This window comes from Cupriavidus sp. 05T42 (assembly GCF_056396345.1).
The window spans coordinates 1-56,979 of record NZ_JBFTLH010000012.1 but is presented as its reverse complement, the minus strand read 5'-3'; the positions used below and the strand labels follow the sequence as shown (position 1 = coordinate 56,979).

Annotated in this window: 55 protein-coding genes; 16 read left to right on the top strand and 39 right to left on the bottom strand. The window is 67.0% G+C overall.

What is annotated here, in order from left to right; all coding sequences use genetic code 11:
* Positions 1-207: 207 nt before the first annotated feature.
* Complete coding sequence (gene mobC / locus AC1EJR_RS17280) at positions 208-744, bottom strand: plasmid mobilization relaxosome protein MobC (RefSeq protein ID WP_477113441.1); 537 nt, start codon at positions 742-744, stop codon at positions 208-210.
* A 669-nt stretch (positions 745-1,413) separates the two neighbouring features.
* Positions 1,414-2,331, bottom strand: coding sequence for a replication initiator protein A (locus AC1EJR_RS17275; protein WP_477113440.1), 918 nt, complete (start codon positions 2,329-2,331; stop codon positions 1,414-1,416).
* A 1,168-nt stretch (positions 2,332-3,499) separates the two neighbouring features.
* Here AC1EJR_RS17275 and AC1EJR_RS17270 point away from each other — a divergent pair.
* Entirely contained in the window at positions 3,500-4,537 is a 1,038-nt protein-coding gene (locus AC1EJR_RS17270; protein ID WP_092300410.1) for a cation diffusion facilitator family transporter, read from the top strand.
* On the opposite strand, the gene AC1EJR_RS17265 is transcribed toward AC1EJR_RS17270, so the two are convergent.
* The 4 genes from AC1EJR_RS17265 to AC1EJR_RS17250 all read right to left on the bottom strand — a co-directional run bounded on the left by AC1EJR_RS17265 (position 4,439) and on the right by AC1EJR_RS17250 (position 7,912).
* Positions 4,439-5,068, bottom strand: a complete 630-nt coding sequence (locus AC1EJR_RS17265) for a LysE family translocator (protein WP_092300131.1) — start codon at positions 5,066-5,068, stop codon at positions 4,439-4,441. The two genes, AC1EJR_RS17270 and AC1EJR_RS17265, sit on opposite strands and share 99 nt — an antisense overlap.
* A 408-nt stretch (positions 5,069-5,476) precedes the next feature.
* On the bottom strand, positions 5,477-6,103 hold the full coding sequence (locus AC1EJR_RS17260) for a DNA-3-methyladenine glycosylase I (protein WP_477147314.1): 627 nt from the start codon (positions 6,101-6,103) through the stop codon (positions 5,477-5,479).
* Between the two features lie 175 nt (positions 6,104-6,278).
* Positions 6,279-7,589, bottom strand: a complete 1,311-nt coding sequence (locus tag AC1EJR_RS17255) for an MFS transporter (protein WP_477147313.1) — start codon at positions 7,587-7,589, stop codon at positions 6,279-6,281.
* A gap of 47 nt (positions 7,590-7,636) precedes the next feature.
* Positions 7,637-7,912: a hypothetical protein gene (locus tag AC1EJR_RS17250; RefSeq protein WP_369823533.1), complete on the bottom strand. Its 276-nt coding sequence runs from the start codon at positions 7,910-7,912 to the stop codon at positions 7,637-7,639.
* Positions 7,913-8,226: 314 nt separating this feature from the next.
* Between AC1EJR_RS17250 and AC1EJR_RS17245 the strand changes: the two genes are divergently transcribed.
* Positions 8,227-9,111: a dioxygenase family protein gene (locus AC1EJR_RS17245; protein WP_477113439.1), complete on the top strand. Its 885-nt coding sequence runs from the start codon at positions 8,227-8,229 to the stop codon at positions 9,109-9,111.
* 12 nt (positions 9,112-9,123) lie between these two features.
* Here AC1EJR_RS17245 and AC1EJR_RS17240 read toward each other — a convergent pair whose 3' ends face one another.
* The 5 genes from AC1EJR_RS17240 to AC1EJR_RS17220 all read right to left on the bottom strand — a co-directional run bounded on the left by AC1EJR_RS17240 (position 9,124) and on the right by AC1EJR_RS17220 (position 12,857).
* Positions 9,124-10,275, bottom strand: coding sequence for an MFS transporter (locus tag AC1EJR_RS17240; protein WP_477147312.1), 1,152 nt, complete (start codon positions 10,273-10,275; stop codon positions 9,124-9,126).
* A complete protein-coding gene (locus tag AC1EJR_RS17235) occupies positions 10,272-11,513 on the bottom strand; it encodes an MFS transporter (protein WP_441645382.1) in 1,242 nt (413 codons plus the stop codon). Before AC1EJR_RS17235 ends, AC1EJR_RS17240 begins: the two co-directional genes overlap by 4 nt.
* 101 nt (positions 11,514-11,614) lie before the next feature.
* Entirely contained in the window at positions 11,615-12,040 is a 426-nt protein-coding gene (locus AC1EJR_RS17230; RefSeq protein WP_441593538.1) for a VOC family protein, read from the bottom strand.
* 16 nt (positions 12,041-12,056) lie between these two features.
* On the bottom strand, positions 12,057-12,407 hold the full coding sequence (locus tag AC1EJR_RS17225) for a GFA family protein (protein WP_092300112.1): 351 nt from the start codon (positions 12,405-12,407) through the stop codon (positions 12,057-12,059).
* Between the two features lie 30 nt (positions 12,408-12,437).
* Positions 12,438-12,857, bottom strand: coding sequence for a GNAT family acetyltransferase (locus AC1EJR_RS17220; RefSeq protein ID WP_092300109.1), 420 nt, complete (start codon positions 12,855-12,857; stop codon positions 12,438-12,440).
* A gap of 115 nt (positions 12,858-12,972) precedes the next feature.
* On the opposite strand from AC1EJR_RS17220, the gene AC1EJR_RS17215 reads away from it, so the two are divergent.
* The 5 genes from AC1EJR_RS17215 to AC1EJR_RS17195 all read left to right on the top strand — a co-directional run bounded on the left by AC1EJR_RS17215 (position 12,973) and on the right by AC1EJR_RS17195 (position 17,834).
* Positions 12,973-13,743, top strand: a complete 771-nt coding sequence (locus AC1EJR_RS17215) for a DeoR/GlpR family DNA-binding transcription regulator (protein ID WP_092300106.1) — start codon at positions 12,973-12,975, stop codon at positions 13,741-13,743.
* A gap of 33 nt (positions 13,744-13,776) precedes the next feature.
* Positions 13,777-14,757, top strand: coding sequence for an ABC transporter ATP-binding protein (locus AC1EJR_RS17210; RefSeq protein WP_092300103.1), 981 nt, complete (start codon positions 13,777-13,779; stop codon positions 14,755-14,757).
* Positions 14,758-14,820: 63 nt separating this feature from the next.
* On the top strand, positions 14,821-16,104 hold the full coding sequence (locus tag AC1EJR_RS17205; RefSeq protein WP_477147311.1) for an ABC transporter substrate-binding protein: 1,284 nt from the start codon (positions 14,821-14,823) through the stop codon (positions 16,102-16,104).
* A 36-nt stretch (positions 16,105-16,140) separates the two neighbouring features.
* Entirely contained in the window at positions 16,141-17,025 is an 885-nt protein-coding gene (locus AC1EJR_RS17200; protein ID WP_092300402.1) for a carbohydrate ABC transporter permease, read from the top strand.
* A complete protein-coding gene (locus AC1EJR_RS17195) occupies positions 17,022-17,834 on the top strand; it encodes a carbohydrate ABC transporter permease (protein WP_477147310.1) in 813 nt (270 codons plus the stop codon). Before AC1EJR_RS17200 ends, AC1EJR_RS17195 begins: the two co-directional genes overlap by 4 nt.
* Before the next feature lie 42 nt (positions 17,835-17,876).
* Here the strand turns inward: AC1EJR_RS17195 and AC1EJR_RS17190 are convergent, their stop codons facing one another.
* Positions 17,877-19,352 carry a LamG-like jellyroll fold domain-containing protein gene (locus AC1EJR_RS17190; RefSeq protein ID WP_477147309.1) on the bottom strand — a complete coding sequence of 492 codons (1,476 nt, stop codon included), beginning with the start codon at positions 19,350-19,352 and terminating at the stop codon, positions 17,877-17,879.
* Between the two features lie 227 nt (positions 19,353-19,579).
* Positions 19,580-23,173 (bottom strand): indolepyruvate ferredoxin oxidoreductase family protein, encoded by a 3,594-nt coding sequence (locus AC1EJR_RS17185; RefSeq protein ID WP_477147308.1) that lies wholly within the window; start codon positions 23,171-23,173, stop codon positions 19,580-19,582.
* Between the two features lie 279 nt (positions 23,174-23,452).
* Between AC1EJR_RS17185 and AC1EJR_RS17180 the strand changes: the two genes are divergently transcribed.
* Positions 23,453-24,820, top strand: a complete 1,368-nt coding sequence (locus tag AC1EJR_RS17180; protein WP_477147307.1) for an NYN domain-containing protein — start codon at positions 23,453-23,455, stop codon at positions 24,818-24,820.
* Between the two features lie 24 nt (positions 24,821-24,844).
* Here AC1EJR_RS17180 and AC1EJR_RS17175 read toward each other — a convergent pair whose 3' ends face one another.
* The 14 genes from AC1EJR_RS17175 to gspG form a co-directional block, all read right to left on the bottom strand.
* Positions 24,845-25,129 (bottom strand): hypothetical protein, encoded by a 285-nt coding sequence (locus AC1EJR_RS17175; protein ID WP_092300085.1) that lies wholly within the window; start codon positions 25,127-25,129, stop codon positions 24,845-24,847.
* Positions 25,126-25,584, bottom strand: coding sequence for a DUF2778 domain-containing protein (locus AC1EJR_RS17170; RefSeq protein WP_092300082.1), 459 nt, complete (start codon positions 25,582-25,584; stop codon positions 25,126-25,128). Before AC1EJR_RS17170 ends, AC1EJR_RS17175 begins: the two co-directional genes overlap by 4 nt.
* 453 nt (positions 25,585-26,037) lie before the next feature.
* Positions 26,038-26,496: a DUF2778 domain-containing protein gene (locus AC1EJR_RS17165; RefSeq protein WP_092300072.1), complete on the bottom strand. Its 459-nt coding sequence runs from the start codon at positions 26,494-26,496 to the stop codon at positions 26,038-26,040.
* An 89-nt stretch (positions 26,497-26,585) separates the two neighbouring features.
* Positions 26,586-27,803 (bottom strand): type II secretion system inner membrane protein GspF, encoded by a 1,218-nt coding sequence (gspF, locus tag AC1EJR_RS17160; RefSeq protein WP_092300069.1) that lies wholly within the window; start codon positions 27,801-27,803, stop codon positions 26,586-26,588.
* Positions 27,804-27,819: 16 nt separating this feature from the next.
* A complete protein-coding gene (gene gspE / locus AC1EJR_RS17155) occupies positions 27,820-29,295 on the bottom strand; it encodes a type II secretion system ATPase GspE (RefSeq protein WP_092300399.1) in 1,476 nt (491 codons plus the stop codon).
* 90 nt (positions 29,296-29,385) lie between these two features.
* Positions 29,386-31,779 (bottom strand): type II secretion system secretin GspD, encoded by a 2,394-nt coding sequence (gene gspD / locus AC1EJR_RS17150; RefSeq protein WP_477147335.1) that lies wholly within the window; start codon positions 31,777-31,779, stop codon positions 29,386-29,388.
* A 44-nt stretch (positions 31,780-31,823) separates the two neighbouring features.
* Positions 31,824-32,642 (bottom strand): type II secretion system protein N, encoded by an 819-nt coding sequence (locus tag AC1EJR_RS17145; protein WP_441593809.1) that lies wholly within the window; start codon positions 32,640-32,642, stop codon positions 31,824-31,826.
* Complete coding sequence (locus AC1EJR_RS17140; protein WP_477147306.1) at positions 32,642-33,223, bottom strand: type II secretion system protein M; 582 nt, start codon at positions 33,221-33,223, stop codon at positions 32,642-32,644. The genes AC1EJR_RS17145 and AC1EJR_RS17140 overlap by 1 nt, the downstream gene beginning before the upstream one ends.
* Entirely contained in the window at positions 33,220-34,713 is a 1,494-nt protein-coding gene (gspL, locus tag AC1EJR_RS17135; protein ID WP_477147305.1) for a type II secretion system protein GspL, read from the bottom strand. The genes AC1EJR_RS17140 and gspL overlap by 4 nt, the downstream gene beginning before the upstream one ends.
* A 180-nt stretch (positions 34,714-34,893) precedes the next feature.
* Complete coding sequence (gspK, locus tag AC1EJR_RS17130) at positions 34,894-35,907, bottom strand: type II secretion system minor pseudopilin GspK (protein ID WP_092300057.1); 1,014 nt, start codon at positions 35,905-35,907, stop codon at positions 34,894-34,896.
* The gene (locus AC1EJR_RS17125) at positions 35,904-36,656 is read right to left on the bottom strand and encodes a PulJ/GspJ family protein (RefSeq protein ID WP_477113437.1); all 753 of its coding nucleotides are present in this window, start codon (positions 36,654-36,656) and stop codon (positions 35,904-35,906) included. Before AC1EJR_RS17125 ends, gspK begins: the two co-directional genes overlap by 4 nt.
* Positions 36,634-37,053 carry a type II secretion system minor pseudopilin GspI gene (gene gspI, locus AC1EJR_RS17120; protein ID WP_092300051.1) on the bottom strand — a complete coding sequence of 140 codons (420 nt, stop codon included), beginning with the start codon at positions 37,051-37,053 and terminating at the stop codon, positions 36,634-36,636. The genes AC1EJR_RS17125 and gspI overlap by 23 nt, the downstream gene beginning before the upstream one ends.
* On the bottom strand, positions 37,050-37,568 hold the full coding sequence (locus AC1EJR_RS17115) for a prepilin-type N-terminal cleavage/methylation domain-containing protein (RefSeq protein ID WP_092300048.1): 519 nt from the start codon (positions 37,566-37,568) through the stop codon (positions 37,050-37,052). The genes gspI and AC1EJR_RS17115 overlap by 4 nt, the downstream gene beginning before the upstream one ends.
* A gap of 29 nt (positions 37,569-37,597) precedes the next feature.
* Complete coding sequence (gene gspG / locus AC1EJR_RS17110) at positions 37,598-38,077, bottom strand: type II secretion system major pseudopilin GspG (RefSeq protein WP_092300045.1); 480 nt, start codon at positions 38,075-38,077, stop codon at positions 37,598-37,600.
* A gap of 177 nt (positions 38,078-38,254) precedes the next feature.
* Here gspG and AC1EJR_RS17105 point away from each other — a divergent pair, with 177 nt between their 5' ends.
* The 5 genes from AC1EJR_RS17105 (at position 38,255) to AC1EJR_RS17085 (ending at position 42,317) form a co-directional block, all read left to right on the top strand.
* The gene (locus tag AC1EJR_RS17105; protein WP_092300042.1) at positions 38,255-38,707 is read left to right on the top strand and encodes an RrF2 family transcriptional regulator; all 453 of its coding nucleotides are present in this window, start codon (positions 38,255-38,257) and stop codon (positions 38,705-38,707) included.
* Between the two features lie 103 nt (positions 38,708-38,810).
* The gene (locus AC1EJR_RS17100; protein WP_092300039.1) at positions 38,811-40,031 is read left to right on the top strand and encodes a globin domain-containing protein; all 1,221 of its coding nucleotides are present in this window, start codon (positions 38,811-38,813) and stop codon (positions 40,029-40,031) included.
* A gap of 80 nt (positions 40,032-40,111) precedes the next feature.
* Positions 40,112-40,810 carry a general secretion pathway protein gene (locus AC1EJR_RS17095; RefSeq protein WP_255370959.1) on the top strand — a complete coding sequence of 233 codons (699 nt, stop codon included), beginning with the start codon at positions 40,112-40,114 and terminating at the stop codon, positions 40,808-40,810.
* Between the two features lie 165 nt (positions 40,811-40,975).
* Positions 40,976-41,596: an EF-hand domain-containing protein gene (locus AC1EJR_RS17090; protein WP_092300036.1), complete on the top strand. Its 621-nt coding sequence runs from the start codon at positions 40,976-40,978 to the stop codon at positions 41,594-41,596.
* Positions 41,597-41,825: 229 nt separating this feature from the next.
* Entirely contained in the window at positions 41,826-42,317 is a 492-nt protein-coding gene (locus AC1EJR_RS17085) for an Lrp/AsnC family transcriptional regulator (protein WP_092300033.1), read from the top strand.
* A gap of 87 nt (positions 42,318-42,404) precedes the next feature.
* Here AC1EJR_RS17085 and AC1EJR_RS17080 read toward each other — a convergent pair whose 3' ends face one another.
* The gene (locus AC1EJR_RS17080) at positions 42,405-43,112 is read right to left on the bottom strand and encodes a GNAT family N-acetyltransferase (RefSeq protein WP_092300030.1); all 708 of its coding nucleotides are present in this window, start codon (positions 43,110-43,112) and stop codon (positions 42,405-42,407) included.
* Between the two features lie 332 nt (positions 43,113-43,444).
* Here AC1EJR_RS17080 and kefF point away from each other — a divergent pair, with 332 nt between their 5' ends.
* The gene (kefF, locus tag AC1EJR_RS17075) at positions 43,445-44,041 is read left to right on the top strand and encodes a glutathione-regulated potassium-efflux system oxidoreductase KefF (RefSeq protein ID WP_255370958.1); all 597 of its coding nucleotides are present in this window, start codon (positions 43,445-43,447) and stop codon (positions 44,039-44,041) included.
* A complete protein-coding gene (kefC, locus tag AC1EJR_RS17070; RefSeq protein ID WP_092300028.1) occupies positions 44,038-45,852 on the top strand; it encodes a glutathione-regulated potassium-efflux system protein KefC in 1,815 nt (604 codons plus the stop codon). Before kefF ends, kefC begins: the two co-directional genes overlap by 4 nt.
* Position 45,853: 1 nt before the next feature.
* Here the strand turns inward: kefC and AC1EJR_RS17065 are convergent, their stop codons facing one another.
* From AC1EJR_RS17065 to paaA, 7 genes are all read right to left on the bottom strand, one after another.
* Positions 45,854-46,495 carry a TetR/AcrR family transcriptional regulator gene (locus AC1EJR_RS17065; RefSeq protein WP_092300025.1) on the bottom strand — a complete coding sequence of 214 codons (642 nt, stop codon included), beginning with the start codon at positions 46,493-46,495 and terminating at the stop codon, positions 45,854-45,856.
* A 7-nt stretch (positions 46,496-46,502) separates the two neighbouring features.
* Positions 46,503-47,300: a DUF1835 domain-containing protein gene (locus tag AC1EJR_RS17060; RefSeq protein WP_477147304.1), complete on the bottom strand. Its 798-nt coding sequence runs from the start codon at positions 47,298-47,300 to the stop codon at positions 46,503-46,505.
* 150 nt (positions 47,301-47,450) lie between these two features.
* The gene (gene paaE / locus AC1EJR_RS17055) at positions 47,451-48,542 is read right to left on the bottom strand and encodes a 1,2-phenylacetyl-CoA epoxidase subunit PaaE (RefSeq protein ID WP_092300019.1); all 1,092 of its coding nucleotides are present in this window, start codon (positions 48,540-48,542) and stop codon (positions 47,451-47,453) included.
* A gap of 27 nt (positions 48,543-48,569) precedes the next feature.
* A complete protein-coding gene (gene paaD, locus AC1EJR_RS17050) occupies positions 48,570-49,181 on the bottom strand; it encodes a 1,2-phenylacetyl-CoA epoxidase subunit PaaD (protein ID WP_255370957.1) in 612 nt (203 codons plus the stop codon).
* 20 nt (positions 49,182-49,201) lie between these two features.
* The gene (gene paaC, locus AC1EJR_RS17045) at positions 49,202-50,050 is read right to left on the bottom strand and encodes a 1,2-phenylacetyl-CoA epoxidase subunit PaaC (RefSeq protein WP_477113504.1); all 849 of its coding nucleotides are present in this window, start codon (positions 50,048-50,050) and stop codon (positions 49,202-49,204) included.
* Between the two features lie 12 nt (positions 50,051-50,062).
* Complete coding sequence (gene paaB, locus AC1EJR_RS17040) at positions 50,063-50,377, bottom strand: 1,2-phenylacetyl-CoA epoxidase subunit PaaB (protein ID WP_092300010.1); 315 nt, start codon at positions 50,375-50,377, stop codon at positions 50,063-50,065.
* 21 nt (positions 50,378-50,398) lie between these two features.
* Entirely contained in the window at positions 50,399-51,415 is a 1,017-nt protein-coding gene (gene paaA / locus AC1EJR_RS17035) for a 1,2-phenylacetyl-CoA epoxidase subunit PaaA (protein WP_454757390.1), read from the bottom strand.
* Positions 51,416-51,672: 257 nt separating this feature from the next.
* On the opposite strand from paaA, the gene AC1EJR_RS17030 reads away from it, so the two are divergent.
* Entirely contained in the window at positions 51,673-52,140 is a 468-nt protein-coding gene (locus AC1EJR_RS17030; RefSeq protein ID WP_092300003.1) for a universal stress protein, read from the top strand.
* Positions 52,141-52,144: 4 nt separating this feature from the next.
* On the opposite strand, the gene AC1EJR_RS17025 is transcribed toward AC1EJR_RS17030, so the two are convergent.
* The 4 genes from AC1EJR_RS17025 to AC1EJR_RS17010 all read right to left on the bottom strand — a co-directional run bounded on the left by AC1EJR_RS17025 (position 52,145) and on the right by AC1EJR_RS17010 (position 56,732).
* A complete protein-coding gene (locus AC1EJR_RS17025) occupies positions 52,145-52,423 on the bottom strand; it encodes a DUF1488 family protein (RefSeq protein WP_092300000.1) in 279 nt (92 codons plus the stop codon).
* 99 nt (positions 52,424-52,522) lie between these two features.
* Positions 52,523-54,634, bottom strand: coding sequence for an FUSC family protein (locus tag AC1EJR_RS17020; RefSeq protein WP_454757389.1), 2,112 nt, complete (start codon positions 54,632-54,634; stop codon positions 52,523-52,525).
* A 382-nt stretch (positions 54,635-55,016) separates the two neighbouring features.
* The gene (locus AC1EJR_RS17015; protein ID WP_092299994.1) at positions 55,017-56,261 is read right to left on the bottom strand and encodes a nucleoside recognition domain-containing protein; all 1,245 of its coding nucleotides are present in this window, start codon (positions 56,259-56,261) and stop codon (positions 55,017-55,019) included.
* 84 nt (positions 56,262-56,345) lie between these two features.
* Complete coding sequence (locus AC1EJR_RS17010; protein ID WP_092299991.1) at positions 56,346-56,732, bottom strand: DUF488 domain-containing protein; 387 nt, start codon at positions 56,730-56,732, stop codon at positions 56,346-56,348.
* Positions 56,733-56,979: the final 247 nt, after the last annotated feature.

Sequence of the window (56,979 nt, the reverse complement as noted above, 5' to 3'; positions counted from 1 at the left end):
GGCTGCTCCTGGCCGAACTCGGCCATCGGCAGGCATTCCGGCGTCCCGGTCGTCACAGGCGGTAGGAGGCGGGGCCGGTCGATCTGAGCGGGGTGACGGTCATTGCCATGGACGAGTTTGCCATCCAGAAGGGGCATGACGACATGCGTAGGCTCGTTTTCGCGTCCGCGAAAATCTCTATCTGGCGCGATACGTAATTTTGCTCAGTCATTCGATATCGGCATCCCATGCCCGATTGCTGGCGCGTACCAGGTTGCGGATGGCTTGGCGATCGCTGGCGATCACAGTGGTCAGTTCGGCTAGCTTGTCGAGCCGACCCCGCTCGATATCGGGGAACGCCTCGTTCAAGTTCCGCGCGATTTGGTTGATATTACGACCAATGGCTGCCAACTCGCGATTCGCGGCCAGGACGGCCGAAATCTCTGCCTCGGTGAATACGGGGAGCCCGGTGACATTGGATTGCACAAGCGATGCAATCCAACGGCTTGGAGCCATTCCGAAGATCCTCGCTCGGCCCTTGACGGCGTCGAGGAGAAAGGATGGCAATCGCACCGTAACTCGCTGGATGCTGGTGTTCCCATGGCTGGGTGTTGCGGATACGGTCAATCTGTGGCCGATCTCAGCCATGACCACGGCCCTTAGCAGTTGCGATTCTGTCATCCGACGCGCTCTGGCGCGTTGGATGAAGGCGCCCTTGATCTCAGGTTCCACACGGGCTTTTAGTTCTCTTTTCAGCGCAGTCATCAGCAGTCAATCGACGGTAAGTGGTTAAGGACGGCCTGTAACGCAGCGATGCCCTACCAAGCATTGGGTGCGCTGTGTTTGGTCGAACATAGGCCCCAGATCCTCCAGTTTCCTTAGCTGGAGGCGGTGTCAAGGGCGACACCGGAAGCCGCATGCGGAGMGCAGGGCGGAGCCCCGAGCACCGAACGGGAGAGGATGCCTGCGAAGCGAACCCTTGATGCCGGCGGAAGCCACACAGAGCCTCTCGGCAAGGGATCAGGTCAAGGGCAGAGCCCGCAGCGCCTGTTCCCACTGCCAGTTCGGCAAGGACGGACGCGGGGTGCAGCCGGAGGGGCTGCCCAAGCCCGAAGGGCGCGGAGGATGGCTTATGGGGCCCCAATTGTCGGGAGGGGGAGCCGCGCAGCGGGGGAACCCTGTAGGGGTGCTCCGGGCGCAGCGCAGCAAAGCCGTTTCCCGCGTTAAAGACTTTAAATAAAGTTAATCCGCGCGCGCGCGTTACAGATTCCTGGAATCCGCACCAGCGCTGTCTTTGCGAGGTGATGATGTGGGCAAAGGCACGAGGCGCTAAGTGTGTGAAGGCACGTGTCAATTCACAGAGTGGCGTGGGTGACCGCACGTGCCAATCCACAGATTGCCCGTGCTTATCCACAGCGAGTCGGACACGTGCTTTCACACACGCCCTCCCTTCCTGGCAGCCCCGTCCCTAGCCTTTAGGAGTTCACCTATCCTTGCTTTGACCCCTTTCGGTCCACGGGCATAGAACGTCATGATGTCGCGCTCCCGGTTGAACGTCATGTCGTAGTCGGGAAGCTCGTTGCTTTCAGCCAGTTCCTTCATCAGGCGCCGAAATTCCCGCAAACTAGCGGTGCTACCTGCCTTGGTGCGTAATAGAGCCAAGGATATGCACCATTTGGGCTGAGCTCCACAATGTTTGCGCGCCAGTTCATAGATGCGTCGGTCCAACGGTCTACGCAGCCGGAAGTAATCGCGGCTAAGGGTTAGCACTTGCTTGGCCTTCACTGATCGATACAGCCACTCAGGCAATACCACCGACACAGCTACCATGCGGTCGTCGCTTGCGCTGCGCTCGATAATACGGAAGGCTTCGATCAGCCCGAAGCCGGTTTTCTCGCGAATGCCGTTCGTCTTGACGTTGGTGACGATCCGCGAGCCAGCGAGTCGTTCTAGTGTGTCGCCAAGCCTCTCGTAACTGCGGCCGCTTGTGCCGCGATTGGTGGTGCTCAGAAAGTCGTAGGCGGTGAAATGGACTGTGCGACCTGCATCGTTGCGGCCTCGGTTCAGCGCCTCTACCATCTGACTGATGCAATAGATCCAAACGTCCTTGTCGTGGATGGTTGCCAGCCCCTTCGCGCCAGGTTGCACCTCGATGCTCTGGCCGTTGTGTTCGTAGCGTCGAATTCGCCTGTCACCGGCCTTKAGCGCAAACAAGGGGTGCTCCATCGACGCGATGTCGCCCTTGGGCGCGGCGTCTAGAATGTCAGCGACGAAGAAATCCCGCTGAGGATGTCGATCGGGTAGTAAGCGGCCGCCAGCGGTTTGCTGGCTGGACACTGCTTCGAAGGGCATGACTTACCCTCGGAGTGGCAGTGCGCTATCCTTTCCCGCTATCGGGGTACTCGCCAACACCTTGGCTTGCTGCTGAACCTTTGTCGGGCGGCCGCGCTTTGGTCGCCTGTTCGCCGGATGGCTGGGATCGACTGCGCATAAGCCGTCAATGTAGGTCGCCACATCGACTAGACGGAAGGCTCGTTTGCTACCGATCTTGAATGAGGGGATGGGGTACCGACCCTGACTGATTGCATTGCGAATCGTCTGCTCGGTCTCGCTAGTGATTTCACTCACTTGGCGAACCGACAATGTGGGCGGGTAAATCGGAGTTAGGTACTCAAGAAAAGTAATATCTGCCAAGGCCACGGCGGAACACCTCTTAGTGTGGCCGCGAGCACTATCATGTGCCCACAGCCGCGTCCGAGAGGTGTGATCCGGTGTCTGCCAATCCCCAATATCAGGACTTGGCTCACGGCTGTTCGCTGCATTTTCCGAAACGCTGGCTTCCACTGGGCTAGCGTCCCCATCGGGCGCCCCTTGTCTCAGCAGCAGAAGATCTCGTACGCTCCTGCCGTAGCGTTTCTCCACGGGCGCTACCCCGCGCTGTTCGTCCACTCGCTCTTGCACGCCCTATCCACACTTTTTAAGGCAAGCTCAGCCGTCATGCTMGCTTTCAAGGCCTCCGGGTGCGCGCCCCATGACGGACTTCTTCAAGGCGTGCACCGGACCTCAGGCCGATCCGGTGAGGCGATTATACTTGCGCGTAACCATGTGCTGTCAACGAGGTTTTGTCGATCTTGCGGCCTGCAATTCTTGTCCAAATTCTGTCCAAGGGCAGCGCAAGTTCTTCTGGTACAGTGGCGAATACTTCGGCATAACTCGACATACCGGAAAGAGCCTAAGTGCTTGATGCTGTTGGACACTCTTCGCGTAATTCGCTTTGGAATCATGGGCTTCTGTGCGTCAAAATGGGATTCGCAATGCAGAGGTCGGGAGTTCGATCCTCCTTCGGTCCACCAGGATTTGTCTTACGAAACAACGCACTACGTCGAGAGATGTGGTGCGTTGTTTTGCTTTGGGGGATTCTGAATCGCTAGAATCCCAATGCGTCCGTGCGTCCGCATCGTTGAGATTCGCCATCCGGTCGTTCGCCGAATCGCAGAGCGTATAGTTTCCTCCCATGCACATGCCCAAATCCCCGGAACACACAGCGCCAGGCATCGGCAACGCCGCCACCGACCCCGCCGCCCGCGCCCAGGCCGGCCGGCGTAGCACCCTTGTCAGCGTGGCCGTCAATGTGGTCCTGACCATCGCGCAGGGGTTTATCGGCGTGGTGGCGGGTTCCCAGGCGCTGGTGGCGGACGCCATTCACTCCCTTTCCGATCTGGTTTCGGATTTCCTCGTGTTGTTCGCCGGGCATCACGGCAGCAAGGATCCGGATACCGATCACCCGTACGGGCATCAGCGCTTCGAGACCGCGGCGTCGCTGGCGCTGGGGGCCATCCTGCTGGCGGTGGGGGTGGGCATGCTCTGGGCGGCCATCGGCAAGATCCAGCATCCCGAAGGGGTGCAGCCGGTGAAGGCGATTGCGCTATGGGTGGCCATCGCCACGCTGATCTTCAAGGAACTGCTGTTCCGCTACATGCTCCGCGTGGCGGAGCGCGTGCGCTCGAGCATGCTGGTGGCCAATGCCTGGCATGCGCGGTCCGATGCGGCGTCGTCGCTGGTGGTGGCGCTCGGCATCGGCGGGAATCTGCTCGGTTATCACATCCTGGACCCCGTGGCGGCCATCGTCGTCGGGCTGGTGGTGGCGCGCATGGGGCTGCAGTTCGGCTGGACGGCCCTGAGCGACCTGATGGACCGCGCCGCCGATGACGACGTGGTGGCCGCCCTGCGCGCCGCCATGCTCGACACCCCCGGGGTGCTCGGCCTGCACGACCTCAAGACGCGCAAGATGGGGGATATGGTGCTGGTTGATGTCCACCTGGAGATCCGCGCCGACCTGACCGTGGAGCGCGGTCACGCCATCGCTACCGAGGCCCGCCGCCGCGCCATGCTGCGCGACGATGTCCTTAACGTGATGACCCACGTGGACCCGGTGCCGGCCCCGGACCCGGCCCCCTCGTCAGCGCAGGTCGCTGCGGCGGTAGAGGCTCAGGCCGACCGCCAGGAAGGCGAGCATGCCGGCGCAGCTCCGGTTGATCCACTGCACGGCGCGCGCTGACAGCGTGCGCATGGCGTGGCGTCCGCCGTACGCGTAGATCGACATCATCAGGATGTCCATCAGCGCGGCGATGACCGCCAGGATCGTGTATTGCAGCGCCACCGGCTTGTCCGCGTGGACGAACTGCGGCACGAAGGCCGAGGTAAACAGCAGCGTCTTGGGGTTGGAGAGCGCCACGAATAGCGCCCGGAAGAACGCCGCCCGGCCGCTGGCCGAGGCCGCGCCGGAGGTGGCCACCAGCGCCTGCGTTGGCGCGCGCCACATCCCCCACGCCAGGTAGAGCAGGTAGGCGGCGCCCATCCACTTGATGATGGTGAACCACTGCTCGGACGCCAGCAGCAAGGCGCCCAGCCCGCAGCCGACCGCGCCGATCAGGATCAGGTCGGCCAGCGCCGCGCCGGCGATGCCGCAGGCGGCCACCCGCATGCCCCGCGTGGCGCCGTTGCTCAGCGCGAGCAGCATGGTCGGGCCGGGCGTGACCATCACGGCGGCGACCGCAATCAGGTAGAGAAAGAGGGTAGTGGCATCCATCGCGGGGGCTCCTTCGGCAGCGAACCGCCAGTGTGCCCCGATCCCTGCCCGCATGCACGGGCCCTGTGGACATCTTCGCTACGCCTTGGGGACAACCACATGGATTGCCTGTGGCCTGCCTGGGGGCCGCATGTGGGCGGTATACGGATATCTCGGCGGCGTGGCGGGGGATGAAACCGGGCGCGAGGCGGTTGTCCACGTATACGCGGTGCGCCGCCCCTAGGGTTGTCTTTTTTCCAAGCCCCTGACGGGAAAGGGAAAAACCGGCTTATCAACGGCCAGGGGCGACGTTTACCTACTACTACTATTTATGTATACGTAAACAATATCTGTATACGTATACGCACCGTTGCCGAAACAGAAAAGCGCTGTGGATGGATCGGCTTCCAGCCAGCCTTCCGGCGAGGATCAGCGCGGCACCTTGAAGGCCTTGCGGGCCTTCAGCACCTCGGCGCGGGTCGCACAGCCTTCGAAATGATCGTTGACCAGGCCCATGGCCTGCATCAGCGCATACATCGTGGTCGGGCCGACGAACTTCCAGCCGCGCTTCTTCAGGTCCTTCGAGAGCGCCACGGACTCCGGCGACGTCGTCATCTCGCGCAGCACGGCCGGCGTGACTTTCTTCGGCCGCGACTTCGGGTCCGGCTCGAACTTCCAGAAATAGGCCGCCAGCGAGGGTTCGGTCTTCAGCAGATCCTGCGCGCGCTGGGCGTTGTGGATGGCGGCCTCGATCTTGCCCYGATGGCGGATGATGCCGGCGTCGCCCAGCAGCCGCTCCACGTCGCGCTCCGTAAACCGGGCGACCTTGTCGATCTCGAAATTGGCGAACGCCTTGCGAAAATTCTCACGTTTGCGCAGGATCGTCAGCCAGCTCAGCCCGGACTGGAAGCCCTCCAGGCACAGTTTCTCGAACAGGCGCCGATCGTTATCGACCGGGAAACCCCATTCGTGGTCGTGGTAGTGGCAATAATCCTCGATCGTCCCGCACCAGCTGCAGCGTACCCGGGGCTGCGAGGCGGTCTCTGTCGATGTCATGCGTGAAGCTCCTGATGGGGTGGACGGCGCGCGCTGGCGCTTTGGCTGGGATCATGCCCGCACCTGCGGATTTGCGGAAGCCGGAATCGGACATGTAAAGCGGACACAAAAAGCGGACACAAAAAAGGCCAACCCGAGGGTTGGCCTTCTGACTTTCTACGACCCTGCAGCGCGCTCAGGCGAGCCGCTTGCCCGTGCGGTCGTGCATGAACGCCAGCGCCACGATGCTGATCATCGCGGCGGCAATCACGTAGTAGGCCGGCGCAAGCTTGTTTTGCGTCGACGTGATCAGCCACGTCACGATCAGGGGGGCGAAGCCGCCGAAGATCGTCACGGCGAAGTTATAGGCCAGCGAGAGGCCGGTGGAACGCACCTYGGTCGGKAACTGCTCGGCCAGCACGGCCGGGGCCGGGCCGGTGAACGCGGCCAGCAGGATGCCCAGCACGATCTGCACCTGGAGCAGCGTGGCCGTGGTCGGCGACACGTTGAGCCAGTGGAACAGCGGGTAGGCCAGCGCGCCGATGGCCACCGCCACCACGGTCAGCATGCGCTTGCGGCCGACGCGGTCGGACAGCATGCCCATCAGCGGGCACAGCACCAGGATGATGGCGCCGCAGATCGCGGTCGACTGGAACGTCGCGCCCAGCGGCAGGCCGAGCTGCTGCTTGGCGTACGACGGCATGTAGAACACCAGCACGTAGGTGCAGACCGTCCAGAGGATGGTCACGCCCAGGCCGGCCAGTACTTCGCGCGGATGGTCGCGCAGCACCTGCGAGAGCGGCGAGAACTTCACATTGTTCTTGCGACGTTCGGCCTGGCGCGCCTCGAACTCGGGCGGCTCTTCCAAATGCGAGCGGATGTACATGCCCACGGGCCCGATCAGCAGCCCGAACAGGAACGGAATGCGCCAGCCCCAGGCATCGATCTGCTCCGGGCTCAGGCCATTGGTCACCAGCGCACCCATCGCCGCGCCGAGCATGAACGAGATGCCCTGGCTGGCCTGCTGCCAGCTGGCATAGGCGCCGCGCTCCTCGTCCGGTGCGTGCTCGATCAGGAACGCCGTGGCGCCCMCGACCTCGCCGCCGGCCGAGAAGCCCTGGATCAGCCGCGCCACCACGATCAGCGCCGGGGCCCAGAGGCCGATGCTGTCGTAAGTGGGCGCCAGGCCGATGATGGCCGTGCCGAGCGCCATCAGCAGGATGGTCAGCGTCAGCGCCGCCTTGCGGCCGACACGGTCGGCGTAGACGCCGAGCACGATGGCGCCCACGGGCCGCATGAAGAAGCCCACGCCGAAGGTGGCTACGGTCAGCAGGAACGAGGTGAGGTCGTCGCCGGTGGGGAAGAACAGCTTGGCGATGATGACCGCGAAGAAGCTGTAGACGGTGAAATCGAACCATTCCAGGCCGTTGCCGATGGTCGCGGCGAGGATCGCGCGTCGTCGGGTGGCTTTGGACAGGTCATTGGCAGTGGCAGCTGTGACGGACATTACACTTTTCTATGACGGTGAAAACAGCCGCCATCTTAAGCGAATCCTTACATTTGCCGGGTTTGCGTGTGCGGTTGGGAGGGATCAGGTACCGCCGTGACGGCGTCATTCTGCGCCGGCGGGGCCGGTTTCTTGCGCGTGAACCACAGCCAGAGCGCGCTGGCGATCCAGCCGGTGACGAAGACGGTGTCGCCGGCGTGGTTGAACAGTGCGGGGGCCAGCGGCGTGCCGAAGACGGCGGCCAGGGTGTCCGCCGGCAGCCGCGCCACGATCCACAACACCACGGCGGGCCCGCTGCCATAGACGCCCGGCTGCCACCACAGCGCGTGGGGCAGGGCGTGAAGGGGAGCGTGGGGCTTGAACACGATGTTCGCCGGTGGGCCGGTCCGAGGCAGCTTGGGGAGGCGATCCGGGGATCGCAGGCTTTTCGCCATCATAGGCCCAATCGCCATATGCCTGCCGTCAGGCGCGGGCCTACGCTGTCGGCCTGTGTGCGCTATCCAACGCGGTGGCGAGGCGGGTGTGACGCGCACGGTCCCATGTTCAGAAAATTTGCACGAGGTATCCGCAATCCGGGTGCGCCGGCGACGGCCATTGTTGCCAAACTTCATGCAGTTGGACAAAAGGATTGAAGGCCATGAGCACGCTTCCCGCCATTTATGTGTCACACGGATCGCCGATGCTGGCGATCGACCCCGGCCCCACGGGCGCCGCATTCGATGCGCTGGGCGAACGCCTGCGCGCGCGCCAGCCCAAGGCGGTGCTGGTGATCTCGGCACACTGGATCTACAGCACGCTGGTCGTCGGCACGCGCACGCGCCAGGAGGCGTGGCACGACTTCGGCGGCTTTCCGCGCGAGTTGTACGCGCTCCGCTACGACGCCCCCGGCGCCCCGGACGTGGCGGCCCGGGTCAAGGCGCTGGTCGAAGCCGCCGGCGTGGAAGGCGTCTGCTACGTGGCCGAGGACGCCGATCGTCCGCTCGACCACGGCGCCTGGATGCCGATGCGTCACTTTTTCCCGGACGCCGACCTGCCGGTCCTGCAGCTTGCGCTGAACCCGTACCTGAGCCCCGCCACGCAGATCGAAATCGGCCGTGCGCTGGCACCGTTGCGCGATGAAGGCGTGATCGTGATCGGCTCGGGCAGCTTCACGCATAACCTGCAGGAAGTGTTCGGGGGCGGGCGCAAGGCCCAGCACGGTCCGGAGACCGAGCCCTATGTCGACGCATTCCGCGATTGGATGAAAGACGCGCTGGACGAGGCGCTGGCCACCGGCGATACCAGCCGGATTGCCGGCTACCGGGACAACGCGCCATTCGCCCGCCGCGCGCACCCGACCGACGAGCACCTGCTGCCGTTCTTCGTGGCGCTGGGCGCGGCGCTCGGCCCGGCATCCAAGGCCGATGGGCAGGCCCAGGTGGACCGCATCGCGGACGAGGTCACCTATGGCGTGCTTGCCATGGACACCTTCGTGTTCGAGGGGCAGGGCGCGGGCAGCGCCCCCGCTCGGCAGGCCGCCTGATCTTCCTTCGGGCTAGCGCGGCGTGAGATACCGCCGCGCGGCGCGCGCCCCGAATAGCGCGATCACCCCCATCGTCACCGCCACCACGGCCAGCCCGAAGCGCAGGTTGGCCAGGTGCGCCACCCCGCCGATCAGCACCGGCCCCAGCAGCAATCCCACATAGGCGAAGCGCGCCACGCGCGCGATGCCCTCGGCAGCGGTCACGCCGGGCAGGCGCGACGCCGCCACGAAGAAGATCGGCACCATATTGGCCGCGCCCAGCCCCATCAKGCTGAAGCCGATGAGCGTCGGCACCGGCCACGGCGCCGCGATGGCCAGCGCGATGCCGGCAAAGCCGAGCCAGGCGCTGCCGGTCAGCGTGCGGGCATCGCCAAAGCGCGCGCGCAGCAGGTCGCCGCCGAAGCGCCCACAGGCCATGCCGCCCGAGAACGTGGCGTACCCGAAGCTGATCCAGCCGAGCGGGGCTTCCGCCACATCGCKCATATAGACCGCCGTCCAGTCGTACATCGCCCCTTCGCCGACCAGCCCGAGGAACGCCATCAGCCCAAGCAGCCAGAGCGCGCGGGAAGCGTGCGCGCGATGGTGATGGTCGGTCGTCGGCATGGCCGGATGATCGGCCAGCAGCCCGCCCGCGACGCCCACGGCGGTCAGCGCCGTCATGGCCGCGATCATCGCCGCATGGGCCAGCGGCGGCACGCCCAGCGTCAGCATCAGTCCGCCGAATGCCGCCCCGGCCATGCCGCCGAGGCTGAACATGCCGTGCAGGGCCGACATCACGGGCCGGGGGCGGCTGGCCTCCACCGTGGCGGCCTGCGCGTTCATCGACACGTCGAACGCGGCGTTGGCCATGCCGAAGAGGAGCAGCATCGGCAGCAGCAGCGTGAAGGCAGGCATGGCGAGGATGCCGAGCGTGCAGAGCGCGAACGCCACGCCGCCCAGCATCGAGGCCCGCCCGCTGCCCAGCCGCGCCACCCAGCGGCCGACCGGGCCCATCGCCAGGATGGCGCCGCCGGCCACGGCCAGCATGGCGAAGGAGAGCATGGCGTCCGATAGCCCGAAGCGCGCCTTGATGGTCGGGATGTGGACGCCCCAGGTGGCGAAGGTGGCGCCGTTGACGAAGAACAGCGCCATGGTGCCGCGCGTGGCGCGGGAGACATCGCTCATGCGGCGGCCTCCGGGCGCAGCAGCCCGCGCTTGTGCAGGGCGAAGCCGAACGCCAGCAGCGCGCCCACGGCCAGCGCCACCATCACCCACAGCATCAGCCAGTAACCGCCGGCGGCGCGCCACAGCAGCGCGCCGAACCACGGCGCGGCGGCCTGCATGATCAGGACCGGCGTCATCATCAGCCCGTTCAGCGTGGCGTAGTGGTGGCGGGAGATCAGCTCGGGCATGGCCATCGCGCGCAGCATGGTGTTGACGCCATTGGCGCAGCCATAGAGCACGGCGGCCAGCATCAGCCAGTAGCCGTGGCCGAGCGCGAAGCAGAGCAGCCCGGCACCCATCAGGCAGTAGACCGGCATCGACAGCCGCACCGGGTGGTGGATCGGCAGGCGCGCCATGGCCAGCCGGCCGGCCACCTGCGCGGGGCCGATCAGCGCCGCCACGATGAGCTGCTGTCCCACCGGCATGCCCTTCTCGGTCAGCATCGGGATCAGGTGCGCGCCGAGCAGCGAGGCGACTACGGCCGTCGCCGTGAAGGCCAGCACCACGGCCCAGAACACGGGCTGGCGCAGCGTCAGCCGCGCGATGCCGGGCCCGCCGGCGCCGGCAAGTGGCCCGCCAGCCTGCGCGGACGCGTAGGTGGCATGCGCCGTGTAGCGCAGCCGCGCATGCAGGGGCGCGCAGACGAACAGGTTCAGCGCGGCGAAGATCACCAGCGTGCCGCGCCAGCCCAGGTGCAGTACCAGCCACTGGCCGAGCGGGATAAAGATCGTGCTGGCGAAGCCGGCCAGCAGCGTCACGTGGACGATCGGCTTCTGGTAGCCATCGCCATACGCCTGGCGCAGCACCACGAAGGCGGGTTCATAGAGCGTGGACGCCATGGCCAGCCCGAGCGGAATCCACATCAGCAGGAACATCGTCGGCGAGGGCGACCACGCCCACAGCAACAGGCCGATGGCCGCCAGCACGGAGCCGCATCCCATCACGTTGCGCGCCGGCACGCGGTCCAGCAGCCGGCCCACGGCGAACGAGCACAGCGCCCAGACCAGCAGCCCGAGCGAGAACCCGCCGGCCAGGAACGGCTTGCCGAGGCCCAGCGACTGGTGCATCGGGTCGATGAAGACCGTGAACGTGAAATAGAGCGTGCCCCAGCTGATGATCTCGGTCAGGCCGAGCGTCCAGACGATATGGCGGGGCGGGGGCGCAGCGGTGGGTACGGCGGGGGCGTCGATGGTGGTCATGGCGCGCCCGGCGCAGGGCGGGGGCGCGCCGGTGGCGATGCGATGGATGAAGCGGGAATTGTATCGGCGTGACGGGCGAATGCCTACGTCAGTGCACTTGCTCAGGGACTGCCATCGCCGGGCAGGTTGGGCGGGCCTTTCAGTTCGACGGTGTTGCCGTCCGGGTCCTTCACATAGATCGACGGACCGGTGCCTTCGGCCCCGTAGCGCTGTTCGACCGGCCCGGTATCGACGTAATGAATGCGCAGATGCTCAAATATCGCCTCCGCATCGAACGGATCGATACGCAGGCAGAAATGGTCGAGGTTGCGGCCCTCTGCCCCCGGCCCCGCGCCGCCGGCCCGGCCGATCGGGCCGTCCAGCGAAACGAGGTCGATCAGCCCGTTGCCGGCGCGGAGCTGCGTCAGGCCGATGGCGGTCTGCTCAAGCTCCAGGGTGCAGCCGAGCACATCGATATAGAACCGCACGAGGCGCGGCACGTTGGCGGTGCGCAGTACGAGGTGGTCGATGCCGGCGATGCGGAGCATGGGCGGTCAGCCAGGATCAGGCGTGGAGGCCGTCGTACTCGATGACCTTGAGGCTGCCCAGATCGACGTTATCCACACAGCGCACGTTCACGGCGGCGGTGGGATTGCCCTTCGGGTCGGTCGCCTCGGCGTAAGGGCCGCAGCCGCAGACCGGGCAGAAGCGATGCGCGATCTTCATCGTGTTGAAGCGGTAGGTGGTGGCGTGCTCGTCCGGCGTCTTGAGCCGGAACTGCGCCTTGGGCACGAACCAGAGCAGATGCCCGCGCCGGCGGCAGATGGTGCAGTTGCACTGCAGCACCTGCGTGATCTCGCCATCCGCCTCGAAGGCGACGCGGCCGCAGTGGCAGCTTCCTTGATACGTGGTCATGGGGTCTCCTTGTCGGGGTCTTCCGCCCGATCACTGGTCCGGAATCAGCCGCTTGCCCAGGCTGACGGCCGCATCCCGGCCATAGCCGAGCTTCGCGTAGAACGCCATCACGGCGTCGTTGCCTTCGCGCACCTGCAGGTTGATCTTGGGGCAGCCGCGCTCGATCAGCAGCGCCTCGGCGCGCGCCATCAGCATACGCCCATAGCCGCGCCCCTGGCAGGCGGGCGCGACGGCGAGGTAGTAGACCCAGCCGCGATGCCCGTCGAAGCCGATCATCGCCGTGGCCACCACGTGGGCATCGACCTCGCCGACGAGGAACAGCTCGGGCTGCTCGGTCAGCTTGCGCGCGATGTCGCGGTGGGGATCGTTCCAGGGGCGGGTCAGGCCGCAGGCTTGCCACAGGGCAACCACGGTGGATTCGTCGGCGGGGCGGTAGGGGCGGATCTGCATGAGCGGAAGTAGAGAACAGGGGAAGACAGGGTGAACCCCAGTGTACCGAAAGCGACAGTCATCTACCCGACACACTTCCGGTTTAAATTTTCATTCGAACATCTAACATGATCGAATGAGCCTAACTCCGCGACAACGTGAAATCCTCGACTGGCTGCGCGATGCCAGCGAACTCAGCACCGACCAGCTTGCCGATCGCTTCCAGGTCAGCACGCAGACGATCCGGCGTGACATCAACGACCTGAGCGAACAGGGCCTGGTGCGGCGGCTGCATGGCGGGCTGAGCCTGCCGGCGGGCCAGCGCAACCTCAGTTTTTTGCAGCGCAGCACGGCGCAGATCGAACGCAAGCGGCGCATCGCCCATGCGGCCATCGCACTCGTGCCGGACAACGCCACGCTGTTCCTCGGCTACGGCACCACGGTGGCCGAGTTCGCGCGCGCGTTGCCGGCCGACCGGCCGCTGCGCGTGGTCACCAACAATCTGGACGCCGTGCACGCGCTGGCCGAGAAGCCCGCCATCGAGACCTGGGTGGCCGGCGGCCGGCTGCGTCCCGGTGACCGCGACGTGATGGGCAGCGCCACGCTCGACTTCATCCGCCGCTTTCGCGCGCATCTGTCGATCTGCGGCGCGGGCGCGGTGGATGCCGACGGCAGCCTGTTCGAGTTCCACCCGGACGAGGCGGAGTTCACCCAGGTGCTGTTCGCCAACAGCCACGTCCGCGCGGTGCTGGCCGACAGCAGCAAGTTCCTGCGCGACGCGCCCTGCCGCGTGGCCACGCTCGCCCAGATCGACCATTTCTTCACCGATGAGGAAGCCCGCACCGACGCTGGCGCGGACCTGCCCGCGCTGTGCGAACGCGCGGGTGTCTCGCTTCATATCTGCTGACGCAATCGACGACCCATACGCTGATAAGAACCCATGGCCTACCTGCGACTCGACAACCTGCAGCAGCGCTTCGGCGAGCAACACGTGCTCCGCGGCATCGACCTCGACGTGGCGCGTGGCGAGTTCATCGCGCTGCTCGGCGCCTCGGGCTGCGGCAAGACCACGCTGCTGCGGCTGATTGCCGGACTGGACCGGCCGAGCGGCGGGCGGATCTGGTTCGATGGCGCGGACGTGACCGACGTGGACCCCGCCGCGCGCCACCTGAGCATGGTGTTCCAGTCGTACGCGCTGTTTCCGCACTTGAGCGTGGGCGAGAACATCGTCTTCGGCCTGCGCGCGCGCAAGCTGCCGCGCGAGGAGCAGGCGGCGCGGCTCAAGCAGGCCGCCGACATGCTCGGGCTGGACAAGCTCCTCGCGCGCAAGCCGGGTGAACTCTCGGGCGGGCAGCGGCAGCGCGTGGCGCTGGCACGCGCCATCGTCTCGCATCATCCGGTCTGCCTGATGGACGAGCCGCTCAGCAACCTCGACGCCCAGCTACGTGCCGAGATGCGCGCCGAACTGCGCAAGCTTCAGCGCGCGCTCGGGCTGACGGTGATCTACGTCACCCACGACCAGGTGGAAGCCATGAGCATGGCCGACCGCATCGTGCTGATGCATCAGGGCGAGATCGCCCAGGTCGGCACGCCCGAACAGCTCTACGAGCAGCCAGCCACGCCGGTCGTGGCGCGCTTTATCGGCCAGCCGCCGATGAACCTGTTGCGCGTGCCGGGGCTGGACGGGCTGGTGGGCATTCGTCCCGAACACATCGCGCTGGCGGCGACGGGCACCGCCGGCACGGATATTCACGATGGCGTCGTCGCGCGCAGCGAATATCACGGCGCAGACACGCTGATCGAGGTGCAGGTCTACGAGCAGCCCGTGCTGGTGCGCCATCCGGGCCGGCTTGCGCTGCAGACCGGCAGCCGGCTGGCGCTGGAATGGCCGGCCGCACGCGCCCACCGGTTTGCCGCGTGAGGGGCCTCCCTCCATCCCCATGACTTTCCCGATGTTTTGATTCGTCTTTCACCAGGAGCCTTCATGTCGTTCAAATCCCGTGGCCTCGCCCTCGCGCTGGGCGCCGTTCTCTCGATGGCCGCGCTCGGCGCGGCGGCACAGACGCAGGTGACCATGTACTACCCGGTCTCGGTCGGCGGCCCGCTGACGCAGGTGGTAGACAAGCTGGTCGACCAGTTCCAGCAGGCCAACCCGGACGTCAAGGTCAACGCCATCTACGCCGGCAACTACGACGACGCCCGCACCAAGGCGCTGGCCGCCCTCAAGGCCGGCACGCCGGTGCAGACCTCGGTGCTGTTCTCGATCGACCTGTTCGAGCTGAAGGACCAGAACGTGATTCGCCCGTTCGATGACTTCGCCACCACGCCCGAGGACAAGGCGTGGCTGCAGAGCTTCTACCCGGGCCTGATGGACAACGGCCGCGCCGACGGCAAGACCTGGGGCATCCCGTTCCAGCGCTCGACCATCGTCATGTTCTACAACAAGGACGCCTTCAAGCAGGCCGGCCTGGATCCGAACAAGCCGCCGCGCACCTGGACCGAGATGCGCGAGGCCGCTGCCAAGCTGGTGAAGCAGGACGGTGGCGCCACGTCGCGCTGGGGCGTGATGATTCCGTCGACGGGCTACGCCTACTGGATGTTCGGCGCGCTGGCCAAGCAGAACGGCGCCACGCTGATGAACGCCGCCGGCTCGCACACCACCTTCGACACGCCCAAGACCGTGGAGGCGCTCCAGTACTGGACCTCGCTGGCCAAGGACGGCCTGAGCCCGAAGGGCCTGATCGAATGGGGCACGCTGCGCCAAAACTTTGTCGAGGGCAAGACGGCGATGATGTGGCACTCCACGGGCAACCTGACCGCCGTGCTCAAGGATGCCAAGTTCGATGTGGGCGTGGCCCCGCTGMCGGGTAACCCGACGGGCGGCTCGCCCACCGGCGGCGGCAACTTCTACCTGTTCAAGAGCGGCAGCGAGGCCGAGCAGAAGGCCGCCTACCGTCTGGTGCGATTCCTGACGGCGCCGGAACGTTCGGCCGAATGGAGCGTGGCCACCGGCTACATGGGCGTGAGCCCGGCCAGCTACGAGACGCCGACGCTCAAGAGCTACGCTGCCAAGGTGCCGCAGACGCTGGTCGCGCGTGACCAGCTCCAGGTGGCGACGGCGGAACTGTCGACGCACCAGGCGGGCCGCGTGCGCAAGGTGCTCGAGGACTCGCTCCAGTCGGCCATCACCGGCCAGCAGGAGCCGAAGGCCGCGCTGGCCGGCGCCCAGGCGCAKGCTGACCGCATCCTGAAGCCGTACCAGCGCTGACGCGGCGGGCCCACCGTGAACGACATCMGCCATGCCATGACTTCCCGATCCTTCGTCTCCAGGCCGGCCGTCCATGCGTGGCTGATGTTGCTGCCGGCGCTGGTGCTGCTGGCGGCGTTCACCTACTGGCCCATCGCGGGMAGCGTCTGGGAGAGCCTGCACACGCAGGCGCCCGGCGTCGCTCCGATGTTCAGCGGCGCGGACCAGTTCGCCGCGCTGCTGGACGACCCGGTGTTCCTGCAGGCGCTGCGCAACAACTTCTGGTACGCGCTGGTCACGGTGCCGGTCTCGGTAATGCTGGCGCTGGCGATGGCGCTCTGGGTCAACGAGCGCTTCGCGGGCCGCGGCCTGCTGCGGCTGGCCTTCTTCACGCCGACCATCCTGCCGATGGTGGCCGCCGCCAACGTCTGGCTGTTCTTCTACGCGCCCGACATCGGCCTGTTCAACCAGCTGCTCGGCGCCGCCGGCATCGCCGGCCGCAACTGGCTGGGCGATGTGGAGACCGTGCTGCCCGCGCTGATGGTCATCACCATCTGGAAGGAGGCGGGCTTCTTCATGATCTTCTACCTCGCCGCGCTTCAATCGATCTCACCCGAACAGCGCGACGCGGCGCGCATCGAGGCGCCGTCCGCCTGGTACCGGCTACGGCGGGTCACCCTGCCGCTGCTGGCGCCGACCACGCTGTTCGTGGTCGTCAACGCGCTGATCAACGCGTTCAAGCTGGTCGATCACCTGTTCGTGCTCACGCGCGGCGGCCCGAACAACGCCAGCACGCTGCTGCTCTACTACCTCTATGAAGTGGCGTTCAAGTTCCAGGACATCTCGTACGCCTCGGCGCTGACGCTGGTGCTGCTGGCGCTGCTGGCCCTGTGCTCGGCGCTCCAGTTCTGGTTCTCCCGCAAGCGGGTCCATTACCGATGACGATCGCTCCTCCCCGGTTGTTGCTTCCCGTGGCCGGCTGGCTGGCCGGCCTGCTGTGGATCGCCCCGTTGCTGCTGATGTTCTGGGCAGCCTTCCACCCCGATGGCGATGCGCTGCGCCTGTCCTTCGACACCCGCTGGGGCTTCGGCAACTTCCCCGCCGCGTGGCGCGTGGCGCCGTTCGCGCGTTACCTCGTCAACACGTTCTGCATCGTCACGCTGCTGCTGGTGCTCCAGCTGCTGGTGTGCACGCTGGCTGGCTATGCGCTGGCGCGGCTGCGCTTCCCGGGCCGGGGGCTGGTGTTCGCCATCGTCATGCTCCAGCTGATGGTGATGCCGGAGGTGCTGATTACCGAAAACTACGTCAGTGTGGCGCGGCTCGGGCAGGTGGATCACTACCTCGGCGTGGCGCTGCCCTACATCKGTAGCGCGTTCGGCATCTTCCTGCTGCGCCAGACCTTCATGATGGTGCCGCAGGAGCTGGAGGACGCGGCGCGCATCGAGGGGCTGGGGCGGCTGGCGATCCTGCTCAAGGTCTACGTGCCGCTGGCCCGGCCCACCTACCTGGCCTATGCGCTGGTGTCCATCAGCTATCACTGGAACAACTTCCTGTGGCCGCTGGTGATTACCAACACCGAGGCGAGCCGCCCGGTGACGGTGGGCATGGCGCTGTTCGCGGCGCCCGAGACCGGTGTGGACTGGGGCGTGCTGTCCGCCGGCACGCTGCTGTCGATTGGCCCGCTGCTGGTCGCCTTCCTGCTGTTCCAGCGCCAGTTCATGCAGTCGTTCATGAACGCCGGCATCAAGTAGCCCGGCAAAACAGGCCCCGCGCGAGGCGGGGCCCGGGCGCGATCAGTGGTTGCGCCAGCGCTGCACCATCACCTGCTGGACCTTGCCCTTGAAGAAGTAGCGGCGGTCGGTAGCGCCCTGCGGGTCGGCGCCGATCACGATCGGGCTGGTGTTCAGGCCCACGCCGCCCGTCACCGAGACCGACGGGGTGCGCTMGACGTTGTTGACCCAGAGCCGCACCGCGCCGTCGCCGTCATAGGCGCCGACGATGAAGTAAGAATCCGTGCCATTGAGCGAGGACAGCGGCACGGTGGCGTACTGGTAGCCGCCGTTGACGTAGACGCCGAAGCGCAGCAGCGTGCCCGCCTGCTCCAGCGCGAAGCCGCCCGCGTCGCTCTTGGCAAGGATCGCGGCGGTGGCGCCCGAGGTCAGGTCGTCGAAGTTGACCACCGCGCTGACCAGGAAGCCGCCGTTGGTGTCGTTGTCGGCCTGCCAGGTCGTGACCGACTGCGCGCCGGCAAACACCATGCTGCCGCCCACGCGGTCCTCATCGGACGTGACCGACAGCACTTCCAGCGTMGGCGTGGTGCCGCTCTGGGCCACCGCGTAGTTCGTCGGGCCGGTGCGCTTGTAGGTCAGCGGGTAGGCGGTCTGGGTGAGCGTGTTCATGTGCACCAGCGACGTGGCTTCGGTGATCAGCGCCCGCGCCGAGGTAGCCAGCGGCGTGGCGCCCCGGTCGTAGTCCGAGGTGATGAAATCCACGTCCTCGCGCAGCGCCGACAGGTACAGTTCGCCCAGGCTGGCCGGCGTGGTGTAGACGCCCACGCCGAGGCCGAGCAGCTTGGCCTGATCGATCGCGCCGAACAGGCTCGCCATCCGGTATTCGAGTTCCACGCCCTGGAAGCCCAGGCTCTTGGCCGTGCGCATGCGGTTGCGGATATCGCTCTCGATCAGGGCATGGAAGCGCACATGGTCGCGGATGCTCGCGAATTCCGACTGTGCCAGCAGCGCCTGGGCGCGCACCAGATGCTGGTGGCGGTTATTGCCGTCCATAAACGCGCGCAGCATGACCGGCCGGCCCGCCGTGGCGTAGCCCCAGTCGCGGATCGTGCGTAGCACGCCGAGCATCAGCGTGTCGCTGGCGGCGGCCGTCGAGTAGCCCTCCTTGATTTCGAGGAACAGCATGCGGTCGCTCTGCTGCAGCGCGGTATTGGCCAGCGCGCTGGCGAAGGTGCCCACGGCGGACTCCGAGTCGCTGTGCTCGACATAGACCTGGCCATCGGCGTGCAGGGTCAGGTCGAACTCCACGAGGTCGAGCCCCCGGTTCAGCGCCATCGACACCTGCGTGGTCGTGGCGGCATTGCTGGCGCCGTAGCAGTTATGGCAGGACAGCGCGACCGTGTTGCCGAGCGGCGAGACGGGCAGGCTGCGGGACACGCCGGTCCAGTAGCCCGCGAACGCCGGCGAGAACACGGCCGCGAGCAACAGCCCGGAACATGCGCGAATGAAACGTCGAAACACCAGCGTAGTGGACGGCATGCGAACCTCGCTTTGAAGGTGGAAACGGCGATTGGAACTGCGAAAAGTGCCGCGTGATGCCCGGCTGGGCGGCGGCAATGCGGATTGTTCCGGCTGACCGTGTCAGCGCCGTGACGCTGTTGCGGTGGCGATACGCAAGTCGCAAAGATTCACTTGAACATTGATAGACGAAAAAAAGGGCAGGTGCCAGCGATTGCCGACACCTGCCCCTGCTTACCTCAGCGCGATCAGGCGGCTTGCTGCCCCGCCTCCGGATGCTTGAACTGCGCCAGCAGCTTGGCCCACCGGCCGCGCACCGCGTTGAGATTGTTCTCCTTCACGTGCCCGAAACCGCGGATATCGTCCGGCAGGTTCGCCAGCGCAATCGCGGTGTCGTGGTTCGCGGCGGACAAGCCTTGCGCCAGTGTGTCCAGCAGCGCCCGGTATTCGCCGATCAGCGCGCGCTCGGTGCGCCGTTCCTCGGTCTTGCCGAAGATATCGAGCGCACCACCGCGCAGCCCCTTCAGCCTGGCCAGCAGGCGGAACAGCGTCATCGTGGACGGGCCGAAGCGGCGCTTGACCAGATGCCCCTTGTCGTCGCGCTTGGCCATCAGCGGCGGCGCGAGCCAGAAGTTGAGCTGGTAGTCGCGGCCGGGCTCGCCTTCGAACTGGGCGCGCAGTTTGTCGAGGAACACCGGGTMGGTGTAGAGCCGCGCCACCTCATACTCGTCCTTGTACGCCATCAGCTTGGCCAGATTGCGCGCGGCGGCCTCGGTCAGCGGCAGCGGCTTGCMGGCGCCCACCATGGCCGTTTCGGCCGCGCGCACGCGTTGCACGGCGTCGCGGTACTCGGCGGCATAGGCGGCGTTCTGGTACTGGGTCAGCAGGTCCACGCGGCTCGCGATCAGCTTCTCCAGCAGCGCGCCCGAAGACGTCKGCAGCTTCACCACGTCCGCCCCGTCCATGGCCGGCTTGAGCTTGCCGGTCAGCCCCAGCACCTGCGCCGGGTCGTGCGCCATGTGGCGGCCCCAGTCGAACGCGGCCTTGTTCTTGTCCACCGACACGCCGTTCAGTTCGATGGCGCGCTCCAGCGCCTCCAGCGTCAGCGGAATCCAGCCCTTCTGCCAGGCAAAGCCGAGCACCAGCGGGTTGGTGTAGATGGCATCGCCGATCAGCGCCACGGCCAGCGCACTGGCGTTGATGAACTCGCACTGCTCGCCCACGGCGGTGCGGATGTCCTGCTCCGCCGACAGGCCCGGGAACTGCCACTTCGGATTCTTGATGAAGTCGGCGGTCGGCGTCTGCGCGGTGTTGACCACCGCGCGGGTGCGGCCCGCCTGCGTCTTCGAGATCACTTCGTCGTTGGCCGAGACGATGGCATCGCAGCCGATGACCAGATCCGCCTCGCCCATGGCGATGCGCGTGGCATGGAGGTCATCGGGCTTGGCGGCAATCTGCACGTGGGACAGCACCGCGCCGCCTTTCTGCGCCAGCCCGGCCATGTCCAGCACCGTCACGCCCTTGTTCTCGAGGTGCGCGGCCATGCCGAGCAGGCCGCCAATCGTCACCACGCCGGTGCCGCCCACGCCCGTGACCAGCACGCCGAACGGGTGGTCGAGCGATGGCAGCGTCGGCTGGGGCAGCACCGGCAGGCTGTCCATCGACAATCCCCGCTCCCGGGGCTTGCGCACCTGCGCGCCTTCGGCCGTCACGAAGGACGGGCAGAAGCCGTTCAGGCACGAGAAGTCCTTGTTGCACGACGACTGGTTGATCTGGCGTTTGGTGCCCAGCTCGGTCTCGAGCGGCTCCACCGACAGGCAGTTCGACTTGACCGAGCAGTCGCCGCAGCCTTCGCACACCGCGTCGTTGATGAAGGCGCGGCGGGCCGGATCGGGGAAGGTGCCGCGCTTGCGGCGCCGACGCTTCTCGGTGGCGCAGGTTTGGTCGTAGATCAGGATGGTGCAGCCCGGCACTTCGCGGAGTTCACGCTGGATGCGATCCAGCTCGTCCCGATGGTGGACGGTGAGCCCCTCGGGCAGCTTGATCGCGCCGTTGTACTTCTCGGGCTCGTCCGTGACGATGACGATCTGCTTCGCGCCTTCGGCGGAGACCTGGTAGGCGATGTCGCGCACCGAGAGCTCGCCGTCGACGGGCTGGCCGCCGGTCATCGCCACGGCGTCGTTGTAGAGGATCTTGTAGGTGATGTTGACCCCCGCCGCGATCGACGCGCGGATGGCCAGCAGCCCCGAGTGGAAGTAGGTGCCGTCGCCGAGGTTGGCGAACACGTGCTTGTCGCCCGCGAACGGCGCCTGGCCGATCCAGGCCACGCCTTCGCCGCCCATCTGGCTGAAGGTGCTGGTGCTGCGGTCCATCCACACGGTCATGTAGTGGCAGCCGATGCCGGCCAGCGCGCGCGAACCCTCGGGCACGTTGGTTGACGTATTGTGCGGACAACCGGAGCAGAACCACGGTTTGCGCTCGGCGGTCACGCGCGGCGTGGCCAGCGCGCGCTCCTTGGCCTCGATGACCGCCAGACGGGCGGCGATGCGGGCGCGCACATCGGACGGCAGGTCGAACTTTTCCAGCCGCGTGGCGATAGCCTTGGCGATGATCGCCGGCGACAGCTCGTAGTGGGCCGGCAGCAGCCAGTTGTTCTGCGGGATCGACCATTCGCCGCCCGCGTTGTCGCGCTCGTCGAACTTGCCGTACACCTTGGGGCGCACGTCGTCGCGCCAGTTGTACAGCTCCTCCTTGAGCGCGTATTCCATGATCTGGCGCTTTTCCTCGACGACGAGGATCTCCTGCAGCCCCTCGGCGAACTTGCGCGCGCCGTGCGCCTCCAGCGGCCATACGCAGCCCACCTTGTAGAGGCGGATGCCCAGGCGCGCGCAGGTCTCGTTATCGAGGCCGAGGTCGGACAGCGCCTGGCGGGTGTCGAGGTAGGCCTTGCCGGCGGTCATGATGCCGAAACGCGCGTGCGGCGAGTCGATCTCGATCCGGTCGATCTTGTTGGCCCGCACATAGGCCAGGCCGGCGTACCACTTGTAGTCGAGCAGGCGCGCTTCCTGTTCCAGCGGCGGATCGGGCCAGCGGATGTTCAGGCCGCCCTGCGGCAGGATGAAGTCATCGGGCAGCACGATCTCCACGCGGTGCGGATCGAGTTCGACCGAGGCCGACGATTCCACCACGTCGGTCACGCACTTCATGGCCACCCAGAGGCCGGAGTAGCGGCTCATCGCCCAGCCGTGCAGGCCGTAGTCGAGGTATTCCTGTACGTTCGACGGATAAAGCACGGGCAGGCCGCAGGCCTTGAAGATGTGCTCGGACTGGTGCGCCAGCGTGGAGGACTTGGCCGAATGGTCGTCACCGGCCAGCACCAGCACGCCGCCGTGCTGGCTGGAGCCGGCGGAGTTGGCGTGCTTGAAGACATCGCCGGTGCGGTCCACGCCCGGGCCCTTGCCGTACCACATGCCGAATACGCCATCGAACTTGGCATCCGGATACATGTTGACCTGCTGGGAGCCCCAGACCGAGGTGGCGGCGAGATCTTCGTTCAGGCCAGCCTGGAAGACGACGTTGTGCGCTGCAAGATGCTTCTTGGCTTTCCAGAGCGACTGGTCGAGCGCGCCGAGCGGCGACCCGCGATAGCCGGACACGAATCCGGCAGTGTTCAGACCCGCGGCGCGATCCCGTTCCTGCTGCAGCATCGGCAGCCGTACCAACGCCTGCGTGCCGCTGATATAGATGCGGCCGCGTTCCAGCGTGTACTTGTCTTCGAGGGAAACGTTCTCTAGCGCGCGACGAATGGCGTCGCTGACCGGCGGGGTCAGGGGGGCATTCATAAGTGCTCCTCTATGGGCATGCTGTCGGGATCACCGACACATCAGTTGTGGGCAACCTTCCGGGGCCTCTTGTGGAGGCGTGGGAAGGCCGTGTCTCTGCGCGGCATGGTAGCACCCGCGTTGCGCGCGCGGTACCTTGCTATGCAGCATAAACCGGGCCAGCTACCCCCGTGATTTCCCGTAGGCACGGGCTTTCAGCGTGTACACTGCGTTGCATCCAGGCGGCCCCGACCGCCCGCTCCGGGCGGCGCCGGCTGCACCGCAACCCCCTATCGACACATGACAAATTCCCCTCGCCAGGGCGCGACCCTGGCTGTGCTGATCGACGCCGACAACGCGGCGCCCGCCATCGTGGAAGGCCTGCTGGCCGAAGTGGCCAAGTACGGCGTGGCCGCCGTGAAGCGGATCTACGGCGACTGGACCAAGCCCAACCTGGCCGGATGGAAGGAGCGGCTGCTGTCGCACTCGATCCAGCCGATCCAGCAGTTCCGCTACACCGTGGGCAAGAACGCCACGGACAGCGCGATGATCATCGATGCGATGGACCTGCTCTACACGGGCCGCTTCGACGGGTTCTGCATCGTCTCCAGTGACAGCGACTTCACGCGACTGGCGTCGCGCATCCGCGAGCAGGGGCTGATCGTCTACGGCTTCGGCGAGCGCAAGACGCCCAAGCCGTTCGTGACAGCCTGCGACAAGTTCATCTATTCCGATGTGCTGCGCACGGACACCGATACCGACGTGGAAGCCGAAGGCGCCGTGGCCCCGGCACGCCGCCGCAACACCCAGGAGCTGCGGCAGGACTCGCGGCTGGTGCGCCTGCTGCAAAGCGCCGCGCAGGCGGTGTCGGACGAAGACGGCTGGTCGACGCTGGGCGGCATGGGCAACCACATCGCCAAGCAGGCGCCGGAATTCGACTCGCGTAACTATGGGTACGGCAAGCTGTCCGAACTCGTGGCATCGACCAACCTGTTCGAGGTGGAAACGCGCAACGGCGGGAACAACAAGACCATCTGGGTGCGGCTGAAAAAGCGCGCCAAGGGGGAGGGCGGCCAGCCGGGGCAGCAGTCGGGCCAGCAGGGTGGGCAACAGGGTGGCCAGCAATCGGGCCAGCAATCGGGCCAGCAGTCTGGGCAACAGTCGGGTCAGTCCGGCCAGTCCGGCCAGCAGCAGCGCCCGCAGCAAAACCAGTCGAACCAGCAGGAGCGCCGCCCGTCGCCGCCGCCGCTGCCGGCCACCACGGTGGCCCAGGCCGTGCCKCCGGTGGAAACGCCCGCGCCAGTGGTCGAAATCGACGCCATCCCCGAGCCGGCCCCGGTCTTCTCGGCGGCCTCCGAGGACGAACCGGCCGGCTCCGCCTCGACCCTGATCCCGGAAGCCGTGGAACCCCCGGCTTCGTCACGCGGCAAGCGCGCCAAGCGTCCCGAAGTCGCCCTGAGCGACACCCCGTGGCCAATCGACCAGTCAGTCTTCGCCGCCCMGGGCACGACGGTGCTGTCCGCCCAGGTTGTCGAGGAACCCACCGAGCCCGCCCCGGCCCCCGCCGAGGAAGCCCCGAAGCCCGCCGACAAGAAAGCTCCCGCAAAGAAAGCCGCCCCGCGCAAGCGCGCGCCGGCCAAGAAGGCGGTGAAGAAGGCAGCGGAGTAAGGTAGTGAGGGGAGGGCGGCCGGCTTAACGAAGCCGGGCCGCTCGCCCACGCCGGTCCAGCATCCACCTGCGCGCCAGCCAGGTTCCGATCACCACCGCCACGAATGACAAGGCGAGGTGGACCAGGAGTTCCAGATCGTCGCCAGCTTCGCCGTCCCAGAATCCCGGGACATGGGTGAATATCCAGAACCAGAACGACTCCGGGAATGGGAAGATGGCCGCAAGCCAACGCAGCCAAACGAAGGTTAGCGCGAGCGTGGCAAAAACCGTCCACACGGCCAACAATAGCCACCGAGCCAAGGTCTTCATCTGACGATCACCCTGCCATACGCCTTGAGCGTCGTCCCCGGCACGGGGTGTTGTCGCTGGGCTTTGAGGAGCGAGCGGAGGTGGTGGTAGCCCATGTGGCTCTCGACGGTAATGCACCCTTTGCTGATGCCTTGGCCGCCCTTCGGATGGAGGCGGAATTCGCCGCGCCGTATGGCGGTGCAGAAGGCTTCGTCATCTATCTTGCCGTCAACAGCATAGAGAGCGAACCATTCGTTCTTGTTCCGAAGCGAATCTCTGATCGACCCGAGCATGCCTCCGGATTGCCGATCAACGACGTAGTAGGTTCCGCGGGGAATCGGACCTGTACTTGCATAGCAGGAAAATTCGGGTCGATTCTTATGGTGATCCAGGCCAGAAAACGCTGGAAAAGCCAGAGCGCCGCAGCGCAGCGCACTCATTTCCTTGCCATTCAGTTCAAAGGTGCATTCGAGCATGGTCGTTCTCCATCGAAGTCTCTCAACCGTGAGAGCACGAAGGAGGCTACGCCTGGGGCCTTGCCGCGACCATCGTACGAGTTCGAAACTCAGCGCACCAGCTGATTGATCTCGATAATCGGCATCAGCACCGCCAGCACGATGAGCGCTTACCGGCCGTCTAATGTCGGCGCAGTGATGTGTTGGATCGACGCAGGGACCGGAACCGTGCAAGGCGGCAAGCCGCCCACGTCCCGATAGCGACCACCACGAACGAGATGCCGAGGTAAATCAAAATGGCGAGATCGTAAGCCGATTCACCGTCCCAGAACCCAGGCGTATGGGCGAATACCCATACCCAAAAGGTATCGGGCAAATGGACATAGCGCCCAAGCTCGTGGATCCAGAGGTAAGTCAGGCCCAAAGTCGCGATGAGCACCCAAAGTATCAGTAGAAGATAGCGCGCGAACCTTGTCATTTGACGACCACCTTTCCATATGCCAAATGTTTGGTTCCCGGAATGGGACTTAGCTTCTGTCCCTTCAGCAGCCCCCGCAGCCGGTGGAAATCCATTGGATTGTCTATCGTGATGCAGCCTTTGCTGATTCCGAGGTCGCCCTTGGGATGAAGCCGGAAGTTTCCCCGCTTCACGGCGTTGCAGTAGGTGTAGTCGTCGATCTTGCGGTCTATTGCGTACAGGGCAAACCAGTCGCCTTTCCCGCTCCAAGCATCCCTGATCGGACCAAGCAGGCGTCCCGATTGCCTGTCAATAATGAAATAGGTGCCGCGTGGAATTGGCCCCGAGTCCAAGGTGCACATGAATTCCGGGCGATTTACGTGCGTCGCCAGGCCTGAAAACGCTGGAAAAGCCAGAGCGCCGCAGCGCAGCGCACTCATTGCCTTGCCATTCAGTTCAAAGGTGCATTCGAGCATGGTCGTTCTCCACCGAAGTCTCTCAACCGTGAGAGCACGAAGGAGGCTACGCCTGGGGCCTTGCCGCGACCATCGTACGAGTTCGAAACTCAGCGCACCAGCTGATTGATCTCGATAATCGGCATCAGCACCGCCAGCACGATCAGCAGCACCACCACGCCCATCGTCAGAATCAGCAGCGGTTCCAGCAGGCTGGTCAGGAACAGCGTGCGGCGTTCCAGTTCCTGGCTTTCGCCGATGGCGGCGCGTTCCAGCATGATCGGCAGGTTGCCGGTGGCTTCGCCGGAGCGGATCAGGTGGACCAGCACCGGCGGGAACTGATTCTGCGCGGCCAGCGCGCGGGCCAGCGAGGCGCCTTCGCGCACGCGGGTGGTGGCGTCGTCGACGTTGGTTTTCAGCGCGAGGTTGGTCAGCGTTTCGCCGGCGGCCTGCAGGCTGCGCAGGATCGGCACGCCGGCAGAGACCAGGATGGCCAGCGTGCTGGCGAAGCGCGCCGTGTTGTAGCCCCGGATCAGCTTGCCCAACAGCGGGGCGGTCAGCAGCCAGCGGTGCCAGGCCAGGCGGACGTCCGGCTGGCGCAGCACGCTGCGGATGACCAGCGTGGCCACCGCGATCACGGCCAGCGCCGCCCACCACCAGTTCCGTACGAAATCCGACAGCGCCAGCATGACGATGGTCAGCGTCGGCAACTTCTGCTTGGTGTTGGCGAACACGCTCACCACCTGCGGCACCACATACGACAGCAGGAAGATCACGATGGCGAACGCCACCACCGTGACGATGGCCGGGTAGGTGAAGGCCAGCCGGATCTTCGAGGTGAGCTGGTTGCGCGTCTCGATATAGGTCGCCAGCCGTTCCAGCACCACGCCGAGGTGGCCGGAGTGCTCGCCGGCCGAGACCAGCGCGCGGTAGATATCGGGGAAGTCTTTCGGATGCTGGGCCAGCGCCACGGAGAGCGAGCTGCCGCCCATCACCTCGGCGCGGATGCCGGCTAGCAGTTCGTGCAGGTACTGGCGCTCGGCCTGATCGGCCAGCGCGCCCAGCGCCTCGTCGAGCGGCAGGCCGGAGACGATCAGGCTGGCGAGCTGGCGCGTGAACAGCGCCTGCTCCTGCGTGGAGAGCCGGCGCACCAGGACGCTGCTGCCGGTGCGCGGCGCCAGCCCGGCGCCGGCCAGCGGATCGACGGTGATCGGCGTCAGCCCGCGCGCGCGCAGTTGCGTGCGCGCCTGCTTGGGGCTGTCGGCCTCGATGACGCCGCGGTCGGCGCGGCCGGTGGCGTCGGCGGCTTCGTAGCGATAGGCGGGCATGCGGTGCGGCTCCCGGCTATTCGCGCGTCACGCGCAGCACTTCTTCGAGCGACGTGGCGCCGCTGTCGATCCAGCGCTGGGCATCGGCCCGCATGGTGTGCATGCCCTTGGCCAGCCCCACCTGCTTGATCTCGGATTCGGGCTGCTGGCGGTGGATCATGGTCTGGATGTCGGCATCCACGGTCAGCAGTTCATAGACGCCCATCCGGCCCTGATAGCCCGAATGGCCGCACTTGTCGCAGCCCACGGCGTGCCACACGCGCTGGAGCGGCTTGCCCTGCGCGTGCAGGATCTCGGCCTCGGCGGGTGTCACTTCGATCACTTCCTCGCGCTTGCAGTGCGGGCACAGCCGGCGTACCAACCGCTGCGCCAGCACGCCGAGCAGCGACGACGACAGCAGGAACGGCTCGATCCCCATATCGACCAGACGCGTCACGGCCGAGGCCGAGTCGTTGGTGTGCAGCGTGGCCAGCACCAGGTGKCCGGTCAGCGAGGCCTGCACGGCGATCTGCGCCGTCTCCAGGTCACGGATTTCGCCGATCATCACCACGTCCGGGTCCTGCCGCAGGATCGCGCGCAGGGCCTTGCCGAATGTCATGTCGATGCGGGGATTGACCTGGGTCTGGCCGATGCCGTCCAGGTCGTACTCGATCGGGTCTTCCACCGTCATGATGTTGGTGGTGCGCGCGTCGAGCCGCGACAGTGCCGCGTACAGCGTGGTGGTCTTGCCGGAACCGGTCGGCCCGGTCACCAGCACGATGCCGTGCGGCTGGCGCACGAGGTGATCGAAGCCGCCCAGCGTATTGGGCGCCATGCCAAGCTTGGCGAGGTCCAGCCGGCCGGCTTCCTTGTCGAGCAGACGCAGCACCGCGCGCTCGCCGTGGCCGGTGGGCAGCGTGGAGACGCGCACATCCACCGGCCGGCCGCCCACGCGCAGCGTGATGCGGCCGTCCTGCGGCAGGCGTTTCTCGGCGATGTCGAGCTGCGCCATGATCTTGATCCGCGAGATCAGCGCGCCGTGCAGCGCCTTCTTGGGCCGCACCACGTCGCGCAGCGTGCCATCCACCCGGAAGCGCACCACAGATGACGACTCGAACGGCTCGATATGGATATCCGAGGCCTGCTCGCGCGCGGCCTGGGTCAGCAGGGCGTTGATCATGCGGATGATCGGCGCGTCGTCCTCGGACTCGAGCAGGTCTTCCACGGCGGGAATGTCCTGCATCAGCCGCGACAGGTCGACTTCGCCCTCCACCTCGCCCACCACCTGGGCGGCGCTGCCGTCCTGGCGGTTGTAGGCATCGGAGATCGCCGCGATCAGCGCGTCCGGCTCCAGCACGCGCAGTTGCAGCGCGCCGTGCACGCGGGCCACCTCGGCCAGCGCCTGTGGCGCCGTGGCGCGGCTGACCCAGACCTCCACGCCATCGGGGCGCTGGTGGGCGATCAGCAGCGGCGCTTCGCGCGAAAACGAGTACGAGACCAGCCGCGCCGCCATCGGCGAGGGCGGCTCGAGTGGTGCAGGTGCCGGTGCCGACGGTGCCGGCAGGGTGGTGTTGTCGATAGTTTCGGTGGCCATGGCTAGCCTTTAACCGGCGTGTGGCGTATCGGTGGCTTGCGAGCCCTTCGAGATCGGGCGCGGCGCTGCCTGCGGGGCCGGCGACGGCGCGGCAGGCAGGGTCGGGTCCAGCGGCAGCGGGCTCTGCACCGGCCCGTTGTAACGCGGATCGACGAACGGCGCGCCCGGCGCGTCCGCCGGCGGCAGCACTGGGGTGTCCTTGTCGCGTACGAACATGTTAGGCGAGACGAAGCCCTGCTGCTGGCCGCGGATGTACTCGTAGCGGTCCTGCGTCAGGCGGTCGGTGGCCTGTGCCGTGCGCATGATGTACGGGCGCAGGAACACCAGCAGGTTGGTCTTCTTGCGGTTCTTGTTCTCGTAGCGGAACAGGGCGCCGAGGTAGGGAATGTCGCCCAGCAGCGGCACCTTCTGCACGCCGTCGCCGTAGCTGTCCTCGATCAGGCCGCCCAGCACGATGATCTGGCCGTCATCCACCAGCACGTTGGTCTCGATCGAGCGCACGTTGGTGGTCGGGCCCTGCGTGGCGTTGATCGTGTTGGCCACCACCGACGAGGACTCCTGGTAGATCTGCATCTTCACCAGCCCGCCGTCCGTGATCTGCGGCCGCACGCGCAGCGTGATGCCGACGTCCTTGCGGTCGAAGGTCTGGAACGGCGTGACCGAGGCCGAACTGCCGGTCTGGGCGTAGGAGCCGGTCGTGATCGGAATGTTCTGGCCGATCAGGATCTTGGCTTCCTCGTTCTCCAGCGTGATCAGGTTCGGCGTGGAGAGCAGGTTCACGCTGTCGTTGCTGCCGAGGGCGCGCAGCAGCGCGCCGAGGCCGATGGCCTTGTTGACCACGCCCAGGTTCAGGCCGCCGATGTCCGGCACCAGCTGCGTGGCGGCCGCGATGCCCGCCGTGCTGTCGTTGTTGATGGCCGCGATGGCGCCGGTCAGGTTGATGATGTTCTTGCCGCCCGAGCCGAAGTTCGTGCCGGCGAAGCCGATGGCGTTGCCACCCGAGTTGATCAGGCCCTGCCACTGGATGCCCAGTTCGCTGGCCTGCGTGGCGGTCACTTCCACGATCATCGACTCGATGTAGACCTGCGCGCGGCGCGCGTCGAGGTCGTCGATCACGGCGCGCAGGTTGCGGTAGACCGGCTCGCTGGCGGTGATGATCAGCGCGTTGGTGGTCGGGTCGGCCTGGATCGTGCCGCCGGTGGTCGGCTGCTGGTTGACCGCGAACGACGACGAGAAGGCATTCGAGCCGCTGCCGCCGAAGCCCGAACCGCCCGACGAGCCCGAGCGGCCATAGCCGCCGCTGCTGGACGAGCCGCCGCCGTACTGGCCGCTCTGCGTTGACGCCTGGTTCTGGAACGCGCCGGACGTGGCGGTGTTGGCGCCCGCGCCGGCCGCCCCGCCCTGCTGCGTGGAGCTGGCGAAGCTGGTGTCGGCGGCGACGATGGCGCGCAGCGTGGCCGCCAGCTTCACCGCATCGGCGTTCTTGAGCGGCACCACCCAGATATTGCCGGGGCGGGCGTAGGGCTGGTCGAGCTTCTCGATCAGCTGGCGCGCCTGCTGCACGCGCGCGCGGCTGGAGGCGCGGATCATCAGCGAGTTGGTGCGTGGCTCGGCCACGACCGAGGTGCGCAGGCTGGCATCGCCCCCGGGGGCCGCGCCGCCGCCGGCGCCGCCGGAGGCCGACGGGTCGAGCAGCCGTTGCAGGACCACGGCGGCGTCGCTGGCGATGGCGTTCTTCAGCGGAATCAGTTCGACTTCGCCCGACGCCGGCGCATCCACGGCGGCGATGATGCGGGCCAGCCGGCGCAGGTTGTCGGCGTAGTCGGTAATGACCAGCGTGTTGTTGGCCGGGTAGGCGGTGATCGTGTTGTTCGGTGCGATCATCGGGCGCAGCACCGGCACGAGGTTGTTGGCGGACTCGTAGTTGAGCCGGAACACCTGCGTGACGACCTGATCACCCCGGCTCGAGCCGGCGCCGATCACGGTGGGCGAGCCCTGCAGCTTGGCGTCGGCCTCGGGCACCACCTTGGTGAAGCCGTTGCTCTCTACCATCGCATAGCCCTGCATGCGCAGCACCGAGCCCAGCGTCTCCAGTGCCTGCGCGCGCGACACCGGCTGCTCCGTCACCAGATTCACCGTGCCCTTCAYGCGCGGATCGATGACGAAGTTCTTGCCCGTGGCCTGGCCTACCGCCTTGACCACCGAGTMGAGGTCGGCGTTGACGAAGTTCAGCACCACCTGGTCACGGTTCTGCGTGCGCGGCGTGATGTCGTTGGGCTGCGGCGGCTGGCCCTGGCCCTGGGCCCACAGCGGGGCAGGGGCCAGCAGGGACAGGCCGCACAGCAGCGCGGTGGCGCGGGCGCAGGCGGTACGGAGAAAGCGGTGGTGTGCGTGCGTTGTCATCATGGTTCTAGGCGTGCTGCGCTCGGTCAAGGGCTAGTGGTGGCTCAGAAGCGCAGCCGTGTCACGTTGTTCTCATGTCTACCCAGCAGGCTCAACAGCCCTGCCAGTTGCGTGGCGGCGTCGGGGTCGGTACGGGCCGTRCCCTCGAAGCGTGCCTGCCGGCCCAGGGTGCCGCTGCCCTCCAGGTACAGCGGTCCGGCCGTGGTCTTCAGTTGCAGCTTGCCGTCCACGCCGGCCAGGTCCACTTCGGCGCGATAGCTGCCGAGTGGACGTAGCCGGCTCACGGCGGAGGACACCTGGTCGAACTGCAACGTCAGGTGCCCGAAAGTCTGGCTGCCGGTCTTCTTGTCGCCGAACTGGCCGCGCAGCGCGGACCAGTCGATCCGCATCTGGCCGTCCGGCCGCAACGTGTTGAACGGGGCGCCGATGCCTTCCAGCAGCGCGGCCGGCAGGCGGATGGCGCCGGCCTGCGCGGTCCAGCCGGTCGGTGTCACAGCCAGCGTCACCGGGGCCGCCATGGCCTCGGTGTGCGCCAGCGCCACGCGCAGCGTCCCGACCAACAGCGGCCAGCCCGCCACGTTCCATTCGAGCCGGCCCGGCAGGACCGTCGCGGTCTGGCTCCCCGCGCCGGCGGAGAGCGCCAGCGTGGCGCTGCCGTGCCAGATCGTGCCGGCCGCGTCGGCCAGCAGTACCCGGCGTTGCGTGCGGCTGGCCACGCTCTCGGCCAGCCATGCGGCGGGCGCGCAGGCCGCTACCGTCACGGCTACCGTGGCGACGCCCAGCAGCGCCCAGCGCACGCGCTTCCAGCCACGCGCCACGGGCGCGCGCCGGCGCGTCAGACGCAGCGATTCCAGCCGGACCATCAGTTTCGGCCGCCCGAGCCGGGGCCTTGCAGTGTGGCGGTCACGTTGACCAGCGCCGTCGCGCCCACGTAAGCGATACGGGCATCGACCACCTTGAGCCGCTGCTGCGCGCGTACGTCCTGGAGCCAGCCGGCCACTGCGCCGAACGGTACTTTATCGAGTTGAAGCTGCACGGCATTGTCGCCGGTCGGCGCCAGCCTGGTCGGCTTCAGGCCATGCTGGCCCATGCTGTCCTGCAGCGCCTGGGTCAGGGCATCGCCGCGCAGCGTGGGGGCCGGGCTGGCGGCCAGGCCGCGTGCCTCGTGCGCCAGCGTTTCCATCTCGGCAAGGTCCGCGCGCATCTGCGGCAGATTGCGATTCAGGCGGGCGCGGCCATCGGCGGCCGGTTCCCACAGCAGCAGGTAGCCGAAGACGAGCACCAGCAACACGGCGCCGCCGCCGAGGATGGCCTGCTCGCGCGGGTTGCGGGCGTTCCAGAAGGCGTCGAAGCGTTCGCGCCAGCGTTCCGGCACACKCGGTTTCAGGCGCGCGAAGCGGGCGGAGAGGGCGCTGGGCCGGGCGGAGGGACGCGACATTTTCATGATGCGGCCTTCACGGTCCAGCGCGTGGCGCCCTGCGGGGGCGAGCTGCCGCCGCGCGCGGCGTCCGGCGGATTCTTGTCTTCTTCCATCTGCAGGCCGGTCTGGCGCACCGCGTTGCGCAGCGCGCCGGTGTTGGTGCCGGGTTTCAGCGTCACATAGAGCGTGCCCGCGCGGTATTCCAGCGCCAGCAGCGCATCGGGCGGCAACTGCTGGGCGCCGCGCGCGAAGCCATCGGCCAGCGGCAGGAAATCGCCCGGCACGCTACGCCCGCTCGCCGTGCGCAGCTGTTCCACCTGGCGGCGCATCAGCAAGGGCGGCTCGGCGATCTGCGGCACATTGGGGAAGGCGGTGTGGAGCAGGTCCGCCTGCGCGGCCTCGACCCGCTTCGCCTCGTTGCGCAGCAGCAGCCACTGGATATTCACGCCGATGATCTGCACCAGCAGCAGGCCGATGGCCAGCGCCACGGGCAGGCGCCACGCGCGCAGGTTCCAGCGATCCATGCGGCCCTGCGCGAATTCGAACTGGGCGAGGTCGAGCTGGGGATTCTGCAGGCAGTCTTCGGCGCCAACCAGCCAGAGGCGCCAGGCATCGGAAATCCGCGAGGCACGGGCGACCGGCGGCTGCGCGTGGAGTGCCGGCACCGGGGCGTGCGCGCGCGCCGTGGCGTCGCCATGCCATTGGCCGGCCGGAGCCAGCGCCTGCCAGGCCGCCAGCGCGGCATCGCCCAGCATCAGGCCGAAACCCTCGTACTGGCCGGTGCGGGCCGTGACCTGCCACATGCGCGTCGCTTCCGACGTGGCGGTGGCCGTGACGTCGAGCAACGAGGCGGATTGCGAAAGTGCCGTGGCAGCCGCCTCCACGATCAGCGTGGCCGGCTGGACTGGGGCGGTGGGCTTCGATGCAGCCACGGCAGGCGCCGGTTGGGCAGCGCCGGCACCAGCCAGCACGGGCTCGGGCGCCTCGGCGTCGGCCGGCACCGCTTCGACCGGTTCCGGCAACGGCAGGCAAAGCTGCGCGGCCACCACGTGGCGGCGGCGGTGCTTGTGTTCGGCAAAGTTGTCGAGCGCGGCGCGCATCCAGGCGCGGTCCGTCACCATCAGCAGGCGGCGGCGCGCGCCACGGGCGGTCGCCGTCGGGTCCAGCGCCGGCCCGAGCGCGATATGGCAGGGGGCGGCGTCCGTCGCCAGCATGTCCTCGACCAGATTCGGCAGGGCCAGCCGCAGCCGCGCGGGCGGCAGCGGGGGCACCATCGCCGTGKTCAGCAGCACGTCTGAGGCGGCCACGATCAGCACCAGGCGGTCCGCCGCCGGCATGTCGGCGGCCAATGCGTGGCCTTCGCGCAACAGTTCGGGGGCGTGGGGCAGGCCCGGGCGGCGGCTCTTGTCCGCCACCGGCGTGCGGACCAATGCAAAAGCCATGGCGCCAAACTGCCACGGTTGCGGCTGGTCGTGCGGCCGTTGCGGCAGGCGGACGTAGAGGGTGGTGCTCAAGGGTTACCTAAATGGAATCGCTCGGTCGGGGTGGGGCGGCGCGGCAGGCCGCCCGGGTTCGGCGCAACAGCGTACCTTGCCTGTGTGACTAAAGCACGTCAATACAGTCCTGTCTGAATCTGGTCTCGACGTTTGTCCGACATTTATGGAGCATGCCGCACCCGGGGGTGCCCGCATGACTCAGGGCGCCTCCGGCAGGCGGTCGGTGTCGCGCACCCAGAGTACACGGGTGGTGTTGCCGCTCCCGAGCGTGGACGCGCGCTGGACCAACGACACCTGCAGCCGCCGCGCGCGCTCGTGCCGCACCAGACCATACACCAGGAAATAGTGGGTGCTTACCTCAAGCGCTTCGCCGGCGGTGCTGCCGGCCTGCGGCGCGACGGCGCGCAGCTGCGTGCTGATGTCGCCCGTATTGCGGAAGTAGGCGCGGTCGCGCTGGCGCACCAGCTCGCGGGCGCGGTCCAACGGCAGCTTGTCGATGGCGGCGGCCAGTACCTCGGGCTCGGCCGTGTTGGCATTGATCTTGGTCCGTTCGGGCAGGAAGGCGATGAACGGGTCCAGCGCGGCCACCATCTCCGGGTTGTAGCCGGGAATGGCGAGCAGGTCGGCGGCGGTGTCGGGCGGGCGCGGCACGGGCTGGCCGTCGGGCGACGCCCCGCGTGCCGCGCGTACCAGATACTGCGCGGTCGGCTCTGCCAGCGACGGATTCATGCCGAGCGTTTGAAGCAGGCGGCGGTAAACCAGCAGCGAGGGCAGGTCGATCTCCACCACGCGCCCGCTGCCCGAGGCGTTCCAGATATAGAGGTTGTTGAGGTTGAAGCGCGCCTGGGCATCGACGATGCGGCCAGACAGGAACGAGGTCTCCCCGGCCTGGTCCGTGCGCAGCCCGGCGCCKAGGAAGTCGGACAGCCGCGTCTCCGCCACCGGCACCGACCACGGCTCGCCGAGATAGTCGACGTTGGAGCGGCGCTGGTCGTCGCGCAGGATCAGCCGCGCCCAGTCCACGGCCGCGCGCTCGATCCACGCGGCCTGCGCGGTCAGGCGCTGGTTCTCGATCGACCGGATCTGCACCTGTTGGCGCCACAGCATGCCGGAGACGATGACCACGGCAAGCGTCACCATCAGCAGGGCCGTGACCACGGCGGCGCCGCGCTGGTGGGTACGGTGGCGAGGGAGGGCAGGGCGCGCGTTCATAGGCCGGTCATGCAGACTTTCTGGAACCGGCGTGGCGCGTCGCCATCGCCCATCTTTGCCAGCACGGTCAACTCCAGCGCGCGCAGCGTGGCGTTGCCGTTGATATTGGCGAGACCGGCGTCCGCGTCGCTGGCGCCAGCGGTGCCGGCTGCGGTTGCGGCCTGCGCCGCCGCGCTGTCGATGGCGCTCTGCTGCATCAGCGCGGCCCGCACCCGGCCGTTCTCGGCCTGCCAGCCGGCCGGCTCCACCCAGACGCGCGCGGCCAGTTCGGCCGTATCGGGCAGCAGTGGACGCACCTGGGCGCCGCCGGGCGCGCCCTGGCGCAGGTTCACCATCGCACCCTGCACCGCGTTGCGTGAGAGCGCGGGGCGGCTGGCCATACGGACCAGCGTGTTGTTATCCACACGGTAGACCACCACCTGCCAGGCGGTGGGCTGGCCTTCGTCGCGGCGGTCGCGCACCAGCATCAGCTGGTTGGCGCCGAGTTCCACGGGGCTGGCCTGGAGCTGGGTGGGATTGGCCAGGTGCTCGCAATCGGACTGGAACTGGCCGTAGAGCACCTTCAGGGCGTCGAGGCGTGCGTCGTGATCGGTCAGGCGTTCGCGGCTGCGCGTCAGGGAATCCAGCGCACGCCAGCCAATCACGGCCATCACGGCCAGCAGGGTGATGGCGACGAGCATCTCCAGCAGCGTGAAGCCGCCACGCCGGCTGCGGGGGGAGGGCCGCTCAGAGGACGCCGCGCGTTTCATTGGGAACCAAAGTGACGAGCCAGGCCAGCCTGACCGATTTGTCGGTGGCCGACGGGTACACGGCAATTTCCACGCGCCGGAACGACGGATTGGGGGTGCCCGAGACCGATTCCTCGCACCAGAGCGGGGTGCCGCCCTGCGGGCAGTCGTAGCCGCGCGTGCCGGGTTCAGGCCAGGTCTTGGAGAGCCGCAGCGTGGCGAAATGGTTCTCGGCGCTGAATTCGGCCAACATGCGCGATTGCAGCGCGGCGCTCGACTCGGTCATCGAGCCCATCGCCCGCATGGCGGCCGTGAGCGCCACTGCGAGGATGGTCAGCGCCACCAGCACCTCGATCAGCGTGAAGCCGGATCGGTATTGCTGGCGGAGGGTCGATCGGGAGGCAGGGCGGCGGCTCATTGCGGCACCGTGGCCTGGTAGCGACCGCTGCCATCGCCGGTGATGTCCACGCGGATGTCGCCGCGCGTGAGGACCAGCCGCTGCGGCTCGTCCACCAGTTCGCGGCCGAATACCAGCCGCTGCGGGCCGGTGCCCACGCGCCGGCCGCCTTCGACGATCATCACGCTGTCCAGCCCCAGCCGCCAGTGGCCGGGCGCGAAAACATCGGCGCGCATCGGCACCCAGCCTTGCGGGGTGGATTCCAGGAAGCGCCAGCCGCCGGCATCGCCCTCCCAGGCCAGCGGGCGGGCGCCCAGTTGGGCGTCTTCCTGGGCGAGTTCGAACAGGCGGGCGATGCGCTGGCCGTCATCGAGCACACGGCCCCGCTCATTGGGCGAGGCATTGACGGCCACCAGGGAGATGACGATGCCGGCGATCACCATGACCACCAGCAGTTCGAGCAGCGTGAAGCCGGCGGGCCGGCGGCGCTGCGGGCAAGGGCGGCGCGGGAGCAAGGCGGGCGTCGCCGGGGCCATGTCGATGAAGGGGCAGGAGGCGGGAGGACTTATTCCCAGTTGCCGATATCAGCGTCGTTGGCGCTGCCGCCGGCCTGGCCGTCGGCGCCAAAGCTGAACACGTCGATTTCGCCGCGCACACCGGGGTTCAGGTACTGGTAGGCATGGCCCCAGGGGTCTTTCGGCAGCTTTTCGAGGTAGCCGCCGCCCTTCCAGTTGTTCGGCACCGGCTCGGTGGTCGGCTTGCTGACCAACGCCTGCACGCCTTGCTCGGTGGTCGGATAGCGGCCGTTATCGAGGCGATACAGCTTGAGCGCCTGCATGATCGACGAGATATCCTGGCGCGCGGCCACGATACGGGCTTCGTCCGGGCGGCTCATGATCTTGGGCACCACCAGCGCTGCCAGCACCCCCAGGATGACGATCACCACCATGATTTCGATCAGGGTGAAGCCGCGGGCACGGCGCTGGCCATGCGGGCGGGCAGTGGCGGGCGTGCGGGTGGAGGAGAAGTTGGCGAATCTGCGCATCGTGGTGTCTGGCCTTATCGGGATGGACATTCCGCGCCTGACGGGCAGGCACGGCCGGGTATGGCCAGAAAGTATAACCCCCATGGCGTGACTGTTTCGTGTGGGGTGTGGCGTAGCCGGCAGGCATGCATTTATATCTTGCATCTTCAATGCATCTTATCTAGTATTTCAACCACGATGCAACTGACCCGTTTTTCCGACTATGCGCTGCGCCTGCTGATGTATGTATCGCGGGCGGATGGCACCCGGCCGATCACGATTGCCGAGGTCGGCCAGCAATTCGACATCTCGCACAACCACCTCGTGAAAGTGGCCGCGCGGCTGTCGAAGCTCGGCTGGATCACGGCCACGCGTGGCCGCCACGGCGGCCTGCAGCTTGGGCCGGGTGCGGAACGGCTGTCGGTGGGCACGATCCTGCGCGAGCTGGAAGGGCACAAGTCGGTGGTCGACTGCGCTGATCCGCCGTGCGCGCTCAAGGGCAACTGCCGGCTGAAGCTGGCGCTGGACGAGGCCGAGGAGGCCTTCTACCGCGCGCTGGACGGCGTGTCCCTGGGCGATGTCATTGGCAGCCGTACCGCCGAGTCGATCATCACCCTGCATCGTAATTTCCTGAACCGGCGAGCAGCCTGACGGTTCCGGGACATCAGATCCCGGACCCCCGAGCCATGCGCCGGTTTTATTGTGCGATAAAACATGCATCTAGTATGCATGATAATTAATCGGAGTTTTCCAAATGCTGTCGGCAGCTTCCCGCCCCTACATCGATGCCAGCGTTCCCGTGCTGCGTGAGCACGGCCTTGCCATCACGACGCACTTCTATCGCGAAATGTTCGCCGCGCGGCCGGAACTGACCCGGCTGTTCAACATGGGCAACCAGGCCAATGGCGCGCAGCAGCAGTCGCTGGCCTCCGCCGTGTTCGCCTACGCCGCCAATGTGGATCGCGCCGACGTGCTCGCGCCCGTGGTGGAGCGCATCGTCCACAAGCACGTGGCCGTGGGTTTGACCTCCGCGCACTACCCGATCGTCGGCAAGCACCTGCTCGAAGCGATTGCCGCCGTGCTCGGCGACGCCGCCACGCCGCCCCTGATGGCCGCCTGGGACGAAGCCTACTGGCTGCTGGCCGGCGAACTGATCGCCGCCGAAGCACGCCTCTATGACCGCCACAACGTGAAGGCGGGCGAGCTGCAGGCCGTACGCGTGGTGCGCCGCGAAAACGAAGGCGATGCCGTGGTCGCGCTGACCCTCGCCGCCGAGGATGGCACGCCGCTGCGCGACTTCGCGCCGGGCCAGTACATCAGCGTGGAAGCCAATTTCCCCGATGGCGGCCGTCAGCTGCGCCAGTATTCGCTCTCCGCCGAACGTGGTGTGGCGACGTGGCGCATCTCGGTCAAGCGCGAGGCCGGCAATGCCGAGACCCCGGCCGGCGCCGTCTCCAACTGGCTGCATGACACCGCCCGTGTTGGCACGACGCTGAACGTGAGCACGCCGTGGGGCGACTTCGCGCCCGCGCTGGCTGGCAACACGCCGATGGTGCTGATGTCKGCCGGTATCGGCATCACGCCGATGATCTCGGTGCTGCGCACGCTGGCGCTGGAGAACCCGAACCGTCCGGTGTTGTTCGCCCACGCCGCGCGCCATGGCCGTCACCATGCCCATCGCAAGGACCTGGCCTGGGCGCGCGAACGCATGCCCAACCTGCGTACCCATATCAGCTACGAGACGCCCCAGGACGGCGACGTGGCGGGGCATGACTACGACCACGTCGGCACGCTGCCGATCCACGCGCTGCTGACCACCGAGGAAACCTCCGCGTTCCAGGACGGCCAGGTCTATATGTGCGGTCCGATCGGGTTCATGCAGGCCCAGCGCCTGGCGCTGATCTCGGCGGGGATTCCTGTGGGCCATATCCATCGCGAAGTGTTCGGTCCGGACCTGCTGGACGACCTGCTCTGACCCGCTGACTGACAGCCGACACACGCGTCTGGTACGCTAGGCGATCTTCTTTGATCGCCGGCGTGCCGGCGTACTGTCTCGTGGCCACCCTTTCCCGGTCTCCGCTTCGCTTCGACCTCTCCGCTCCCTGGCTGCCCCGCGTCGCGGGGCTGTTGCTATTTGTGGCGCTGTGCGCGCTGGTGACGCACTGGGTGCTCGCGTTCAGCGCGATGCGCACGATCCCGGTGCCCAAGAGCGCGCGTGTGGCGCAGACGGAGGCAGTAGAGACGGGCGCCGTGGCTACGCTGTTCGGCGGCAGCGCCCAGTCGGGCGTGCGTGACGTGCAGTTGATCGGCGTGGTGGCGGACCTCGATGGCGTGGGCCCGGCCGCCGCCATCCTTTCGCTCGATGGCGGGCCGGCCAAGTCCGTGCGCGCCGGGACGTCGCTGTCGCCGCAGATCAAGCTGACCGAGATCCATGGCCGCAACATCGTGATCGAACGCAACGGCGTGCGGCAGGAAATCGCGCTGCCGCTCCAGACCGGCGTCAGCGCCGGCAGCCGTGGCACCGCGCCGGCGGCCCCGCCTTCCGGGGCTGCCGCGCCGCTCTCCACGCCGCTGCAACCGCCGGCCAACCTCGCACCGCCGCCGTCCGTGACGGCTGGCGCGATGGCGCAACCGGCCCAGCCACCTCAGCAGCCCTATCAACCGCCGCCGCCGCAGACCATGCAGCCGCAGCCCCAGGTGGCGCCGGCCCAGATGGCTCCCGGCGGCATGCCGGACGCGCCTGGCGGCGGCTGACCCGCCACCGTTTCAAACCATTGCGCAATATTGGCCTGTCTTTCGCCTGTTTACGCGAGTCATCCTTTCTGTGAGGCCCGTAACATCGTATTAAAAGTGCCAACTTTGCGAGATCGTCTGCGTTCTAATCCGTACATGCCCAACATGACGAAAAGGAGCACAGACATGCAACGGACTCACACGACGCACATCCTGAAGAAGCTGGCGGCCGCCTCGGCCATGGTCGTGGTCGCGGGCGCCGCTTTCGCCCAGGCCACCACGCCGGCCCCGGCACCGACCACCCCGCCGGCCGCCCAGGGCCCGGCAGGCGCCCCGCGCGGCGACATGGGCCGTCACCACGGCGGCCCCGGCCACCATGGCGGCATGTGGCTGAAGTCGGTCGATACGGACGGCGACGGCGCCATCTCGAAGGCCGAGGCCGACGCGATGTTCGCCAAGATCGATACCAACAAGGACGGCAAGCTCGACAAGTCGGAACTGGCGGCCTACCGCAAGGCGTCGATGGAGGAGCATCGCGCCAAGATGCGCGCCGAGTTCGAAGCCAAGTTCAAGGCGGCGGACAAGAACAACGACGGCGCGCTGACCCGTGACGAGTTCAAGGCCGCGTTCCCGCGCATGGCCAACCGCTTCGACACGATCGACGCCAACCGCGACGGCAAGGTGACTACCGCCGAAGTGGAGTCGAGCATGAAGAAGATGCGCGACGAACACATGAAGCACCACGGCGGCCCTGGCCGCAGTCCGGGCGCCTCGGCCCCGGCGGTGCCGTCGAGCAGCGGCGGCTAAGCCTTCGCCACCCTGCTGGAAAGCGCGACCTTCGGGTCGCGCTTTTTTTTGCCTCAGTACCTCGGAAAGTGCCGAAGTTGGCACCATCCTTGCCTCTCCGGGGCGCACCGCCGGCGCACGTCGAGGGCGGTTCAGGCGGATTCCTCATCAAATAAATTGCGTAGTTGTGCCTGACTTGCTAAATTTGCGCAAAAAAATTGCCGACAAATATACTGCGGAGCAACAAAACGTGAGCAAGGTGGAGCTGGACAAGATCGACCGCAAGATTCTGGAGGTCCTGCAGACCAACGGGAGGCTGACCAACCTGGAAGTGGCCGAGCGCGTGAACCTGTCGCCGAGCCCATGCCTGCGCCGGATCCGCCGCCTCGAGGAAATCGGGGTGATCCGCCAGTACGCGGCGCTGCTCGAGCCCAACAAGATCGGGCTGGGGCTGCTCGCCTATATCAATGTGCGGCTGGAGAAGCAGGGCGGCACGCCCAAGGGCAAGGCGCCGCTGGACCTGTTCCGCGCGGCCATCCAGAACTGGCCCGAAGTGGCCGCGTGCCACGCCATGACCGGCGAGATGGACCTGCTGCTCAAGGTCTATGTGCAGGATATGGAGCACTTCGCCCGCTTCATGCAGGAGCAGTTGCTGGCCCATCCGTCGGTGATCGATGTTCGTTCGAGCTTCGCGCTGGAGTCGATCAAGGACACCACGGCGCTGCCGGTGGCCGGCGACTGATCGACGAAATCGGCTCGTAAACGCAATCGACGCACCACCAGGGTGCGTCGATTCGTCTTGCGATTCGTGCGATAACGGGCCGAGCCGTCAGATCACGTGCTTCTGCGGCAGCAGCGAGCGCCAGAAGCGCAGGCCGAAGCGCCGTGCGTCGCGCAGGTTGCGGCGGACCATGTAGTCGAGGTCGGCCACCTGTTCGTCGAGCGCCTCGGTCAGGCGGCTCACGGTGTCGGCGGGCGGCAGTTCCAGGTAGGCATCGGCCTCGCCATAGGCGTATTGCACCTTCATGCCGGCCTTCTTGGCGATGTGCATCATCGCTGCATTGCGCGACAGGCAGTGCATGTACAGCGTGCGGACATTGGTATTGCGGCCATGCATTGCGGCACGCTCGAACAGCGCGCTGCCGATGCCCCGGCCCCGCGCGCTCTGCGACACCGACACGCCGAACTCGGCCACGCGGCCCTGGGCGTTGTCGCGCAGGTTGGCAAAGTGGCCCACGCCGATCAGCACGAGGTCTTCGTCATAGACGCCGAACACGGTGTCGTGGTCGAAGTCGATGCTGTCGACGTAGCCTTCGATCACATGGTCGCCAACGGACTGGCCAAAACGGAGCAGGCGATCTTCCTCGCCCAGGGCGAGAAAATGCTTGAGCAGGCGCGAGCGGTGATGCGCGGCCAACTCCCGCACCAGAACGGTGGGGCGATGTCCGGAGCGGCTGGCGGCACTGGCCTCGGCGGCACGGCGAAGATCTTCATCGGTTACGGCACCGACGGCCTTGCTCAGTTCGAGCGGGTTCACTTTGGTTTCCTCTTGCTGCGATCAGTATGAAAATAGCACCCACACAGTGAATGCCCAGCCACTTTTGGCGTATCTCGGGGCAAACACTAGGTTGCTGCAATGCGAAAAGTATTGTAGTGGATTTGTCAGGGTCGCGTAAGCTTTCGGGCGCAATGGTCGGCGCAGGAAATTGCATCAGACTGTGACGGCCAAGAAAATCCCGTAAAATCAAGCGGTTGCCGGAGAGGCTACAACGTCATATGGGTGACGGTGTGGATTTGCTGCAACGCCGCACACTTCCAGCGCTCTGTGGTGATCAGACGCTAACCGGAATCTTCGCCTTGCCACCCTCCATGCATGAGCCCCCCATCGTTGTGATCTATGCGCATCCCGCGCCCCGCCGTTCCCGCGTCAACCGTCCGCTCGCCGAGGCGCTGGCCGCCCTGCCGCACGTGGCCGTGCGCGAGCTTTACCGGCTTTATGTGGATTACGACATCGACGTCGTGGCCGAGCAGCGGCTGCTTTCCACCAGCGAGACGGTCGTCCTGCAATTCCCGGTCCGCTGGTACAGCGTGCCCGCGCTGCTGAAGCTCTGGATCGACGAAGTGCTCGAGCCCGGCTGGGCCTACGGGCCAGGCGGCACGGCGCTGCGCGGCAAGTCGATGCTGGTGGTGGTCAGCACGGGCGGCCACGCCGATGCCTACGGGCCGGACGGCTCCCACGGCCATCCGATTGCCGATTTCCTGCTGCCGCTCGAGCAGACCGCCGTGCTATGCGGCATGACCTGGCTGCCGCCGGTGGTGCTGCACGATGCCAACAACGCCGATCCGGAGGCCATCGCGCTGCATGTCGAGCATGTGGCCCGGCATCTGGCGCCGCCCGAGCCGGTACCGCCCGAGGTGGCCTCGGCCGATGAAGTGCCGTCCGAGGAGCCGGAGGACGCGCCATGAACCAGCATGACTTCCTGATTGCGCTGCTGGTGTTCCTGGTGGCGGCCGTGGTGGCGGTGCCACTGGCGCGGCGGCTTGGCCTCGGCGCGGTGCTCGGCTACCTGATCGCCGGCGCGGCCATCGGCCCGTTCGCGCTGCGGCTGGTCACCAATGTCGAGTCGATCCTCCATTTCTCGGAGTTCGGCGTCGTGATGATGATGTTCGTCATCGGCCTGGAACTGGAGCCGCGCAAGCTCAAGAACCTCAAGAAATCGATTTTCGGCTACGGGACGACGCAGCTCGCGGTCTGTGCCGTGGTGCTGGGCATCCTGGCCGCGCTGCTGGGCGCGCCGTGGCAGGTGGCGCTGGTGGCGGGGCTTGGCCTGGCGCTGTCTTCCACGGCCATCGCGTTCGCCACGCTGGCCGAGCGGAACCTGATGGGCACCCCGGCTGGCGCGGCCAGCTTCGGCATTCTGCTATTCCAGGATATCGCCGCGATCCCGATGATCGCCTTGCTGCCGCTGCTGGCCGCCGATGCCGTCGGCGCGGTACCGCATGGCCCGCCAGCCTGGCAGACCGCCGGCAAGGCGGTGGCCGTGATGGCGCTGCTGGTGGTGGTGGGCCGCTACCTGGTGCGCCCGGTGCTGCGCTTCATCGCCCGCACKGACATGCGCGAGATGTTCACTGCGTTCGCGCTGCTGCTGGTGGTTGGCATCGCGCTGATGATGGACGCGGTGGGCGTTTCCATGGCACTCGGCACCTTCGTGGCCGGCGTGCTGTTGGCGGATTCGGAGTACCGCCATGCGCTCGAGGCCGATATCGAGCCGTTCAAGGGCCTGCTGCTGGGGCTGTTCTTCATGGCAGTGGGCATGTCGATCGACTTCGGCGTGCTCAGCGAGTCCCCGGGGCAGGTGCTGGGCCTCGTGCTGGGCTTCGTCGCGGTCAAGACGCTGATTCTGGCGCTGCTGGCGCGCCGTTTCGGCATCTCGCGCGGCCAGTGGCTGCTGTTCGGGCTGCTGATCTCGCAAGGCGGCGAGTTCGCCTTCGTGGTGTTCGGCGTGGCCGCCCACGCGGGCCTGCTGCCGCCGCATATGGAGGCGCTGCTGGTGCTGGTCGTGGCCTTGTCGATGGTGGCCACGCCGTTGCTGCTGCTGGTCTTCGACCGCCTGATCGCGCCGCGCCTGCATGCGCTGTCGCGCCGTAAGGACGACGCGATCCCGCCGCAGCACAACCCGGTGCTGATTGCCGGCTTCGGGCGCTTCGGCCAGATCGTCGGCCGCCTGCTGTACTCGCAGGGCATTACGGCGACGATTCTCGACCACGACCCGGACCAGATCGAGTTCCTCAAGGGCTTCGGCTTCAAGGTGTTCTATGGCGACGCCACCCGCGTGGACCTGCTCGAGGCGGCCGGCGCCGGCACGGCCCAGATCCTCGTGGTGGCCATCGAGGGCATGGAAGACAGCCTGGCGCTGATCGACCGCGTGCGAGCGCGCTTCCCGCACCTGAAGATCTACGCACGGGCGCGCCACGTCTCGCACGTGTACCAGCTCAAGGACCGCGGCGTGGAGATCTTCGAGCGGGAGATGTTCGAGGGTTCGCTGATGATGGGCCGCCGCGTGCTGGAGGGGCTGGGCATCGATCCGGCCGACGCGCGCAGCGTGGCCTTGCGCTTCCGGCGTCACAATATCCAGGCGATCGACCGTTTCTACCCGCACTACCGCGACCAGACCAAGCTGGTATCGCTGGCGCGGCAGGCGCGCGACGAACTTGAGGAAATGTTCCGCCAGGACCGCGAACAGCGGCAGAAGCAGGAAGACGCGGAGTGGTCCTGATTCAGGGCTGGGCCGGCGCGCTGCGTGCCAGCCCGTCGGCCAGCCCATTGGCCAGGCCGTTGTCGAGCAGGTCCACGACCATCTCGGCGAACTGGCCGTAAGACAGCTTGCCGCCCGGCTTGAGCCAGGTGAAGGTCCAGTTGATCATGCCGAACACGGTCATCGCCAGCGCGGTCTGGTTCTCGCGCGTGACGCGCGCCGGGTAGGCCAGCCGCAGCTTGCGGGAGAAGGCCGCCACCACGTCGCGCTCGCGCTTCAGGATCAGGTCGCGCTGTTCGTCGGCCAGGAACTTGACGTCGTTGATCAGCGCGATGTGCCGAGTTTGAGACGTTTCGTATTCGGCGAGGAAGGCGCGTAGCAGATCGCCGAAACTCTCGGCGTCGGTACGGCCCTGACGCTCGCTCTCGGCTTCCACCTGGGTGACGATCAGCATCAGCTGGCGCGTGTAGCGGTCCAGCAGGTCGAACAGGATCGCTTCCTTGCTCTCGTAATAGTGATAGAGCCGCGCCTTGGACGTGCCGCAGGCCGCCGCGAGGTCGGCCATCGACGTGCTCGGGTAGCTGCTGGCCGCGAAGGCGGCGGCGGCCAGGTCCAGGATCTGCTCGCGTTGTGCCTCGAAATCGGGCGCCTTGGTTCTTGCCATGGGCCGCTTATTCCGCGCTCGCGCTGAGGGGGTTGCGGCGCAGTTCGCAGGTCTGGAGCGAATCGGCGTTGCCGCGCAGCATGAGCTGCCCGGTGCTGATGAGCTCCCGGCAGCGCCAGAACACGAACCAGTCGCTCGCCAGCAGGCCTTCGATGGCGCCCATGACGCTGGCGACCACCTCGGCGGCCGGCTTCCAGTCCTCGGGCGCGCGCTCCAGGATCACGTCGTCGACGTTATGGTAGGCGGCCGGCACGAGCGTATTGCCCTTCCAGAGCCGCACGTCGGCGTTCTCCTTCACGTTCTGCTGCCACTCGTAGCCCAGCCGGCCCAGCCGCAGCACCGAGACCGGCGCGATGGTCGAGAACCGCCGCGCCAGCCGCGCGGCCGGGTACATGCCGATGGCGGCGAGGTTGCCCTGGGCGGGTACCTCCAGTTCGCGCAGGTCCATCGACACTTCATTGATCCGCTGGGGCGCCTGGTACAGGTGGAAGACCACCCGGCGCAGCATGAGCTGGTCGGAGGCGCTCTGGCCGTGCCAGATGGCGACCTCCAGGTCGTCGCGGCGTAGCGCCTGGAGCTGGTCCAGCGCCTGGCGCATCTCGGCCGCAAAGTCGATATCGGTATGGGGCGCCACCCGCTGCCAGAAGCCGGAGCGGATCAGGCCGGTGCTGTCCACATCCGCGATGGGGCCGACGGCCAGGTCGTYGCGCAGGACGACCACCGGATCGGGACGGGCCGCCTGGGCCAGGGCCTGGCGCAGCGTGTTGCCCGCAACATCGCCGTTGACGACATGGATATATTGCATGACCGTGATTGTATAGGGTGCGACGTGTCCCGGCGGAACCCCGGCCGCCATCGGTCCCGCCGTTGGCGAACGGCCCTGTGGCGGACGATGCGACGCATGGAGCGTGTCCCGCCATTGTAATCACGGCGACAGTCGTGCCACCAGCAACAACTAGCGTTCGTCGTAGCTGACCACCACCCGGGGCGTGAGCGCGCGCGCCTGGCAGGTGAGCACGAACCCTTTTTCCATCTCCCACGGCTCCAGCGTGTAGTTCTTCTCCATCTCGACCTTGCCTTCGAGCACCTTGGCGCGGCAGGTGCAGCAGACCCCGCCCTTGCAGGCGTAGGGCAGGTCCAGACCGGCTGCCAGCGCGGTGTCCAGCACATTGGCGTCCTCCAGCGGCAGGCGCATCTTGTGCTGCTTGCCGTCCAGCACGACCACCAGTTCGGCGGTGCCGGCGTGGCTCGCGTGGTGTTCCGTCGACGTTTTACGAGGCGCGGACGCTAGCGGCACGCCAAAGCGTTCGGCGTGGATCTGGTGCGGATCCAGGCCCGCTTCCTTCAGCGCCGCCTCCACTTCGTCGATCATCGAGGCCGGGCCGCAGACAAAGGCGGCGTCGATATCGTCGACGGGAATCAGCGTTTCCAGGAAGGCGGCCACCCGGGCGCGGTCGAGCCGGCCGTGCAGAAGATCCACCTCCTGTGGCTGGCGGGACAGCACGTGGTAGAGCGTGAAACGGGACAGATACTGGTTCTTCAGATCCTCCAGCGCCTCGGAGAAGATGATGCTGTCCACGCTGCGGTTGCCGTAGACCAGCGTGAAGCGGCTGCGCGGCTCGCGCGCCAGCGTGGTACGGATCAGCGACAGCACCGGCGTGATGCCGCTGCCGGCGGCAAAGGCCACGTAGTGGCGCGCGGCGGCGGTGTCCAGCGGCACGTGGAAGCGGCCATCGGGCGTCATCACCTCGAAGACCTGCCCGGGCGCCACGGTGTCGTGCAGCCAGGTGGAGAACACGCCGTCGTCCACCAGCTTCACGGCTACGCGCAGTTCGCCGCGCTCGTCGTAGTCCTGCACCCCGCAACAGATCGAATAGGAGCGACGCACGTCCTTGCCGTCGACGGGAGCCTTCAGCGTGAGGAACTGGCCCTGCGTGAAGCGGTAGGCGTCGCGCAGCGGCTCGGGCACCTCGAAGGCGATCGACACCGTGTCGGACGTTTCCGGGCGTACCTGCGCCACGCGCAGCGGGTGGAACTGTGGGGTCATCGCGTGTCTGCCTCTGGCTTTCTGGACTTAATACGGCTTGAAGTAGTCGAACGGCTCGCGGCAGTCCAGGCAACGGTGGAGCGCCTTGCACGCCGTGGAGGCAAAGCGCGATAGCTCCTCGGTATGCGTGCTGCCGCAATGGGGGCAGGCGATGGCCGGGGTTGCGTGGGGTAGGGCGCGTGGGACAAAGCGCAGCGGCCTGACCGTCGCGCTCGCGCCGATCTCGCTGTCTTGCGATCCGCAACGCCCCGGCGGGGCGATGCCGTACGCGCGCAGGCTGGCGCGGCCGGCCTCGGTGATCCAGTCAGTGGTCCAAGCCGGCGCCAGCACCGTGCGCACACGCCACGGCGCCAGTCCGGCGGCTTCGAGCGCGCGGCCCACGTCTTCCTCGATCTGGGACATGGCCGGGCAGCCGGAGTAGGTCGGCGTGATAACCGCCTCGAGCGTCGCGCCATCGTCGGCCAGCCGTACGTCTCGCAAAATGCCGAGATCGCGGATCGACACGACCGGGATTTCGGGGTCCGGCACGGCCTCCAGCGCGGCCCACGCGGCGGCGAGGCGTTCGTCGGCCGAGCGCGGGCCGGTMGCGGTGGCGACCGGGAAGGCCGGTGCGAAGGGGGAGGTGACAGTCGACGCCATCCGCATGACCGGACCCCCGCCTACCACTGCGCGCTGGGGTGGGCGCGTGCCAGCCCCTGCATTTCGGCCAGCAGGTAGCTCATGTGTTCCGAATGCACGCCGAGCTTGCCCGTGGAGACGAACGCCGAGGGCGCCGGCAGGCGCAGCGTGGCGTCCTCCAGGGTGGCGTGGACGATGGCCTCCCAGGCGTCGCGCAGGCTTGCCGTCGGCACGGCCACGCCCTGGTCGGCGGCGGCCTGCTCGACTGGATCGGGCGCGAAGCACTCGTTCATATAGGGCAGCAGGTGGTCCAGCGCGCGCTGCATGCGGACGTGGGACGCATCGGTACCGTCGCCCAGCCGCACCACCCATCCCGCCGCATGCTGCAGGTGGTAGCGCGCCTCCTTGGCCGATTTGGCGGCGATGGCGGCCAGCCCCGCGTCCTGGCTGGTCTCCAGCGCGGGCCAGAGTGCGGTCATCAGAGCCCCGTATAGGAAATTTCTCATGATGGTGACCGCGTAGTCGCGCTCGGTCCGGGCCGTGCCGGCCAGCGGGCCGGTGTGCGGCAGCTCCAGCAGCGTCCAGTTGCGGAACTCGCGTTCCTCGCGCCAGTACGCGTACTCGTCCTCCTGGCGCGCGCGGCCGGTGAGCCGGCCTTCGAGTTCGCCGGCATGGGCGTACAGCAGCCGCGCCTGGCCGATCAGGTCCAGGCTGATGTTGGCCAGCGCGATGTCTTCTTCCAGCGCCGGGCCATGGCCGCACCATTCGGCGTTGCGCTGGCCCAGGATCAGCGCGTTGTCGGCCAGCCGCAGCACGTACTGCAGCGGCGCGGTGCGGGCGAGGTCGTGGGAGCTGTTGAGGGCGCGATCGTCGCCGACGAGGGTCTGCATCATGGGCCGGCCTTACATATGGTTGACTTCGTCGGGGAGCTGGTAGAACGTCGGGTGCCGGTAAATCTTGTCGGCGGCCGGATCGAACAGCTCGGCCTTCTCCGCCGGCGCGCTGGCCGTGATGGCGGACGAGGGCACCACCCAGATCGACACGCCTTCCTGCCGGCGCGTGTAGACATCGCGAGCCATGTGCAGCGCCTGCTCGGCGTCTGCGGCGTGGAGGCTGCCGCAATGCTTGTGCTCCAGTCCCTGCTTGCTGCGGACGAACACTTCCCACAGCGGCCATTCCTTCTTGCTCGGGTGCGTCTCAGGTGTCGATTGCGCCATGTCTGTCTCCTTGGGCGGCGGTCAGGCGGCTTCGCGCTGCGGTCGTTCGGCGCGGCGGCGGGCGTGGGCCAGCGCGGCCTCGCGCACCCAGGCGCCGTCTTCGTGCGCCTTCACGCGCGTGGCCAGCCGCTCCTTGTTGCAGGGGCCGTCGCCATTGATCACGCGCCAGAATTCGTCCCAGTCGAGTGGGCTGTAGTCGTGGTGGCCGCGCTCGGCATTCCATTTCAGGCCGGGGTCGGGCAGCGTCACGCCCAGCACCTTGGCCTGCTCGACGGTGGCATCKACAAATTTCTGGCGCAGGTCGTCGTTCGAGATCCGCTTGATGCCCCAGGCCATGGTCTGGCCGCTGTTGGTGGAGGCGGCGTCCGGCGGGCCGAACATCATCAGCACCGGGAACCACCAGCGGTTCACCGCGTCCTGGACCATCTCGCGCTGGGCATCGGTGCCGCGCATCATGGCCAGCAGGGCGTCGAAACCCTGGCGCTGGTGGAACGACTCCTCCTTGCAGATGCGGATCATCGCGCGCGCGTACGGGCCGTACGAGCAGCGGCACAGCGGAATCTGGTTCATGATCGCCGCGCCATCGACCAGCCAGCCGATCACGCCGACGTCCGCCCAGGTCAGCGTCGGGTAGTTGAAGATCGACGAATACTTGGCGCGGCCGGTGTGCAGGGCATCGACCAGATCATCGCGCGAGGCATTGAGCGTTTCGGCCGCGCTATATAGATAGAGGCCGTGGCCGCCTTCGTCCTGCACCTTGGCCAGCAGGATGGCCTTGCGCTTGAGCGACGGCGCGCGGCTGATCCAGTTGCCCTCCGGCAGCATGCCGACGATCTCCGAATGCGCGTGCTGCGAAATCTGGCGCACCAGGGTCTTGCGGTAGGCGTCGGGCATCCAGTCCATCGGCTCTATCTTGCCGTCTTCCGCCATGCGCGCGTCGAACGCGGCCTGGCGCGCGGCGAGGCCGGCGTCCTGCGGGCCGCCATGCGGCGTGGCGGCGCTGGGCTGGCCGGGCAGGTCGAGACTCTGCGTGTACATAACGTCTCCTTCTGATGGGTGGCCGCGCGGTGGTTGTTCTTGTCGAGGCTGGACGGCGGCGGCGGGTCTGCTCACTATATATATAAACCGACCGGTCGGTCAATTTAATGGCGTATGGATGGGTGCGCGTAATGGGTGATCCGCCTATCCCATTTTCAGAATCGGCTCATCACGTGGGTTTGGCGCCACGTGTAGTATCGGATGTAGCGGTCGCGGCACGGCTGCGGCGCTTCTCTCTTCTATCGGAGGACAAGGCAATGACTAGCACGGCTTACAACCGGATCGTGGTGGCGGTGGATGGCAGCAGCACGTCCGACCTGGCCCTGCGCGAGGCCCTGCGGGTGGCCGGCGGCGGCTCGACGATCCTGGCGCTCTATGTGGTGGACAACGGCGTGATGCTGTTCGACGCGGGCTACTACGACCCCACGCAGATCGAGCGCGCCTTCGCGGACAGCGGCAAACGCGCGCTGGAGGCGGCCGGCAAGGTGCTGGGCGACGCCGGTGCGACGTTCGAGACGAAACTGGTGACGGAGCCTGCCGTGGCCGGCGACATCGCCGGATCGATCAATGAAGCCGCGCGCCAGTGGGGCGGGGACCTGCTGGTCATCGGCACCCACGGCCGGCGCGGCGTGCGGCGTATCGTGCTCGGCAGCGTGGCCGAGGCGGTGATCCGTCAGGCGACGATGCCGGTGCTGCTGGTACGCGGGCAGGCGGCCGAAGGCTGATCGATCAGTCCGCGAAGCGGAAATGCCCGCTGCGCAGGACGATCTCGCGCGCCTTGGTCAGCTCGAACAGGGTTTCCGCCAGATGCTCAATGCGCTGGCGGTGACTCGTGAACGCGGCGCGCAGGTCGTCTTCGCGCGGCGACTGGGCGCCACAATGGTTCTCGAGCGCCTCGGCGGTCACGGAATACTGCGATGAATTGCCATTGACCGTAGCGGGGCACGATAGCGTCAGACTGGCGGCGCAGTAAGACGGAACGCTGGTCGGGAAGGAGATTTGAGCCATGGCGCACCTCGTACTTGTCGGGAACGGGGAAACGGCGGATATCCAATCATTCTAGGATAGTTGCGAGCGCCTGCCCGAACGCCGAAATGCCGGGCTATCTCATCCCGCCTTGACCCCGCGCAAGCGCGAGCGCGTCGCCAGCGCCTGTTCCGCCACCAGGGTGCGCAGCCTGGCGACCGTGTGATGCGCGGCATCGATATGGTTGTCCGCGTAGCCAGCCTGTTCCGCCAGAAATCGGTCAAAGGGCGGATCGGCGGGCGTTAGCGGTGCCAGCCGGGCCGGCGCCACCGCTGCCGTCACGCCGGTGTGACCCGGTCGGACGGCCACCTCGGCCAGTCGGGCCTCCAGATCGCCAAGCAGTGCCTGCACGGCCGGCACGGGCTTCGTGTAGATCTCCCCCGATTCGGTGCCGGCACGCAGCAGCCCTGCCAGTGCGGCCATTCGCCGCGCTGTGGCATGCAGGGTGCGATGAGTGACCGCCAGCGCCGGATCCAGTTCGGCCGCACATTGGGCGAGCGTGTCCTCGGCACGGGTGGAGGCGCGGCCGGCAGCCACGCGCAGCGCCTCGAGCCGGGCTGGCGCCGCCGACAGCGCGCGCGCCGCGCTGATCGAGGCGCGGAGGTAGACCGCGTTGACCGCGAGCGCATCCAGGCTGTGGCGGAACGCGCGCGACAACTCCGCACGTGGCGCCAGCACCACATAGCTGGCCAGCGCGATCAGGCAGCCGATGGCCGTATCGGCGCCGCGCAATGCCGCCACGTGGCTGCTGCTGGCGGCGGGCTCGCCGAGCCAGGAGAACAGGATGACCGCTGGCGTCAGGCAGAACGCGAACGCGCCGGCATTGCCGGCCAGCCGCGTCGCATAGGCGGCGGCGAGGAATACCGCGCTGATGCCGAGCGCCAGCGTCGGCGTGGGGTGCATCAGGCTGATGCCGCAGGCCAGCAGCGCACCGCCCAGCGAACCGGCAAAGCGCAGAAACGAGATCTGCCGGGTGGTTTGCAGGCGCGGGCTCAGCACCATGATCACGGTGACGGCCACCCAGTAGCTGTGATGGACCTGCCAGATCTGCGACGGCAACAGGCTCAGCCCGCCCGCCAGCGCCAGCCGGAGCGCGTGGCGCGACACCCGGGCATCGCGCGCGGCGAGGTCGGCCAGCGTATGCGCCAGGCGGTCGAGCATGGCCGTGACGCCGGTATTCGGCCAGACGAAGCGCTCGCGCCATCGATCGAAACCGGGGTGCTGGGCCAGCGCGGCCAGGGCGGATTGGTAAGGGGGCGGCGCGGAGGCATTGGGGCGCTGCGCCACGAGGCCACGCAGGTCGCGGGTCAGCATCGCGCTCAGTGCCGGCAGGTCCGGGGCATGACGGGCGAGGGCCTGGCGAACCTGCTCCTGCGTATCGGCGAGGCAGCGCGCGGCATAGGCCAGCGGCAGGCCGTGGGTGTCGCCGGCGCGCTCGCGCAGTTCGCCAGCGACGATCAGCAGGGCGAAGATGGCGTCGGCCACCGCCACGGCGTAGGCGTAGTGGAGCAATCCCAGCGGGTCTCGCAGGCCACGCCGGGCGGTCACGGCGGCGCGCGCCGCTTCGATACGAAGGCGGATTTCCTGCTTATGTGGCGTGCTGTCGTGGGCGGGCGCGGTAGTCGCCAGGAAATCGGCAAAGCGCAGCAGGGCGTCGTAGACGGCGACTACCTCCGTCCGCGGCCGGGTGTCGCGCTGGGAGGGAATCAACAGCAGGCAAACCAGGCAGGCAAAGACGCCGCCTAGCAGGTAGTCGACGCTGCTCGTCCACGCGTAGGTGGCGATCGGTAAACCTTCGGCCGGCTGCAGGCAGGCGGCGATGAGCACCACGTAGAGCAGCTTGAAGCACAAAGCGGCTGCGGGGCCGCGTAGCTCGACCAAACCGGCCACCAGCCCTGCGGCTAGCACCACGAGCAGTGCCAGCAGCGGCGACCCCGAAAGGCTCGCGCCCAGTGCGCTGGCCAGCGCACCGCCGATGCCCACGGTGCCCAGCGCACGCATGCGGGCGGCCGCCGTGCCTTGGCGATCAGCCAGGCAGGTCCAGATCGATGCCGTTGCCGACCAGAGATAACCGTGTTCGCCAGTCAGCCAGCCGGTACCGGCCAGCGCCAGGAAAGACAAGGCGTAGACGATGCCACGCCGCAGGTAGGCGGTATCGGGCCAGTATCGGAGAAGGCGCGCAGCGGTAGGCATCGCAGGCAAATTAGGAGAGCGGCGGGGTGTCAGGGTTATTGCTGATGCCACTCTACGATGCTGATTGGTGCATCGCAACAAAGGTGTGGGTTTTCTGCGATTTGCGCGGCAACTGTGCGCGCTTGCACCACGACGGGGAAAAGTGACGCTGACCGGTGCAGATGTCACATTCGTGATGTAGACCGATCAAAAACCGCCTATCGATCTGAGGATTCCACAGATTTTGGGCAAAAAAAACCCGCGCAAGTGATGCGCGGGTTGGAATCCACCGAGGTGGTGGAGGAGACAGACTTCACTATACACAGGTTGTTGCKACGCACCAAGTCCCGCGTTCGAGAATGACTTCAAAAGCGCACAATCACGTTGCATTGGGACAACAGCGCTATCGAAAGAGGTAGGCGATCCACACGGCGGCGGTCATGCCGACCACATCGGCGAACAGCGCACAGCCCAATGCGTGACGGGTATTGCGCACATTGACGCTACCGAAATAGACGGCCATCACATAGAAAGTGGTCTCGGTCGAACCCTGGATGATCGCCGCGAGTCGGCCCTGGAAGGAGTCGACGCCGTAAGTGCTCATCACATCGACCATCAGCCCGCGCGCGCCGGCGCCGGACAGGATCTTCATCAGGCCGACTGGCAGCGCGGGAACGAAGTCGGTATTGAGTCCCAGCCACGCGAATCCGGCTGACAGGCCCTGCATGAGCACGTCCATGCACCCCGAGGCGCGGAACAGTCCGATCGCCACGAGGATCGCCACTAGATAAGGAATGATCTGCACCGCGACGCCGAAGCCTTCCTTGGCGCCATCGATAAAGGCGTCGTAGACATTGACCCGCCGCACCGCGCCGCAAACCAGGAACAGGGTGATCAGCGACAGGATGAAGGCGCTGCCGGCGAGCGCGGCCAACTGGCTCACCTGATCCGGCGGCGCCTGCCGCAGCCAGACGAACAGCCCCCCGACAGCCGCCGCCGTGATCGCGAACGCGGCCAGCACGGCGGGTTTGAGCAGGTTCAGTCGCTGCACCCAGGCCACGGCCAGCAGCCCGGCCAGGCAGGAGACGCCGGTGGCGAGCAGCGTCGGCAGGAAAATATCGGCCGCATTGAAGCCGGTGAGCCCCTGCTTGACGGCCATCGCCTGGCGGATGGCGATGACCGACGTGGGAATCAACGTCAGCCCGGCCGTGTTCAGGACGATGAACATGATCTGGGCGTTGCTGGCGGTGTCCGGCTTGGGATTCAGCGTCTGCAGCTCGCGCATGGCGTTGAGCCCGAGCGGGGTGGCGGCGTTGTCCAGGCCGAGCAGATTGGCGGACACATTCATCATCATCGCGCCCTGTGCCGGGTGGCCCTGCGGCACGCCGGGGAAGAAGTGACGCAGCAATGGGTTCATGGCCCGGGCGAAGAGATCGACCACGCCGGCCCGCTCGCCAATCCGCATGATGCCAATCCAGAGGCACATGACGCCGGCCAGCCCAAGAGAAATCTCGAAAGCGGTGCGCGCGTTGTCAAACAGGCTGGCGAGCATGGCCGGGAAGACCGCCGTGTCGCCGTGAGCCAGCCGCACGCAGGCGGCCAGGAAGGAAATCAGGAAGAATCCAAGCCAGACGAGGTTCAGTGCCATCGACGTATGAGAGGCCAGTGAGAAGCTTCGCCTTGCCTGCTTACTAATAAGGAGGCGGCGAAGCTTCGCATCATATCGTGCGGATTACGCCAGGTCGGCGCCGCGCTTGGCCAGCAGGTCGCGCAGGATGCTGCGGTGACAGTGAGATTCGTCCTCGCAATAGCAACCGAGCGAGAAGTTCGTCTGATGGGACAAGGCTGCAAGGAGATCTAGCGTGCGGCTGGCATCGGGCTCGGCCATCTCGGCACGGTACTTCTTCTCGAAGGCACGCCACGCCTTGCCGTCCGTGGCGGCCTGGGCCTGCGCGACGAGGTCCGTGGATGGTGCAAGCGCCGGGTACCAGACATCGTAATAGTCACGGCAGGCGAACTCAGCCTTTGGCACCCCGCGCGGCGGCCGTCGCACCGTGCCCATGCGCAGCCCCTCATCCTCGGCGCGCGGCGATCCTAATCTCACGATACGGATGGTCATGGTTTCCTCGTTTTGTGCTCTAAACGGCACCWGAGATGAACTTGAGAATTATTTTGCGAAATCGCTTGCCAGCCTGCCATCAGTCGCCTACTATTCGTCCCCTCGCAACACAAACCGCGCTGCAAACGCAGCAGCKACAAGGGTTGCGGGGTTGATGGGTGGTCGGGCTGAGGAGTTTTCCAGCGCTGACCGCAKCGAAAAAAACTTCGCTGACCTGTTGACGAAACGCAGGTTGTTCTTCATAATC

Bases quoted from the DNA above. Each gene is read 5' to 3' on its own strand.
- mobC (WP_477113441.1), bottom strand. From the start codon at position 744: ATGACTGCGCTGAAAAGAGAACTAAAAGCCCGTGTGGAACCTGAGATC.
- AC1EJR_RS17270 (WP_092300410.1), top strand. From the start codon at position 3,500: ATGCCCAAATCCCCGGAACACACAGCGCCAGGCATCGGCAACGCCGCC.
- AC1EJR_RS17265 (WP_092300131.1), bottom strand. From the start codon at position 5,068: ATGGATGCCACTACCCTCTTTCTCTACCTGATTGCGGTCGCCGCCGTG.
- AC1EJR_RS17245 (WP_477113439.1), top strand. From the start codon at position 8,227: ATGAGCACGCTTCCCGCCATTTATGTGTCACACGGATCGCCGATGCTG.
- AC1EJR_RS17235 (WP_441645382.1), bottom strand. From the start codon at position 11,513: ATGACCACCATCGACGCCCCCGCCGTACCCACCGCTGCGCCCCCGCCC.
- AC1EJR_RS17230 (WP_441593538.1), bottom strand. From the start codon at position 12,040: ATGCTCCGCATCGCCGGCATCGACCACCTCGTACTGCGCACCGCCAAC.
- AC1EJR_RS17225 (WP_092300112.1), bottom strand. From the start codon at position 12,407: ATGACCACGTATCAAGGAAGCTGCCACTGCGGCCGCGTCGCCTTCGAG.
- AC1EJR_RS17220 (WP_092300109.1), bottom strand. From the start codon at position 12,857: ATGCAGATCCGCCCCTACCGCCCCGCCGACGAATCCACCGTGGTTGCC.
- AC1EJR_RS17215 (WP_092300106.1), top strand. From the start codon at position 12,973: ATGAGCCTAACTCCGCGACAACGTGAAATCCTCGACTGGCTGCGCGAT.
- AC1EJR_RS17210 (WP_092300103.1), top strand. From the start codon at position 13,777: ATGGCCTACCTGCGACTCGACAACCTGCAGCAGCGCTTCGGCGAGCAA.
- AC1EJR_RS17175 (WP_092300085.1), bottom strand. From the start codon at position 25,129: ATGAAGACCTTGGCTCGGTGGCTATTGTTGGCCGTGTGGACGGTTTTT.
- AC1EJR_RS17170 (WP_092300082.1), bottom strand. From the start codon at position 25,584: ATGCTCGAATGCACCTTTGAACTGAATGGCAAGGAAATGAGTGCGCTG.
- AC1EJR_RS17165 (WP_092300072.1), bottom strand. From the start codon at position 26,496: ATGCTCGAATGCACCTTTGAACTGAATGGCAAGGCAATGAGTGCGCTG.
- gspF (WP_092300069.1), bottom strand. From the start codon at position 27,803: ATGCCCGCCTATCGCTACGAAGCCGCCGACGCCACCGGCCGCGCCGAC.
- AC1EJR_RS17125 (WP_477113437.1), bottom strand. From the start codon at position 36,656: ATGAAACGCGCGGCGTCCTCTGAGCGGCCCTCCCCCCGCAGCCGGCGT.
- gspI (WP_092300051.1), bottom strand. From the start codon at position 37,053: ATGAGCCGCCGCCCTGCCTCCCGATCGACCCTCCGCCAGCAATACCGA.
- AC1EJR_RS17115 (WP_092300048.1), bottom strand. From the start codon at position 37,568: ATGGCCCCGGCGACGCCCGCCTTGCTCCCGCGCCGCCCTTGCCCGCAG.
- gspG (WP_092300045.1), bottom strand. From the start codon at position 38,077: ATGCGCAGATTCGCCAACTTCTCCTCCACCCGCACGCCCGCCACTGCC.
- AC1EJR_RS17105 (WP_092300042.1), top strand. From the start codon at position 38,255: ATGCAACTGACCCGTTTTTCCGACTATGCGCTGCGCCTGCTGATGTAT.
- AC1EJR_RS17090 (WP_092300036.1), top strand. From the start codon at position 40,976: ATGCAACGGACTCACACGACGCACATCCTGAAGAAGCTGGCGGCCGCC.
- kefF (WP_255370958.1), top strand. From the start codon at position 43,445: ATGCATGAGCCCCCCATCGTTGTGATCTATGCGCATCCCGCGCCCCGC.
- AC1EJR_RS17065 (WP_092300025.1), bottom strand. From the start codon at position 46,495: ATGGCAAGAACCAAGGCGCCCGATTTCGAGGCACAACGCGAGCAGATC.
- paaE (WP_092300019.1), bottom strand. From the start codon at position 48,542: ATGACCCCACAGTTCCACCCGCTGCGCGTGGCGCAGGTACGCCCGGAA.
- paaC (WP_477113504.1), bottom strand. From the start codon at position 50,050: ATGCAGACCCTCGTCGGCGACGATCGCGCCCTCAACAGCTCCCACGAC.
- paaB (WP_092300010.1), bottom strand. From the start codon at position 50,377: ATGGCGCAATCGACACCTGAGACGCACCCGAGCAAGAAGGAATGGCCG.
- AC1EJR_RS17030 (WP_092300003.1), top strand. From the start codon at position 51,673: ATGACTAGCACGGCTTACAACCGGATCGTGGTGGCGGTGGATGGCAGC.
- AC1EJR_RS17025 (WP_092300000.1), bottom strand. From the start codon at position 52,423: ATGGCTCAAATCTCCTTCCCGACCAGCGTTCCGTCTTACTGCGCCGCC.
- AC1EJR_RS17020 (WP_454757389.1), bottom strand. From the start codon at position 54,634: ATGCCTACCGCTGCGCGCCTTCTCCGATACTGGCCCGATACCGCCTAC.
- AC1EJR_RS17015 (WP_092299994.1), bottom strand. From the start codon at position 56,261: ATGGCACTGAACCTCGTCTGGCTTGGATTCTTCCTGATTTCCTTCCTG.
- AC1EJR_RS17010 (WP_092299991.1), bottom strand. From the start codon at position 56,732: ATGACCATCCGTATCGTGAGATTAGGATCGCCGCGCGCCGAGGATGAG.